Annotated in this window: 58 protein-coding genes (1 of these 58 running past the window's edge); 10 read left to right on the top strand and 48 right to left on the bottom strand. The window is 49.4% G+C overall.

Translation table 11 applies throughout. From position 1 onward, the window contains the following. The 16 genes in view from H9625_RS02795 to H9625_RS02720 are tightly spaced (at most 33 nt apart) and all read right to left on the bottom strand, a layout consistent with a single transcriptional unit that may run on beyond the window. A protein-coding gene (locus H9625_RS02795) for a conjugal transfer protein TraO (protein ID WP_191762945.1) crosses the window boundary here: on the bottom strand, positions 1-393 show its 5' portion. Its footprint begins 195 nt before the window's first position; only the first 393 of its 588 coding nucleotides appear in the window; the start codon lies at positions 391-393; its stop codon lies off the left edge, out of view. 1 nt (position 394) lies between these two features. Then, complete coding sequence (gene traN / locus H9625_RS02790) at positions 395-1,393, bottom strand: conjugative transposon protein TraN (protein ID WP_191762944.1); 999 nt, start codon at positions 1,391-1,393, stop codon at positions 395-397. A 31-nt stretch (positions 1,394-1,424) separates the two neighbouring features. After that, positions 1,425-2,714 carry a conjugative transposon protein TraM gene (gene traM, locus H9625_RS02785; RefSeq protein ID WP_191762943.1) on the bottom strand — a complete coding sequence of 430 codons (1,290 nt, stop codon included), beginning with the start codon at positions 2,712-2,714 and terminating at the stop codon, positions 1,425-1,427. Then, complete coding sequence (locus H9625_RS02780; protein ID WP_191762942.1) at positions 2,665-2,988, bottom strand: TraL conjugative transposon family protein; 324 nt, start codon at positions 2,986-2,988, stop codon at positions 2,665-2,667. Before H9625_RS02780 ends, traM begins: the two co-directional genes overlap by 50 nt. Positions 2,989-2,994: 6 nt before the next feature. Continuing rightward, entirely contained in the window at positions 2,995-3,618 is a 624-nt protein-coding gene (traK, locus tag H9625_RS02775) for a conjugative transposon protein TraK (RefSeq protein ID WP_087210239.1), read from the bottom strand. Positions 3,619-3,648: 30 nt separating this feature from the next. Continuing rightward, positions 3,649-4,656 carry a conjugative transposon protein TraJ gene (traJ, locus tag H9625_RS02770; RefSeq protein ID WP_072545362.1) on the bottom strand — a complete coding sequence of 336 codons (1,008 nt, stop codon included), beginning with the start codon at positions 4,654-4,656 and terminating at the stop codon, positions 3,649-3,651. A gap of 2 nt (positions 4,657-4,658) precedes the next feature. Continuing rightward, entirely contained in the window at positions 4,659-5,291 is a 633-nt protein-coding gene (locus H9625_RS02765) for a DUF4141 domain-containing protein (protein ID WP_071150624.1), read from the bottom strand. A 26-nt stretch (positions 5,292-5,317) separates the two neighbouring features. After that, positions 5,318-5,599, bottom strand: coding sequence for a DUF3876 domain-containing protein (locus tag H9625_RS02760; protein ID WP_087210234.1), 282 nt, complete (start codon positions 5,597-5,599; stop codon positions 5,318-5,320). 4 nt (positions 5,600-5,603) lie between these two features. Next, the gene (locus H9625_RS02755; RefSeq protein WP_191762941.1) at positions 5,604-8,108 is read right to left on the bottom strand and encodes a TraG family conjugative transposon ATPase; all 2,505 of its coding nucleotides are present in this window, start codon (positions 8,106-8,108) and stop codon (positions 5,604-5,606) included. Then, entirely contained in the window at positions 8,105-8,425 is a 321-nt protein-coding gene (locus H9625_RS02750; RefSeq protein ID WP_071150627.1) for a DUF4133 domain-containing protein, read from the bottom strand. The genes H9625_RS02755 and H9625_RS02750 overlap by 4 nt, the downstream gene beginning before the upstream one ends. A gap of 33 nt (positions 8,426-8,458) precedes the next feature. Then, entirely contained in the window at positions 8,459-8,761 is a 303-nt protein-coding gene (locus H9625_RS02745) for a DUF4134 domain-containing protein (RefSeq protein ID WP_071150628.1), read from the bottom strand. A 31-nt stretch (positions 8,762-8,792) separates the two neighbouring features. Then, the gene (locus tag H9625_RS02740; RefSeq protein ID WP_191762940.1) at positions 8,793-9,485 is read right to left on the bottom strand and encodes a conjugal transfer protein; all 693 of its coding nucleotides are present in this window, start codon (positions 9,483-9,485) and stop codon (positions 8,793-8,795) included. A gap of 14 nt (positions 9,486-9,499) precedes the next feature. Further along, complete coding sequence (locus H9625_RS02735) at positions 9,500-9,892, bottom strand: DUF3408 domain-containing protein (RefSeq protein ID WP_191762939.1); 393 nt, start codon at positions 9,890-9,892, stop codon at positions 9,500-9,502. 2 nt (positions 9,893-9,894) lie between these two features. Beyond that, positions 9,895-10,659, bottom strand: a complete 765-nt coding sequence (locus tag H9625_RS02730; protein WP_191762938.1) for a ParA family protein — start codon at positions 10,657-10,659, stop codon at positions 9,895-9,897. Between the two features lie 11 nt (positions 10,660-10,670). Then, the gene (locus tag H9625_RS02725; RefSeq protein WP_191762937.1) at positions 10,671-11,030 is read right to left on the bottom strand and encodes a hypothetical protein; all 360 of its coding nucleotides are present in this window, start codon (positions 11,028-11,030) and stop codon (positions 10,671-10,673) included. After that, positions 10,997-11,332 (bottom strand): hypothetical protein, encoded by a 336-nt coding sequence (locus H9625_RS02720; protein WP_191762977.1) that lies wholly within the window; start codon positions 11,330-11,332, stop codon positions 10,997-10,999. Before H9625_RS02720 ends, H9625_RS02725 begins: the two co-directional genes overlap by 34 nt. Positions 11,333-11,350: 18 nt before the next feature. Between H9625_RS02720 and mobA the strand changes: the two genes are divergently transcribed. Genes mobA through mobC form a run of 3 tightly spaced genes read left to right on the top strand, consistent with a single transcriptional unit; the run spans position 11,351 to position 15,070 of the window. Then, positions 11,351-11,794 (top strand): conjugal transfer protein MobA, encoded by a 444-nt coding sequence (gene mobA / locus H9625_RS02715; protein ID WP_191762936.1) that lies wholly within the window; start codon positions 11,351-11,353, stop codon positions 11,792-11,794. Continuing rightward, the gene (mobB, locus tag H9625_RS02710; RefSeq protein WP_191762935.1) at positions 11,769-12,998 is read left to right on the top strand and encodes a conjugal transfer protein MobB; all 1,230 of its coding nucleotides are present in this window, start codon (positions 11,769-11,771) and stop codon (positions 12,996-12,998) included. Before mobA ends, mobB begins: the two co-directional genes overlap by 26 nt. Before the next feature lie 56 nt (positions 12,999-13,054). Further along, a complete protein-coding gene (gene mobC, locus H9625_RS02705; protein ID WP_191762934.1) occupies positions 13,055-15,070 on the top strand; it encodes a conjugal transfer protein MobC in 2,016 nt (671 codons plus the stop codon). A 2-nt stretch (positions 15,071-15,072) separates the two neighbouring features. Here the strand turns inward: mobC and H9625_RS02700 are convergent, their stop codons facing one another. From H9625_RS02700 to H9625_RS02575, 26 genes are all read right to left on the bottom strand, one after another. Beyond that, a complete protein-coding gene (locus tag H9625_RS02700) occupies positions 15,073-15,684 on the bottom strand; it encodes an RteC domain-containing protein (RefSeq protein WP_191762933.1) in 612 nt (203 codons plus the stop codon). A gap of 82 nt (positions 15,685-15,766) precedes the next feature. Further along, positions 15,767-16,753 (bottom strand): helix-turn-helix transcriptional regulator, encoded by a 987-nt coding sequence (locus tag H9625_RS02695; RefSeq protein ID WP_317173067.1) that lies wholly within the window; start codon positions 16,751-16,753, stop codon positions 15,767-15,769. Continuing rightward, positions 16,750-17,277: a hypothetical protein gene (locus H9625_RS02690; RefSeq protein WP_191762932.1), complete on the bottom strand. Its 528-nt coding sequence runs from the start codon at positions 17,275-17,277 to the stop codon at positions 16,750-16,752. Before H9625_RS02690 ends, H9625_RS02695 begins: the two co-directional genes overlap by 4 nt. A gap of 119 nt (positions 17,278-17,396) precedes the next feature. Continuing rightward, on the bottom strand, positions 17,397-18,467 hold the full coding sequence (locus H9625_RS02685) for a hypothetical protein (RefSeq protein WP_225226216.1): 1,071 nt from the start codon (positions 18,465-18,467) through the stop codon (positions 17,397-17,399). 195 nt (positions 18,468-18,662) lie between these two features. Further along, entirely contained in the window at positions 18,663-19,739 is a 1,077-nt protein-coding gene (locus H9625_RS02680; RefSeq protein WP_191762931.1) for a hypothetical protein, read from the bottom strand. A gap of 70 nt (positions 19,740-19,809) precedes the next feature. Continuing rightward, positions 19,810-21,240, bottom strand: coding sequence for a tetratricopeptide repeat protein (locus H9625_RS02675; protein WP_087397893.1), 1,431 nt, complete (start codon positions 21,238-21,240; stop codon positions 19,810-19,812). 83 nt (positions 21,241-21,323) lie between these two features. Beyond that, positions 21,324-21,869, bottom strand: coding sequence for a hypothetical protein (locus H9625_RS02670; RefSeq protein ID WP_191762930.1), 546 nt, complete (start codon positions 21,867-21,869; stop codon positions 21,324-21,326). An 84-nt stretch (positions 21,870-21,953) separates the two neighbouring features. Then, entirely contained in the window at positions 21,954-22,694 is a 741-nt protein-coding gene (locus H9625_RS02665; protein WP_191762929.1) for a hypothetical protein, read from the bottom strand. A 75-nt stretch (positions 22,695-22,769) separates the two neighbouring features. Then, complete coding sequence (locus H9625_RS02660) at positions 22,770-23,318, bottom strand: hypothetical protein (protein WP_191762928.1); 549 nt, start codon at positions 23,316-23,318, stop codon at positions 22,770-22,772. Between the two features lie 486 nt (positions 23,319-23,804). Further along, the gene (locus tag H9625_RS02655; protein ID WP_191762927.1) at positions 23,805-24,443 is read right to left on the bottom strand and encodes an ankyrin repeat domain-containing protein; all 639 of its coding nucleotides are present in this window, start codon (positions 24,441-24,443) and stop codon (positions 23,805-23,807) included. A gap of 58 nt (positions 24,444-24,501) precedes the next feature. Then, complete coding sequence (locus H9625_RS02650; RefSeq protein WP_041584086.1) at positions 24,502-24,966, bottom strand: hypothetical protein; 465 nt, start codon at positions 24,964-24,966, stop codon at positions 24,502-24,504. Positions 24,967-25,036: 70 nt separating this feature from the next. After that, positions 25,037-25,621: a GAD-like domain-containing protein gene (locus tag H9625_RS02645; RefSeq protein WP_191762926.1), complete on the bottom strand. Its 585-nt coding sequence runs from the start codon at positions 25,619-25,621 to the stop codon at positions 25,037-25,039. A 154-nt stretch (positions 25,622-25,775) separates the two neighbouring features. Further along, positions 25,776-26,270 (bottom strand): hypothetical protein, encoded by a 495-nt coding sequence (locus tag H9625_RS02640; protein WP_191762925.1) that lies wholly within the window; start codon positions 26,268-26,270, stop codon positions 25,776-25,778. Between the two features lie 297 nt (positions 26,271-26,567). Beyond that, positions 26,568-27,788 (bottom strand): IS91 family transposase, encoded by a 1,221-nt coding sequence (locus H9625_RS02635; protein ID WP_191762924.1) that lies wholly within the window; start codon positions 27,786-27,788, stop codon positions 26,568-26,570. Positions 27,789-28,129: 341 nt separating this feature from the next. Further along, on the bottom strand, positions 28,130-29,350 hold the full coding sequence (locus H9625_RS02630) for an IS91 family transposase (RefSeq protein ID WP_191762923.1): 1,221 nt from the start codon (positions 29,348-29,350) through the stop codon (positions 28,130-28,132). Between the two features lie 164 nt (positions 29,351-29,514). Continuing rightward, positions 29,515-30,621: a tyrosine-type recombinase/integrase gene (locus H9625_RS02625; RefSeq protein ID WP_191762922.1), complete on the bottom strand. Its 1,107-nt coding sequence runs from the start codon at positions 30,619-30,621 to the stop codon at positions 29,515-29,517. A 137-nt stretch (positions 30,622-30,758) separates the two neighbouring features. Then, entirely contained in the window at positions 30,759-31,370 is a 612-nt protein-coding gene (locus H9625_RS02620) for a TetR/AcrR family transcriptional regulator (protein WP_191762921.1), read from the bottom strand. A 63-nt stretch (positions 31,371-31,433) separates the two neighbouring features. Beyond that, entirely contained in the window at positions 31,434-31,958 is a 525-nt protein-coding gene (locus H9625_RS02615) for a hypothetical protein (protein WP_191762920.1), read from the bottom strand. A gap of 59 nt (positions 31,959-32,017) precedes the next feature. Next, entirely contained in the window at positions 32,018-32,602 is a 585-nt protein-coding gene (locus H9625_RS02610; protein WP_191762919.1) for a T6SS immunity protein Tdi1 domain-containing protein, read from the bottom strand. A 369-nt stretch (positions 32,603-32,971) separates the two neighbouring features. Further along, complete coding sequence (locus tag H9625_RS02605; protein WP_191762918.1) at positions 32,972-33,541, bottom strand: DUF4274 domain-containing protein; 570 nt, start codon at positions 33,539-33,541, stop codon at positions 32,972-32,974. Between the two features lie 208 nt (positions 33,542-33,749). Continuing rightward, a complete protein-coding gene (locus tag H9625_RS02600; protein ID WP_191762917.1) occupies positions 33,750-34,226 on the bottom strand; it encodes an HU family DNA-binding protein in 477 nt (158 codons plus the stop codon). A 78-nt stretch (positions 34,227-34,304) separates the two neighbouring features. Next, the gene (locus H9625_RS02595; RefSeq protein WP_191762916.1) at positions 34,305-34,973 is read right to left on the bottom strand and encodes an SMI1/KNR4 family protein; all 669 of its coding nucleotides are present in this window, start codon (positions 34,971-34,973) and stop codon (positions 34,305-34,307) included. Between the two features lie 94 nt (positions 34,974-35,067). Beyond that, complete coding sequence (locus H9625_RS02590; protein ID WP_191762915.1) at positions 35,068-35,484, bottom strand: hypothetical protein; 417 nt, start codon at positions 35,482-35,484, stop codon at positions 35,068-35,070. Between the two features lie 233 nt (positions 35,485-35,717). Beyond that, a complete protein-coding gene (locus H9625_RS02585) occupies positions 35,718-36,329 on the bottom strand; it encodes a TetR/AcrR family transcriptional regulator (protein WP_191762914.1) in 612 nt (203 codons plus the stop codon). Positions 36,330-36,914: 585 nt separating this feature from the next. After that, on the bottom strand, positions 36,915-37,388 hold the full coding sequence (locus tag H9625_RS02580) for a hypothetical protein (RefSeq protein ID WP_191762913.1): 474 nt from the start codon (positions 37,386-37,388) through the stop codon (positions 36,915-36,917). Between the two features lie 207 nt (positions 37,389-37,595). After that, on the bottom strand, positions 37,596-38,246 hold the full coding sequence (locus tag H9625_RS02575) for a hypothetical protein (protein WP_191762912.1): 651 nt from the start codon (positions 38,244-38,246) through the stop codon (positions 37,596-37,598). Positions 38,247-38,513: 267 nt separating this feature from the next. Between H9625_RS02575 and H9625_RS02570 the strand changes: the two genes are divergently transcribed. From H9625_RS02570 to H9625_RS02555, 4 genes are all read left to right on the top strand, one after another. Beyond that, the gene (locus H9625_RS02570; protein ID WP_191762911.1) at positions 38,514-39,854 is read left to right on the top strand and encodes a DUF3945 domain-containing protein; all 1,341 of its coding nucleotides are present in this window, start codon (positions 38,514-38,516) and stop codon (positions 39,852-39,854) included. A gap of 27 nt (positions 39,855-39,881) precedes the next feature. Then, complete coding sequence (gene topB, locus H9625_RS02565; protein ID WP_191762972.1) at positions 39,882-41,987, top strand: type IA DNA topoisomerase; 2,106 nt, start codon at positions 39,882-39,884, stop codon at positions 41,985-41,987. A 121-nt stretch (positions 41,988-42,108) separates the two neighbouring features. Then, positions 42,109-42,573 (top strand): DUF1896 domain-containing protein, encoded by a 465-nt coding sequence (locus H9625_RS02560; protein ID WP_191762910.1) that lies wholly within the window; start codon positions 42,109-42,111, stop codon positions 42,571-42,573. Beyond that, the gene (locus H9625_RS02555) at positions 42,563-48,265 is read left to right on the top strand and encodes an N-6 DNA methylase (protein WP_191762909.1); all 5,703 of its coding nucleotides are present in this window, start codon (positions 42,563-42,565) and stop codon (positions 48,263-48,265) included. Before H9625_RS02560 ends, H9625_RS02555 begins: the two co-directional genes overlap by 11 nt. A gap of 98 nt (positions 48,266-48,363) precedes the next feature. On the opposite strand, the gene H9625_RS02550 is transcribed toward H9625_RS02555, so the two are convergent. From H9625_RS02550 to H9625_RS02525, 6 genes are all read right to left on the bottom strand, one after another. Continuing rightward, entirely contained in the window at positions 48,364-48,519 is a 156-nt protein-coding gene (locus tag H9625_RS02550; protein ID WP_191762908.1) for a hypothetical protein, read from the bottom strand. A gap of 20 nt (positions 48,520-48,539) precedes the next feature. Further along, positions 48,540-49,499: a nucleotidyl transferase AbiEii/AbiGii toxin family protein gene (locus tag H9625_RS02545; protein ID WP_191762907.1), complete on the bottom strand. Its 960-nt coding sequence runs from the start codon at positions 49,497-49,499 to the stop codon at positions 48,540-48,542. After that, on the bottom strand, positions 49,496-50,221 hold the full coding sequence (locus H9625_RS02540; RefSeq protein WP_191762906.1) for a DUF6088 family protein: 726 nt from the start codon (positions 50,219-50,221) through the stop codon (positions 49,496-49,498). The genes H9625_RS02545 and H9625_RS02540 overlap by 4 nt, the downstream gene beginning before the upstream one ends. Positions 50,222-50,427: 206 nt before the next feature. Beyond that, positions 50,428-50,841 carry a helix-turn-helix domain-containing protein gene (locus H9625_RS02535; RefSeq protein WP_191762905.1) on the bottom strand — a complete coding sequence of 138 codons (414 nt, stop codon included), beginning with the start codon at positions 50,839-50,841 and terminating at the stop codon, positions 50,428-50,430. Between the two features lie 19 nt (positions 50,842-50,860). Continuing rightward, a complete protein-coding gene (locus H9625_RS02530; RefSeq protein WP_191762904.1) occupies positions 50,861-52,903 on the bottom strand; it encodes a bifunctional DNA primase/helicase in 2,043 nt (680 codons plus the stop codon). Further along, positions 52,896-53,255 carry a helix-turn-helix domain-containing protein gene (locus tag H9625_RS02525; RefSeq protein ID WP_072545384.1) on the bottom strand — a complete coding sequence of 120 codons (360 nt, stop codon included), beginning with the start codon at positions 53,253-53,255 and terminating at the stop codon, positions 52,896-52,898. Before H9625_RS02525 ends, H9625_RS02530 begins: the two co-directional genes overlap by 8 nt. Before the next feature lie 608 nt (positions 53,256-53,863). On the opposite strand from H9625_RS02525, the gene H9625_RS02520 reads away from it, so the two are divergent. The 3 genes from H9625_RS02520 to H9625_RS02510 are packed head-to-tail and all read left to right on the top strand — an operon-like array spanning position 53,864 to position 55,765. Next, on the top strand, positions 53,864-54,718 hold the full coding sequence (locus tag H9625_RS02520; protein WP_191762903.1) for an alpha/beta fold hydrolase: 855 nt from the start codon (positions 53,864-53,866) through the stop codon (positions 54,716-54,718). Between the two features lie 50 nt (positions 54,719-54,768). Then, a complete protein-coding gene (locus H9625_RS02515; protein ID WP_225226214.1) occupies positions 54,769-55,185 on the top strand; it encodes an RNA polymerase sigma factor in 417 nt (138 codons plus the stop codon). Further along, entirely contained in the window at positions 55,175-55,765 is a 591-nt protein-coding gene (locus H9625_RS02510) for a hypothetical protein (protein ID WP_087248845.1), read from the top strand. The genes H9625_RS02515 and H9625_RS02510 overlap by 11 nt, the downstream gene beginning before the upstream one ends. Positions 55,766-55,892 lie beyond the last annotated feature (127 nt).

The following is a 55,892-nucleotide window of genomic DNA, read 5'->3' as shown; positions in this document are numbered from 1 at the left end:
GCTCTCGCCCCAATTCACCGTTTCATAACCCGCCATCGCCGAGCCGCCCACGTAGCAGAGGAACACCTTGTTCGCATCCGAGAGGAAGTTGTAATAGTAGCCGCCCTCCGCCGTGAACTGCGACAGCGGCAGGCGCGTGTCCTTGTACGGGTGGTACTTTTGCAGATACTCCGCGCCGAACACCCACTTGCTGCACCCTTTCGTGTACGAGTCCATCGACAGCCCGAAGTGGTAGCCCAGCTCATTGCGCCGGCTTGCCGAATGGAAGCCGTCCGCCATGCCCGCCGTCAGGCGCAGCCCTTTCATACCCGGCAGACAGCGTTGCGCCTGCACCTTGTCTGCAAGGACAAGGCACAGCGCCATGCCGATTAGAATAAACACCGTCCGTTTCATCTTACTTCACCTTCAGTTCGTTGATGACACGGGCACGCACCAGTTCGGCATTGGTGACCGTGAACTGCTGATGCCTCCCGCCGTTCTGCTCGTTTATTTCCACCACCAGTTGCTTGTCGTCCGGCAGGGTGAATTTGGGCAGGGTGAACACCGTGCGCTCCCGGCTCTTGCCGCCGACCTCTGTCACGTAGTTGTAGGCACGCAGCGGTACAATCACTTGCTCTTGGATGGCGGTGCGCTTCGCCACTTTCCGGTCCACCACCTTGAACGACACGAAATCCACCGTGAACGGCACGTTGGAGGAGTTCTTCAGTTCCGTATGGAAATAAAGCAGCCCGTTGTGCGTGTAGATGCCCTTCAGGATGTACTGGATGCCGAAGCGTTTGCAGCCGATATGCTTCACCAGCCGCTTGTCGTCCTTGTGGATGGACTTCATGATGAGCCGCACCAATAACGGAGACTCGCTGCCCAACTCCTTCAGGTACACTTCCTGCGAATTATTCGGGCGGTTCACCGCCTCCCCGTCGTGCAGGAAGTCCTTCATCTCGATGTTCAGCTTGACCGGCTCGTCGGCATATTTCACGTTATAAGTATAGTAGCTCCCATCCTCGGTTATCACCGCCAGATTGGTCTCTCGGGAGAAGTCGCGCAGGGCGGCCTTCACCCGGAGCACGTTTTCCGAGCCGTCCGCCTTGCCCGCAATGATGTCGGCGGAACCCAAGTCCACATACTTGATGGCGGAGGGAAAGATGATATGCACGGTCTTGTAAAACGTAACCTCCAGCGCATACGGTGGTATCATCCGGTCGAAGGTTATCGGGCGTGTCAGCCCGTCGAACAGGTCGCCGGTGGACGGGCTTTGTTTTACCCCATCATCGCCCGTTTCAGTTTGCTCTACTGTTTCTTCCGTTTCTTTCAAGTCGGTTTCTTCCACGACCCTCTGCGCTTGGGCATGGGTCATTGCGGTCATGAGAGCCGCCATAAGCATAATTTTCTTCATTTTTCCTTGTGAATAATAGTGATACATAAGATTATTTCTTGGGCACAAGCAGCACCGCGTGGTTCGCCTTGAGCGTTACCTTGACGGTGCGGAACTTCGTGGCGAGGTATTGCGACAGCCCCTGTATCGCACCGCGTCCCAAGTCCGAGGCCAGTTGCGCCCCGGCATCGGTGGAGATGTTGATGCTGCTGCCCATCGTGGAACCCATGTTGGCCGCCATCTCCTTGAGTGCGGTCAGTTCCTGCGACCCCGGCACCGAGATGCCTTTCATGCCGCCCATGTCATATACCTCCAGTTCCACCGGCACGACCCTCCCTTTATAGGCAATGGAGCTGACGGTCAGTTCCATGCGCTCCCCGTTGATGCGTGCCGTGGCGGTCAGCACGGTGTTGGCCGGTATATACATGCCCCCGACATCGACCGGTTCCAGCAGGCGGATTTCCGCCTCCTTGCCGTCGCTTACCGTGACCGTGCGCCGGATGCAGGCACGGATGCTGTTCCGGGCCGATACGCCCGCATGGTCCGACACGGTATGGAACCCCAGATTGTGTGGACGGCTGTACCGTTCCATGAACTCGGCATCGGACATCGGTTGTGCCAGCATCGACACGACCTGTTCCGCCACCTGCGTGACCGGGCTGACCGTCCTTCCCTCCGTTTCCGTTACGGGTACGGACTTCGCTCCGCCACCCTCTTGCGGCAGGTAGCGCGAGGCCATCTCGTAGGATTTCTCCATCAGGCGGAGCTGCTCGTCGGCGGTTTCCTTTGCCTTGCGTTCCTCTTCCGCCCGGCGTTCCAGTTCCTGTATGCGCCACTCCAGTTCCAGCGTTTTCTGGTCGTCCTCCGGCTCCGGCTGCTCGTAGAAGCTGCCAATCTGCCGGTTGATGTCCCGGTAGGCATCTGCCGAGGTGCGGATGGACGACCTGCCCGATGATGCAGTTTCTTCGGTCTGGAACACATCTTCCACGGCCTCCCTGTCCGTATCATCCTCCGCCACCGCCAAGTCCTGCAGGGTGCTCATCTTCTCCCGCTGCTTGCGCTCGAAATCCTGCTGTTCGTAGGCGGCACGCTTGTCCGAAGGCAGGTTCTTTTCCTCCGGCATGGGCACTTCCACGTTGAAGCCGTCGGGCAGGCTCTCCCCCTCGTCCGACGGTGCGAATATCAGCCACATCGCCACGCCGAAGACAAGGAACAACAGCGGATAGACCAGCATCTTCCTCCGTTTCCGGATTTCTTCGGGAGTCAGCGGTTGGGACTCCTTCCGCCCGAGTTCATTCTTTTTTGCCGTTTCCGGCTGTTTTTCCGTTTTGTTCTCTTTCATGTTTCCTGTCATGATTAAAATGGATACTGTCTTTACTTATGCCCGGATGCAGTTCCAACTGCCGCATCCGTTCTATTCTCATCTGCTCTCCCCGGCGTTTGCCGATGTTGTATATCGACGACACGGTGATGTAGATGGAGAGGGCGCTGAATCCCATGAGCATCGCCACCACCACGATGAGCCGCACATCGGGCGACATCCGCCCGCACACGCAGCGCATCCCGTCGCTTATCCGGTCAGGGATGTAATGGAGCCACTTTCTTGTCTTTCCCATACGCCTTTACCTTTCCATGGTCCGTAAATCGCGGTTCTCCAGAATGGTGAACTGCTCCATCGTGAAACCGTGAGGATTGTTGTCCGACCGCACCGAGTTCAGCAGGCGGCAGCGGGTTACAAGACTGCGCTCGGTGATGTTGCTGCTCCTGACGAGCGACTGGCGGGCATAGGTCGTCACGATATAGGGGTAACGCTCGAAGTCGCACGCCACGCTGTCCACCCGCACGGTCTGGTTGATGTTCGCCGAGATGATTCGGTTGTAATACCCCTTCTCTTCCCAGTCCTTGTAGTAGCGGAAGGCACTTTCGTCACACAGGTACAATGCCCGGCGGATGTTGCCCTCAATGGCCGCCTTGTCGGGCGAGAGTGTGAAGAACAGTTCGTGGAACCGCCTGACATGTTCCCGCGCCTCGACCGGACGGTTCTGGGAAAGGTCTTGCGAGAGCGCGAGGATGAGCGACTTGCCGTTGTCCAGCACGTAGATTTTCTCCCGCTGCTTCTCGGCGAAGCTGTATGAACTCCACAGCGCGTAACCCGTGACCAACGCGCACAGCACGACGAAGGCTATTGCCATCGTGCGTATCTGCCGGAAGCTCGTTTCGATGTTCTTTAATGACTTGAATTCCATTTTCTTTAATTCTTGTTGTTGATTGTTGAATCATTTGCCCCGCAGCTTGCCCGCGACATGCCCGGCACCAGCCCCGGTAGCCGCTGCCGCCACTTTGCCGGTCTTGACGGCGGAGTTGTTCACCTGCTTGCCGTAGTTGCCAGCGCCCGCCGCCTGTATCACCCATGTCGATACCGTCGGGATGGTGAAATACCCCACGATGGCGATGAGCATGAAGATGATGTAGGCCGAGTTGTTCGTGTCCGGCACGAAGTTCGGGTCGGTCAATGCCGCGATGTCCTTCTCAATCATCAGCGTCTGGATGCGTGCCAGCACCGAACTGAACAAATCGGAGATGGGCAGCCACAGGTAGATGCTGATATACTGGCATATCCAATGCACCATCGTGCTGTGGAAACCGTCATACACCGAAATGGCGAATGCCAGCGGCCCCAAGATGGAGAGCACGATAAGGAAGAATGTCCTCAGCGTGTCCAGTATCAGCCCCACCGCCTGAAAGAGCAGTTCCAGAAAACTGCGGAAGGCGTTGCTGATGGTCTGCTTGATTTCATACTTGCCGCGCTCGATGGCCATCCCCGCCATCGTCTTCAGTTCCGACGGTGTCCAGCCCAAGTCTTCAATCTGCCGCTCGTATTCTTCGTCGCTGACCAGATAGGCCGTTTCCGGGTTACGCACCAAAGCCTCGTATTCCAGTTTCTCCCGCTTCTCGGCGTACTCCTCCATGTCGAGCGTCTGCCCTTGCAGGATGCCGTGGCAACCGGTGACGATGGGACTCATGATGCCGTTGATGGTTCCCAGCACGAAGGTGGGGAAGAACATGATGCACGCCCCGATGCAAAACGGACGGAACAGCGGATACACATCTATTGGCTCGGCACGTGAGAGCGCCTGCCACACCCGTGAGGCCACGTAGAACAACGCGCCCAATGCCGCCACCCCGGTGGCCACGCCCGTGATGTCCGAGCAGAGCGGCATCATCTCGTCATAAAGGCTGCGCAGCACTTCATGCAGGTTGCCGAATGTACTTTCTCCCGTCATGGCTACCAGTATCTTTGGTTATCGGTTCCGTACAGGTCGAGCACGCGCCGCGTGTCGTTCTTCTCCTTTGCCCGGAGGTACGACACGCCGATGTTGCGGTTCGTGTAGTAGCGCACTAAGTTGCGGTGGTTCTTCACATCGCGGTAGATGCGGTCTATCAGGTCCATGCGCTCCTTGTCCGTCATTGACAGGCCGGTCTGCGTGACGACCGTCTTCAGCTCGTCGAGCATCCCGCTGCTTTCCTCCAGCATCTTCGTGTAGCCCGAGGCGATGGCGGCCAGTTCGTCCGTCGTGTAGTTCTCGTCGGCAAGCATCTTCTGGAACGAGTTCACGTAGATGTCCGATATTTCCCCCACGAGCAGCACGGTCTGTTGCACCTTGCGGGCGTCCTTCACCAAGTTATGCACCGACTTGAGCGCGTCGTAGTACTTCTTTCCCTGCTCGTAAATCTTGACCGTTTCCTGAAAGTTCTTCACCATGTTCTCGGCGGTCGTGGTGGTCTGTATCACGTTCCGCGTGGTGTTCACGATGCTCTGCGCGAGGTTCGACGGGTCAAAGGTCACCCATTGCGCCCGGACCGTCGTGGCGGTGCAGAGCAAGGCCGTAAGGCAAATTGCTATTGGTATTCTTTTCATGTCCGTTGATGATTAAAATGTCCTTGTCAATATTCGTATTCCTTGCAGTCCCGTACATACACCCCTTCCGAGGCGAGCACGAGCCGCTCGTTATCTTCGTCATAGGCGACCTGCACCCTTTCGGGCAGTTCCGCCCACGTTCCCTGTCCGTTCCGGTAGAGCGTGGCGGTCAGCACGGCTCCCCAGCGGTAGGCGAGGGCGATGCGGTACGTGCGCCCTTCGCGGTACACCCTGACCGGGGGCGACTTGCCCCGGCTTTTCCACCGTCCGCAGATGCGGTCGAGCGGGAACAACGTGGCATATTCCATAGGCTCATCCCTCCCTTGCGTTCCGTTTCTCCTCCGCCAGCCGCTTGATGGCCAGCTCGATGTTGCCGCCGAGCTTCTCCGCCATGCGCTGCACCTCCACTTTCTCGCTCTCTTCGGTGGTGTAACAGAGGTATTCCTCCAATGAGGTTTCCGTCGCATACACCGCCGACTGCACGCCGCCCAGCCCGAACCACACCTCCTTATACTTTCGCGTCGGGTCGTTGGACATGTTCACCGAAAGAATCTGCCCCTTCTCCTTGTCCGTCAGCCCGAGCAGCGTCTGTATCTGGTCGAACTTGTTCAGGTATTTCCGCTGGTCAAGGAGAATCTTGCAGTCCGAGTTGTTGATGATGCTCTCCTTCACAATCGGCGAGGAGATGATGTCCTCCACTTCCTGCGTGACCACCACCGCCTCCCCGTAGAACTTGCGGACGGTCTTGTAGAGGTAGCGGATGTAGTCCGCCATGTTCGCCGAGGCGATGGCCTTCCACGCTTCCTCGATGACCACCATCTTACGGATGCCTTTCAGACGGCGCATCTTGTTGATGAACAGTTCCATGATGATGATGGTCGTGACGGGGAACAGGATGGGATGGTCCTTTATCTGGTCGATTTCGAAGACGATGAAGCGTTTCGTCAGCAGGTCAAGCTGCTTGTCCGAGTTGAGCAGGAAGTCGTACTCGCCGCCCCGATAATAGGGTTCCAGCACGTTTAGGAAGCCCGCCAAATCAAAGTCCTTCTCCCGTACCTGCTTCTCCTCCAGTATCCGCCGGTAGTCCGACTTCACAAACTCGTAGAAGGTGTTGAACGAGGGTTCTTCCACTTCCCCCGAGCGGATGCGCTCGATGTAGAGCGACACGGCGTTGGACAGCGCCACCTCCTCCGAGCGCGTGGCCGGTTCGTTGTCCTTCTTCCACAGGGTGAGCAGCAGCGTCTTGATGCTCTCCCGCTTCTCGATGTCGAACACCCGGTCGTCGGTGTAGAACGGGTTGAAGGCTATCGGGTGCTCGTCCGTGTAGGTGAAGTAGATGCCGTCCTCGCCCCCGGTTTTCTGGTGTATCAGCGAGCAAAGCCCCTCATACGAGTTTCCGGTGTCCACCAATACGATGTGCGTTCCTTGTTCGTAGTATTGCCGTACCAAGTGGTTCATGAAGAATGACTTGCCGCTGCCCGAACCGCCCAGCACGAACTTGTTGCGGTTGGTGGTGATGCCACGTTTCATCGGCAGGTCGGAGATGTCCACGTGCAGCGGTTTGCCGCTGATGCGGTCTGACATCTTCAGCCCGAAAGGGGAAAGCGAGCTGCGGTAGTTCGTTTCCTCCGTCCAGAAGCAGACGGCCTGCTCGATGAAGGTATAGAACGATTCCTCCGCCGGGAAGTCGGCGGCGTTGCCCGGCATCCCCGCCCAATAGAGCGTGGCGGCATCCACCGTGTCGTGGCGCGGTTTGCACTCCATTGCGGCAATCTGGCTGCCCGTGTCGTTGCGGATGACCTTCACTTCGTCCGGGTTGTCCGTCCACGCAATGACATTGCAATGGCAGCGCACCGAGGTCAGCCCGTAGGAATGCGCGTCGTTCAGGTACAGGTCTATCCATTCCTTGTTGATTTGGTTGCTCCGCGAGTAACGGGAGAGCGACTGCATGTTGCGTGCCGTCTTCTCGAAGCGTTGCAGGTTCTCCGCGCTGTCGTCGATGAAAAGGTACTGGTTGTAGATGTGGTTGCATGGGAGCAGCAGCCCCACCGGGCTGGCGAAGGAGAGGCGGCAGTCCGACCGGTCTGTGGAGAGCCGTTCATAGCGGCTGTCCGTACCGACCCGGCCCGGCAGTGCATCCAGTTCCGAGAGCGTATAGACCGACAGCCGTTTGTCGCCGATGCGCACCCCCTCGTCGCCCAGTTCGATGTCCTCCAGCGTGCCGGTGTCCTCCAGCGACAGGCAGAGGTATTTCTCCAGCAGGCCGGTTTTTTCCTCCGTGCCGGTTACCTCGTCGCCCGACAGACGGCGCAGTCTGACCAGTCCCGTGTCGTTTACAATGCGGGCGAACTGCCCGGCGGCATCTAAAAAACGTGCCGCCGTGTCCCGGTTCACTTCCTTGGGGATGATAAAGCCCCGGCACAGCGACGAGAAGCTGCTCTGCATCCGCATCCGCTCCTTGGTCGTCTTGGTCAGATACAAGTAGCAGCAGTGGTTCAGGAAAGGCCGTTCGTTGAAGTGCAGTTCATAGCTCCGCGAGAGGAAGCCGAGCCTTTCACCCTCCGTCCGGCTGTGGTAGCGTTCCTTCACGAACCAGTCCTGCTTGTGTACCACCGTGTAGTCGGGCAGCACCTTGATGGCCTTGCACCATGCCGCATGGATGGCGGCGTACTCGGCGGAGGTTACCGTGAACAGTTCGGGAAGCTCCACCTCGAAGGCCACGGTGATGTCCGCGTCTTTCGAGACGATGCAATCCGACTCGACGGCCAGCAGCGGGAACTTGCTTTCCAACGTGGCGGCTTTCAATATATTTCTCATAGGCTTCTCTTTGGGGTGAATAACTTCCGGACGCTAATCCGGTTAATCAGGTATCGCGGGTGCTGCCGTTTGGCGAGCCGTTTCATCAGCCCGTGCTCGCCGTACTTGGCGTTCAGGCGGAATGTGAGCCATACCAATATCGATGCGGATACCGCGCCAAAGGCGATGCACACCCATTGGCCTGTTCCTGCCATGTACATCACGATGAACACCACGAACACGGCAAGCAGTCCTCCGGCGAAGATGAACAGGTATTGTGCCTTCAGCCCCTTGAACTCCGCGCTCTGCCCGATGCCCTTGTTCAGTTCATATTCCATAATCCTATTCTATATATTATTTATGTATAGGGATTAGAGGAAGAACGAGCGCAGGATGGTGGCGGCGACTATCAGGAAGATGCACGCCCCGAACCACGAGGCGGCGGTCTTGCTCGTATCCGGGTCACCCGAACTGAACTTGTTATATACCTTGATGCCTCCTATCAGGCCGACCACCGCGCCGATGGCATAGACGAGTTTCGTTCCCGGGTCGAAGTACGAGGTGACCATCTGCGTGGCTTCCGTGATGCCCGCTTGTCCGTTACCTTGCGCATAGAGCGCACCGGCTGCCATCAGGCAGGCCGCCATGAAAAAGATTCTCTTTGTTGTGTTCATAAAAAGTTGGTTTTATGCGGATAGACCGCTGTTAAACAATGTCGTCAATGGAAAAATCACCGGGTACGATACTCTCGGCGGGAGGCTCTGGTTGCCGTATCCGGCGGTAGTCCGCCAGATGCAGCTCGATGAGCGAGGCGATGCGCCGTTCCCGTTCCGCATCCCCGGCGGTGAGCTGGTCGAACATCGGCGTGCCCTTGAGTTCGGCAAGTGCACGTCCGGCCTGCTGCCGTTCTGCTTCGGTGGCGGTGCTGTCATCCATCGCCATGCGCACTGCCAACCCCATGTCCTCGAAACGGAGGCCTGTCGCTTTGGGCGCATGACCTTCCAGCATTTCATCTTCGTCTATCGGAGGCTCACCGGCATCCGTTTCCCGGTATTCCATCGGTTCGTCCTGCCCCTCCACAGGTTCCAGCCCGCCTTCGGCAAAGAGCGCGTCCAGCTCGTCGGCGGACACCACCTTGGGGTATCGTTCCGATTCCGCTGCAAAAGTATCCGCTTCGACTTCCGGTTTCACGGTTTCCGTTTTCTCGGGTACTTGTGGCGTGGAGTGGCACAGGGAAAATGTGCTTTTGCCTAAAATGTCTTCCGCGTCGGCTACTTTTCGGGGCAGTGTTTCCTCGCTTTCGCGCTGCCTTTTCCGGCGTTCATGCCGCTCATACAGGAGATAGGCGGCTGTCCAGAGCAGGTAGCCCGCGACGCATAACGTGATAAAGGTTGTCATAGATGGATTGTTTTCTAAAAGATTCCCGTATTCCGTTGCTTGTATTCGCGTTCGATGTCCCCCTGCCAGTCGGCAAAATGCTTCTCTAACACATTGTCCACGTAGCTGAACAACGATACCCGGTTGCCTCCGATGGTCTGCACGATGCGCTGTATCCGCTCGTGGAACTCCTTGCGCAGGTAGATGGTCTTGCCCAGCCGGGCGCATACGGGCGACTCGTGGATGAACAGGCGGAGGTATTCGCTCTCATGGGCTGGCTTGATATCCGGATGTTCTGTCCGGTGGGGTACGGGCGTTTCCGGCTCCACCGCCAGAGGGACGGCCTGGGCGGGCTGTTCTTCCTTGAACGAGGCGACGATGGAGCTTTCGTCCAGTTCCGTCAGGCTGATTTTCTTCCGTTCCCCCATAGCTACCTCCCGATAATGGTGAGTATCTCTTCCGTTATCTCCCGGATATGGCTTCCCTTGGCGAGCGTGCCGTCCGCCGGGAACAGCGTCGAGCGGAACACCGCCTTGTGTTCCCCCGTCAGTTCGCGCCGGAACCGCTTGCTGTCGGGCAGGAAGGTCTGTAGCACCTGTAGCCCCAGCTCCCGGATGATTTCCTCATATACCCTGTAGAGTTCCGACTTCTCGCGCCCGTCCACCATGTTCCACAGCAGGTACAGCCCCTTGATGTTCGTCTTGCCCGTGTCCATTAGCGTGTCCTTCAGCTTGGTGGCGAAACGCAGTGTGCTTTCCATCACCACCCGGTCTGCCGCGATGGGCGAGAAAATGTAGTCCATGTTCGCCAGCGTCCGCAGCACGCCGCCGCTGTTTACCGTGCCGGGCAGGTCGAAGAACACGATGTCCGTGCCGGGCAGCTTCTCCAATAGTCCTTCCGCCTTTTCCACGGCATCCTCCGCCGTGCCCTCGACGACCGGGTAGGCCTTCTTGCCGATGCGTTGCAGTTGGCGGTAGGCCATCGCCTTGTAGTGTTCGTCCTCCATGACCGTTTTCAAGTCGCGCTTGCGCATCTCGGCGATGCTGTGCTGCGGGTAGTCGCAGTCCACCACCGCCACGTTCAGCCCTTTCACGTAGTGCAGGTAGCTGGCCGCCAGCACCGTCAGGGTCGTCTTGCCCGCCCCTCCCTTCTGGGTGGAGAAGGCGATGTAAAGTGTTTCTTTTTCCGTAGGCATAATCTTCCGTTTCAAATGATGCGGCAAAGGAAAAGAGAAACGGGAACGGTGGAAAGGGATTTTACGTTTCGGGGTACGAGTGGCACGTCTTTGGCGTGGAGTGGCTGGTTGGTCATACATATAATTATTCGGATAGCCCGTTGGACATCTGTATGATTGCCGGGTGGAATGGCTGATGTTTCGGTGGCTTGTATGGCTGAATGGTTGTTTGTTCCATTAGCCGCTTGACGGGTTGTCCGGTTCTGCAACCGCCCGGTTGTCGGTATGTTTGGTTGTCGGTCTGATTGTCCGGTTGGCTGTCCCAACGTTGCAACGAAGGTGCTGGCTACCGTCGGAATCATCCTCCGGGCAAAGTGGCTGTCCGATGGCATAATGTGGCCGGTCGGGTTGTTGTGCGGCAACCGGCTCCGCTTCCTACCTTTGCGGCATGAATCCGTTGGCGTGGCCGGAGGCTTTCCGTCAGGTTATCGTCCGCTTTCCCCGAAAGCGCTTTTCCCCACCGGTGGGGAAAACGTATGTTCGCCAGAACATAGCAAGCTGTGTTTTTTGCAGCACGCATCCGCTTCTGCCGCAAAAAACGCTTGCCCTTGCAGGGGGCGCAATTTGGCTCCGAAGTCGCAAATTGTAAGGATGGGGCATAACGGCGGCACGGCCACGGACGGGCAGGTTTCACCTTTTAATGACAGCAAGCATGAATGAACAACAGCAACACCCGAAAAGAAGGAAAGGCGGACGGACACCCAAGTCCGCGCCCGCCTTCCACCGCGAGACCGTCAATCTCGACGCCGCGCAGCACGCCCGGTTCCTCACCCTTTACGAGCAGTCCGGCCTTTCGTCCAAGTCGAAGTTCATCGCCGCGCGTATCTTCGGCGACAGCTTCCGGGTCATACGCACCGACCGGGGCACGATGGAGTATGTGGCCAGGCTCACCGCCCTGTACCAGCAGTACCGCGCCGTCGGGGTGAACTACAACCAGGCGGTCAAGGAACTGCATGTGCATTTTACCGAGAAAAAGGCGTTGGCATTGCTCTATAAATTGGAGAAGCTGACCCTCGAACTGGTGGCGCTCAGCCGCCGCATTGTCGGACTTTCCGAAGAACTCAAAAGGCATGGTGGCGAAAATCAGCACAGGTAAGGACTTGTACGGCGCGTTGGCCTACAACCAGACGAAGGTGGAGAACGGGCACGCGAAGATATTGGATGCCAACCTGCTCCCGTACCCAGAGGACGGGCGTTTCCGCATGGGCGAAACGATGAAGGCTTTCACGGCATGGCTTCCCTCGCACTACCGCACCGAGAAGCCGGTCATCCACATCTCGCTTAATCCGCATCCCGATGATGAATTGACCGACGGGCAGCTTGCCGCCATCGGCAGGGAGTACATGGAGAAGTTGGGCTACGGCAACCAGCCTTTCCTGATTTTTAAGCATACAGACATCGACCGCCACCACATCCACATCGTGTCCCTGCGCGTGGACAGCGGGGGCAGGAAGATTTCCGACCGCTTCGAGCACCGCCGGAGCAAGGAAATAACCGAGCAGTTGGAACAGAAGTACAGGCTGCATCCGGCAGAGGGGCAGAAGAAGGCGGAGGAGTGGAAGCTCCGCCCGGTGGATGCGGCGCGGGGCGACATACGCCGGCAGATAGCCGATACCCTCAAGCCGTTGCTCAAGCTCTACCGCTTCCAGTCGATGGGCGAGTTCCGGGCGTTGCTCTCCTTGTATAACATAGGCATGGAGGAAGTCAGGGGCGAAGCGGGCGGACGTGCCTATCATGGCATTGTCTATACGGCATTGGATGCGGACGGGAACAAGGTGGCGACCCCCATCAAGTCGGCAAGGCTGGGCAAGATGGCGGGTGCGGAGGGCTTGCAGCGGCGCATGGAGTGGTCAGCCTCGCGCATCAGGGCGGACGGTTGCCGCGAGCGGCTGCGCCCTCCGTTGGCCGGGGCGTTGCAGGAGGCGGGGGACGAGGCGGATTTCCGCCGCCGTCTGGCTGCCATGAACGTGGATTTGGTGCTACGCCGCAATGAATCCGGCAGGATTTACGGGGTAACCTTCATCGACCACACGAGCCGTACCGTGCTCAACGGCTCCCGTTTGGGCAAGGAGTTCTCCGCCAATGCCTTGGAAGCGCGTTTCAACGTGGCGCAGCCCGGACTGTCGGAAAAGGTACAGCCACATATAGCAACATCTGCGCCGGAACCCGATACGGACGGCAAGGTATTGGGCGGCCTGTTCTCTGCCATCGAGCCGGAGACAAGTTTTGTCCCCCGGCATCCGCGCCTGCACAAGCCTGACAAGAAGAAACGCCGCCGCAGGTACGGGCGGCAGGACTGAATGCAGCCCGGATAACATTCAACCGAATTTCAATCACCGTTAAAACAAGATGACTTATGTCACAGGAAGATGATTTGAGAGGGCTGGCCAAGGTCATGGACTTCATGCGTGCCCTCAGCGTATTGTTCGTCATAGTCAATGTATATTGGTTCTGCTACCCCTCGATGAAGGAATGGAACATCGACATCGGGGTGGTGGACAGGATACTGCTCAATTTCCAGCGGACGACCGGGCTGTTCTCGTCCATTCTTTGGACAAAGCTGTTCGCCCTTGTGTTCCTCGCGCTCTCCTGCTTGGGGACAAAAGGCGTGAAAGAGGAAAAGATTAAGTGGCCGCATATCTGGGCGGCGCTTGCCGCCGGTATCGTGCTGTTCTTCTTCAATTGGTGGCTGCTTGCCCTGCCGCTGCCCCTTTCGGCGCGTACCGGTTTCTATCTGCTCACCTTATCCGCAGGCTACGGCTGCCTCTTGGCCGCCGGGGTATGGATGTCCCGCCTGCTCCGGCAGAACTTGATGGAGGATGTGTTCAACAACGAGAACGAATCTTTCATGCAGGAGACACGGCTTATCGAGAACGAGTATTCCGTCAATTTGCCCACCCGTTTCTGGTACAAGAAGAAGATGTGGCACGGCTGGATAAACGTGGTGAACCCTTTCCGCGCCTCCATTGTCTTGGGTACGCCGGGCAGCGGCAAGTCCTTTGCCGTGGTCAATTCCTATATCAAGCAGCAGATTGAAAAGGGTTATGCCACCTATATTTACGACTTCAAGTTCCCGGACTTGAGCACCATCGCCTACAACCACCTGCTCCGCCATCTGGACGGCTACAAGGTCAGGCCGAAGTTCTATGTCATCAACTTCGACGACCCCTCGCGCAGCCACCGCTGCAACCCGCTCAACCCGAAGTTCATGACCGACATCTCCGATGCCTACGAGAGTTCCTACAACATCATGCTCAACCTCAACCGCACTTGGGCGGCCAAGCAGGGCGACTTCTTCGTCGAGTCGCCCACCATCTTATTTGCTGCAATTATTTGGTTTTTACGCATTTACAAAAACGGCAAGTATTGCACCTTCCCCCATGCGGTCGAGTTCCTGAACAAGCCCTACGAGCAGATTTTCCCCATCATGTCTTCCTATCCCGAACTGGAGAACTACCTCAGCCCTTTCCTCGACGCATGGCTCGCCGGGGCTGCCGACCAGCTCATGGGGCAGATTGCTTCGGCCAAGATACCGCTCTCGCGCATGATTTCCCCGGCACTCTATTGGGTGATGTCCGCCGACGAGTTCTCCCTCGACATCAACAATCCCGACGAGCCGAAGGTGCTCTGCATCGGCAACAACCCTGACCGGCAGGCCATCTATGGGGCGGCGCTCGGACTGTACAACTCGCGCATCGTCAAACTGGTGAACAAGAAGGGCAGGCTGAAAAGCTCCATCATCATCGACGAGCTGCCCACCGTGTTCATCAAGGGGCTGGATAACCTTATCGCCACCGCGCGTAGCAACAAGGTGGCCGTGCTGCTGGGCTTTCAGGACTTCTCGCAGCTCATCCGCGACTATACCGACAAGGAGGCGAAGGTCATCATCAACACCGTCGGCAACATCTTCTCCGGGCAGGTGGTGGGCGAGACGGCCAAGACGCTCTCCGAGCGCTTCGGCAAGATTCTCCAGAAACGGCAGTCCATCTCCATCAACCGCAACGATGTGTCCACCTCCATCTCCACCCAGATGGACAGCCTTATCCCGCCGAGCAAGATTTCCTCGCTGACGCAGGGCATGTTTGTCGGTTCGGTGGCGGACAACTTCGGAGAGAAAATCGAGCAGAAGATTTTCCATTGTGAGATTGTGGTCGATGCCAAGAAAATCGCCGAAGAGGAAAAGACCTACCGGAAGATACCGGTCATCACCGACTTCAGGGATGCCGACGGCATCGACCGCATGAAGGAAATGGTGCAGGAGAACTACAACCGCATTAAGGAGGAAGCCCGGCAGATTGTCGCCGATGAGCTGGAGCGCATCGGGAGCGACCCGAACCTGAAGCATCTGCTGGAGTTGAACAAACAGGCATAGGCTTATTTGTTCCGTCGGTATTGCTTCTCGTCGTCCGTATCCATTTTCCGCAGCAGGGCTTCGCGCAGCCGGTCGATGAAATAGGTGCGGTCGTCGCCTTTCCTCCGCCGCATCCGGGCATAGTAGCTCGATGCGTTCTTCACATCCACACCCAGTGCGCTGCACACATATTCCACCACTTGCTTGAGCGTGATTTCACCGTCATTGAACAGCTTCAGTTCATGGCAGGCATAAAGCAGTTCAATAAGATGGATGGCATCGTCAGTCCACAGCACGGGAGGCCCGTCGCCGGGCGGACGGGCTTCTCCGTTTCCGGAACCCGTCCGTCTTTTTTCCATTCGTTCCATCGTGTTTTCCACATACATGATAGCTCCCACCACATGGCAGTAGCACACCAGATGGCTCTGCCCGTTGTTGTGGTAGCGTTCCCGCAGGACGGTCAGCCGGAACTTCGTGTATTGGAGATGGAGGAACACGCAGGTGTGGTTGCCGTGTTCCTCATGCAGATGGCTGAGGTGGCGTATGAAATCGTCGCTTGCCTCATTCAGCCTTTCGGTATCGCAATCCCCCTGTTCCAGTAAAAGCAGGTAGGGGCACAGGTAAAATACATCCATTTGAAACTATTTTATCGGTTATGAACGGCAAAAATAGCGGTGTACATGGATGTGGCAGTTCCGTTTTTCGCCGGAAATGCCGTCATTCCCCCAAATAGAACTTCCGCCGTTCCTCGCACAGCTCGTCGTACAGCTCCTTGTGCAGCTCGCTGGGGCTTTGCTTCATCTGTCCCGTGCAGAATTCCCAGAAACGGTTGGCGGACTCGAAACCGTTCTTCTCGGCTATCTCCCTGAGCGGGCGGTCGTAGTGGTATTTCAAGTCCCGCCGTATCTGTCCGATGCGTTGCTCCCGCAACCATTTGTTGGCGGACTGGCGGTATATCTTGCTGAATTTCTCGCGGAAGGTCGATGCGCTCATGCAGAGCATCCCCGCCAGTTCCTCCACGCTGTTCGTGCGGTAGCTGTAGCGGTTCACCTTCAGCCGGAACACGGCGGCATACAGGGGCTTCAGCCGTTTCTCGGCATGTTGCAGTTCCGCTTCGGTGAGCGGTGTGGGCTGGCGGCTTATCTGCTTGCGTCGCTCCACAAAGAAGTAGTCGCACACCTCGTTGCACAGATTGTACAGGGGGCGGGGGATGCCGGTCTGGTACAGCACGTCGCACAGGTAGAGCATCTCCGGCGTGCGGCAGGCTTTCCGCCAAGGCTCTGCCAGTCCGTGCAGCAGCCGGTTCTGCACCTCCGTGTCTTCCGACAGGGCGAGCAGCATCAGCAGCGGGCGGCATCCGGGAGCCGACACCTCCGGCAGCGTGGGCAGTCCCGTCAGCAGGTCAAGGAGGTGGTGGCATAAGTTTGTGTCCCGCGCGTAGGGTTCCAGCGCGAGGTAATGCTTCGGGGTGCGGGCTTTCAGCAGCCCTTTCACTTCTCCGCACAGGGCGGCGATGGTCTGTTCCAAACCTGCCGGGGCGGTGGCGGACAACAGTTCGATGAAATTTGTTTGCATAAGAAATCTGTTTTTATTGTTTGATGAATCCACAAAGATAACCGGCTGCACGTGCCGGTTGTTCCGATTTCCGCCGGAAATGCCGCATGGAATGGAGTCGCCATCATTTGTTTCCGACTCTCCCTTCACACCCCACTAAGCAACAGATAGAAAGTCGCCAACTGGACAACAAGGGAAACGACATAGATGCCGTAGTAGAGCAGATACCTTTTCTTTTTATCGAACTCGGCGAAATACTTCCTGTACTTGTCGTGCTTGAACAGGAATATATGATTGGCATAATACAAGGACAGCACGATGACTGCGAAAAGCAAGACACAGAGGAAGATGTTTCCAAAAACCATATCCAAGATGCTCAATAATCCTACCTTGAAAATCTTGATGCAGGCAAGGCAGACAAGGCAGAGCATCCAAAAGCTGATGATGCATGGGGTGTGGGTCGCCCAAATGCAGATGGTGCCATTGATACCTTTATCCATTCCGGCTGCTTCTTGTCGCTTATCAATTGAAATGCATCGGTTTATATAGCGGTTGTTCCATTTCGAGAGGCTTAGCCAATAGAAAGGATTTAGCATCCTGTTGAAAATGAAGAACAGTAGCCTATAAGTGCAGTAATAATTGATATTGTAATATTTCTCCAATAATTTCCTCATGCTTAATAAATAATGATGCATCCTTTTTCCACCTTGTTTTACGATTCCAAGCCAAATATCCAGTAACACGCCAGCAAGTACAGAATGAGAAACACGATAAATCCTACTCGAAAAAAGTGTCATTGATGACAGTTTTCCCGAGTAGGGCATTCGCCATTATCTCTATATACCAAATTGTCATGAAAACAATTCAGCGAATCGTTATCAGCATTTCTTTCCTTTTCTCTTATTCCTTCTATCTCCTTATAAGTATCGTCCACGACTTGACGGGACACCCCGTTCAGTTTCTTCGCATGTTCCTGAACAATAGAACCTATTTCATGACAAATCCAAGCGGCGGCAATCAGTACCGCGAATACCATCAATATATTCTTTATCGGTTTGTAGCGCAGCAGATACCCCAAGAAAGCGAACAGGATATACGCGACGTATATACATATAGTGTTGAGAGTTCTGCCGAAATATTCTTTTTGATGGCGTTGCAGTTCGGTGGAGGTTTCCCATGCGGTGATGGCGTGTCGGTACAATTCCGTATGAGCTATGAACATCAGACTGTCTTCGCTGGCAGCGGGATGAGCGGCATATTGATAGGCAACGCCCATTGTTTCCAACTGATAGCTGTCATAGGCTTTCGATGCCAAAGTGTCCGGTAGCATTGAAAGCAGTAGTCCGCACGTGTCAATATCAGCTAAAAAAGATGTTTCAAGAGAATCTGTTTGGGCTATAAGTTTCGTTTTGGGCATTACCATAGGTATATTGTGCAATATTTCTTCCGGGTCGATGCTGAACTTGTCTGCCAACGATTGGGGATAAGTCTGTTTTATTTCTATTATTTTATCAACAGATGCAGCCATTGTTTGGGGACGTATAAACCAGTCATAGTAATAGGTCATCGCCGATAGAGGCAAAACAAGAACCAGACCGATTACCCAATTTCGGAGAAAGCCTGTCCATTTTTCATCGTTCATTGCCCAAAAACTCAAGAAAGTTGCGATGCTCAAACTGTATGGAATGAGGGCAGTAAATGCTGCCATCCCCAATTGCAAACAAAAGGCCAATGCCTCTGAGGTGGCTAAGTCATAAAATGTGCCCTTATCTACTTCCTTAATTACAAGTGCCGTGAAGCCACATACCAAAACGATGGCAAGAATGATAACAAAATATATACTAAGTTTCTTCAAATACTTCATATTCATTTTACTGATTAATGGTTTGGTGGAAAACACCCGTTCTGGGGTTATCTTCCTTTGTTACCAATGAATTTACTTTTATATACAATTCTTACTTTTGTTGTATTATTCATATATGTACGCTATTTAATGGTTTGGTGAGGAACAGCGTTAAGCTGTATTCTCGACCTTGTTATGAACACATTTCATTGTATATTAAGTTACTATTTTTAGACAATTCGGAATTTCTAAAGAAGGTTCAATAATATATATTGCTGCCTGATATAATTGACTCCACTTCTTTGTTATTTCTGAATCAAAAACATTTTCATGATTATTTGTTTTAGAATGATAAGCAGAATAGTCTGAATTAAAAACACTTATGTATCCTTCCTTTGAGACAGATACTAATCTATTTTTTATCAGACTTATATATATGTATGTCTCTTCGCTTGAATAGATTTTTTTGCATGTATTTTGGATAATATCTATTTCTAATATATCTCCACCGCTATATGGATAAAGTATCAAATGCTTATCAACAGGAAGAATATTTGCAAAAAATGAATTACCTAAAGGACTTCCAAATTCATCTTTTGGATAATCTTGATTCAGACACAATTCGTTTTCATACCGGAGAGTAATATAGTCATGTATTTGGATGTTTAGCGGAGGATAACCTCCGGCTATTATCAATTTATCATATAGAACCGTTGCTGTACTTGCTTCAAAAAGTACCACTAAATCTATTATTTTGTTATCAGCCAGACTAAAGATGAGCATTTCTCCAGAATCTTCACTATCAACCCATAAAACACAAATACGTTGGTTTATTGGATCGTAGATTATTTGTTTGATATTTACGGCATCCATAAGAGGATAATCACATATTTTTTTATTTGATGTAATATCCCACACATCTATTTTAGAATGATACTTTTCGATGCAAGAAAAATAATTTGTGTCACCAAGTATCAGCTTATCTTTATTAACCGCTATTGCCGTATAATGCGTATCTTCCTCAAAAAAAACAGATTGAAAAGTTTTAGTGATAATATTAAACTGAATAATATAATTATTTCCACCAACAAAATAGATAGTTGAACCACATACACAGGCATCAGATATAAACGGAAATGATTCAATCTCAAACAGCTCATATTGTTTGTTATTTAACCCAAACAATGTAAAAGTGTTGCTTTCCTCAAAAAGAAGCAATATATATTCATCATTAACAGTATATGATTTATATATAGTTCCGTCAATTTGTTTTTTATATAGTAAATGTATCATTTTATCTATTCTATAGCACTGTTCATAATGGTTTGGTGAGGAACAGCGTTAAGCAGTTATCTCGAACTTGTTAGCAATCTTTTCTTTCTGAATCAGACAATCTTGTTAGCCTACAATTCTGGTGGAAATCAGAAAGGTAGAACGAATATTGCGGATATTCGCGTAATACAGGCACGACCTTTTCTAAAAAGGCATTAACGTCATACAACAGAAAGTCCATATAGCAACAACAAGTTCCCATTGCGCCTCCCAGCAGAAGCCCCAGCCCTTCTGGATTCAGAATTTCTTTCGTAATCCTATCCTCCAATGCATACCGGAAGTCTAAAACTAATTTTCTTTGTTCAGCACTTATATTGTCATAAGGAAATGCAAGAAATACAGCTTGCGCTCCAAACCGATTGATTTTATCAAAGATAGTCGTGTCGTTTTCGTAATATTGGGAAATCAAATGGGAAAAACAGGTGCTGCCGATAGCCACATCATACCGTAACTCTTCATTTTCTTCCGGCTCCAATTGATAAGTAACAAAAACATCCTTGGGATTTTCAAACACTTCCTTGCCATGCTCTTTTAATGTTTGCGTGATATGCTTACGGAGTGTTGTAAGAGGAAACATGTCGCCTCTCAATTCATCAGCACGTTCAACATCTGAAATATATCTAAAAGCAAGACCTTCGCCTAACATTATTTCCATCATAATACAAAAAGTGCCATATCCTTGTTCTTCAGGCAAAGAGCATAAACCTTTTTCATAAAACGAAACAGCAAAATCATTTTGCTTGTCATCATAATTGGCATATACATAGACTTCCTCCATATTCACTTTAATCCCATGCATTCGGAACTCGAAAGAAGCATCCATTCCTGGATTATAAGGGAAGAAATGCCATTTGCCTTCCAGCGATTCCGGCATTCGGGATATTAAATAAGGATAGAGATAAAATAGGTGTTCATTATCTTCTATGGAAAAAGTAAATTCGTAATCGCCACCTATATTGAAATGAACGTCTTTTGCTATTAGGTCAGTACCTTGTTCTATAAATCCAACAACCACATCACTATCATATTCGTTACGTTTTTCGACCATTCTCGAAAGCTCTGCTTCATTCTGCAAAAACCATGACCAAAAAGCGTCAACTCTACTCTTAAATGGTATTTCTATATTGCATTGACGAATAAAATCAATCGTATCTTCATCTCCTGGTGTCAATTCATCGGCTTTTGTAAAATAAGACAATGCTTCCCTACTCCTGCCAAGATAATAGTGAGCATAACCCATTCGATAATTCCAGTTGGTATCCAACTCACCTGCTTCTCGAATTGATTCAAGCAATACTAATGCCTTTTCATACTCACCATTATAGTTGTAAGCTCGTGCCAATAATCCGATTTCTTCAAAATTCCTGTTTGCTGGAGAAATTCCTTCTAAGAAATCAATTACATTCTGGTGTTTATTGGCTTCTGTCCAACTATCAATTTGTTGTTTTAGTTCTATATCCATGATTATATCCTTTATTTGATTACTAATGGTTTGGTGAGAAACAGCGTTTAGCTGTTATCTCGACCTTGTTATAGACGATTTTATTAACTTAATTCCATTTCCAATATCGTATATACCTGACCTTTGGCATTGCGAATAAGTATGGAAATGAAATCAAAAGCATTACATTTTAGATACTCTTTGTTTACCCAGTCGCCATTGATTAGTTGTACTTGTTCGGTGGCTGGGTATTCATCATCAAAATCGGTATTACTGCATCCAAGAATGATAATTTCAAATTCAGTTTCAGCATCTTTATCTACGAACTGAATTTCATGAGATAATGGTAGTTCTCTCTTATCCTCTATTAGTAATGCTTCATATCCATTATACCTTTCATCGAAAAGAGTAATCTTTTCTCCTGAATTTACTGAATACGCATATATTGCCAAAGGGAAATTTTGCTTGTTTGCCATGTAATTATCAATTAATTCACCACAAAAATAAAGTCTGAATTTTGTTTCATGTTGTGGTGATATTAACCGACCTTTCCAATACACAGGATTATTAAACCATGAATCTTCTATCAACTCAGGAAAATAATCTTTGTGTATGATGAATGGTTTTAGATAATCCGGTATATATTCCATATATTTCTGTATTAAGTTGTCTGTAATGGCTAAGCGGGGAACGCTGTTAAGCGTTATCTCGCTTTGTTAGTCGTATATTTCAAATCACCATTTTTCTATCCATAATAGCTTTTTAGGTGAAGCTCCCAATTCCTTCAATAACTTCCGATACTGTTTGTTTTCTTTTCCTATGCGTAACAGAATATCTGGATCTTCTTGATAGCCATAGAATTTGTATGCACATAAAATATAATACAGTAGTTCTGCATCGGAAAGGTACTTTTGAAGACAGGAAATTTGATTTGGTGAAGCTATTTGTATAAAGGAAAATAGAAGATTGACTCTATTATCATCTTTCGCGCTAATAGCCTCTTTCCAAAGATTTTCTGCTATAAGTATATCCTGGTTTAGTTCTTCGGAAGATCTATGTATAGAGGGATAATCAAAAGGATTATTTTCAGGAGATAAAAACTCCAGCTGGGGAGGGAACAAATCAGATATTCTTTGGCTATCGACTGCTTTAAGGAATGTTTCAATATTTCTGAAAACAGGTATTGGGTATAATAGAAACTCGTGACAGACAAACATTATTTTTCCTCTCATTATGCCATCTGTGCAGATTCCGGCATAATTACTTTCTTCATCCTCCCATAAGATACAAATATTCCTCAATAGAGATTTATTCTCTGCATAAAAGGCATTAAATTCTTCTTGGGTTTCTACAGAACGCAAAGAGATACTTCTTTCTCCATGTTTATGTTTTTGGTCCCAATCATTGATTATTTGTATTTCTTCTGCCGTGAGAGCAGAGGAATCAATTTGAAGTGATTTGAAATAATCGTTCATATAATGTGTATTTTAAGTTACGACTAATGAGATGCAGCTTGCCGCCGTTAGGCAGCATAGGTGCTTGTTATCCAACTACGCAATTTGTTCTATTCGGCATTTCTGACATAAGGGATAAGAAGCAATGAATGGTTCTATTTTTTGTTTCATTTCAGCAAATGAAATCCCATAAAAATACAAAGCTGTCCATTCATTCCCTTCCCAATAACTATAAAAGCTACCTATGCTCTCCATAGCTGATTCCATCTGCTCCATGACATGATTAATGTCACAACTCTCATAAACTTCATCCGGCAATTCCGTTCCATTGCTGTAATAAGCCAATCCCTCCAAAGTTCCTACTTCTATCTTAAATTCAGGTGTCATACATAATAATGCTGAACCTTTGGGAATACCTATTTTATTAACAAGTTCTACCAAACGGTTTATGCTATCTTGCTTATCATCATTTAGGTGAATCTCTATATCACAGGAGATAATCTCTCCGGTTTGTGGATTTTGTAGCGTTCCTCCACCCATTACTTCTCCCAATTTTTCCTTTTCAAGAATTTCTTGAAGAGCGTCTTCCAAATCATGTCTGTGCATGGGTTGCAAACGTGAGTTCAAATTCAATGTTAGTTCCATATTTCTTATTATTTTATTTGTTGGATAATGGTTCAGCAGGGAACGGCTTGCCGTTATCCTGCGTTGTTAATGGTATATTTATATTTTCCCTTTACTATAAAAAGCCTCTAAAACAAAGAGAAACAACGAAAGGAAAATGTATAATATAAGTATCAATAGATTATTCTTATTAGGCTTTTCATTAAACTTCTCTATGACAGCTTTATACCTTCTTTTCCAGCAGAAACGAATACATAAAAGAATGAATATCAGCCCTAAAGACACATTATACATTGTTCGCGTTGGATAAGGCAATATTTTATATTGTTCCAATACTCCCCATATTGTGTGAATATTACAATTTAGAAATACAGCGAGAATTAACAAAGCTGCATAAACCGCTATTTCGGAATAAGAACTGTATTTCCATAGCCTATAAAATTTGAAAAATAAATAATCTATCATACTTAATTACCATTAATGGTTCAGCAGGGAACGGCTTGTCCGTTATCCTGCGTTGTTAGCATTATTTTTTTGTTGTTCCTTCCATTGCAAAAACAAATCTTCTACTTCTTTTGCACCTATTTCCTTTGCTAAAGCAAGAGGGGTGTTGCCGTTACTATCTTTTATATTAAGATCTGCATGATATTCTAAAAGCAATTTAACCAGTTCAATGTTATTATTGGCAATGGCTTCCATAATCGGATATACTTTATATGTATCGTATGGACTTTGGTAACCGTTTACGTCAATGCCATGCTCCAGCAATATACGGGCTAACTTCACATTAGACAATTTACAGGCGTATGTCAGGAGCGTCAGCCCGTATTCGTCACTATATAATCTGTTATTAATGTCCTTATACCTGGTAAGGGCATATTTCAGTACATCCTCTTTATCAAAGTAAATCGCCGTATAGAATATGTCAAACTCATAAAAATCGTTACCCATTGCCATAGGTTCATCTTTTCCAGCCAGCAACCGTTTTATGGTTGCCATATCATTGTCACGGCAGGCAACCCCCAACGGATAAAGTTGATAGGGTACATCCCGTATAGTATCTTGCCGCAATGGATTTGCTTTCACGCTATCAGAGCAACAAAAAAACGCTGCAAGAAAAAGTAATGTCCAATTTATTATCTTCATATTTACTTTTTTAAGTCGAACATTAATGCTAATGGTTAGAAAGGAGCATCGTCAGATGCTATCTTTCGTTGTTAGATACTAAATTTATGGTTTCAAGGACATTGCCCGATATAATATTTTGAACACCACTGAATATATCACTGCCATAATAATAAACAAGATTATCATAATCAGCCCACACTTGTTCTCGTTCATCTAACCATACAGTCAAATAACCGGGATGAATGTCTGCTAAATAGATAACCTTATTGACCTTTAACTTCACAGCCACTTTCTGCATAGCTTCCGGGCTGTATTTCTTTATTTTCTTGACATCAAAATAAAGAATATTAGATTGGTTCAGTTCTAATTTCATGTTATAGAATAGAGCAATCTTGCTTATAATACCGTCATTCAAAGGATAATCAAACTTTGAATAGGATTGTTTTAACTTATCAGCGTAACAATCCGACATCATTTGAAAGTTAAATTCATCCCAATGGTTATGAACAAGTATTTCCTTTATTGCAGTAGGTATATTCATATATAATTGTATCTAATGGCTAAGCGGGGAACGACGTTAGTCCGTTATCCCGGTTTGTTAGTAATATATTTTATCGCACTCGCTTCAAATCCCCGATAAATTGGAGTGCCGTTTCTATATACGGAATAGCTTTTAGAATTTTGATATTATCTATTGATTCTATACCACCCGATACCAATGCTGGGACATATCCGTAACATTCATCCAATGTAGGAACACCCTTTTCTGATTTTATCATAGGATATTTATTTAAGGAGAACCATGATTCCAAACAACTCTTGTTGAAAATTATCACATTCAATAGTATATCAACATTCTCGGATAAAATCTTGAATGTTCCGTATCTCACATTGATGAATACGACATAATCTCCTATCACGGGATTCTTAACATAAGCAAAAATATCTCCAAAAACAGTTGTCATAAATGGAGTTACAGTTTCATACTCATACAGGGGATAACTATCATCTACTATTGTCTGATATTTATCGGGGTCAATAATTCTGAACAATCCATCGCAAAACGTTCCAAGTCCAACTTCTTTCCAAAGTTCGATTATTTTTTCTGATACCGCATTAGCGTATTTTGCAATAAAAGTATCATCTACCGTTTGGCGAGTACTGTTTAGGCTCTTATCTAAAAACTTTTCGTACATATTGATTGTGCTATTTATTACTAATGGTTTAGCGGGGAACGCTGTCAAGCGTTATCACGCTTTGTTACCGATATTTTTTACTTATTTTGATTTATAAAATTTCGATGAAGAAATGAGATAAAGCTATTTACTCGCCTTCTCTGATAAACTATAATTACCATTGTTCATATTTTCTTCTACTTACTATTTTACCGTTTTTTATTTCCTCAAACCTTTCTTCAAGCAATGGGATAAAAACAACAGCATCAAAATCAAGAAAGCGTTCTTTATATTTCAAGATAACATCTTTGAAATATAGGAATATATCATCACAAAGTGCCTTTCTTGTTTCAATTTCGGACAAGTTATCATATTTGTCAATTGTGAGCATTTGGTCTATTATAAGTTTATCATCTTTTTTAAGGTATCTGTAAAATGATTTTAAGTTGCCACCTTCTATATTTTCAGAAAGGAAAAATCTAAGAATTGCGTCAATTGCAATATGACTATATTGGGGATCAAGAGTCGTTAGTTTAATTGAAATTGAATCTTGCCAATTTTCATCGTTTAAACCGTCTATAATATAGCTTAAAACCTTACGATTTATAAATGCTTTTTCGGGTGTTCTTCCTCCTTGTGATTGATACGTAATTCGTAAAAATAGTCCCATAATGAAATTAATTTATTTTGTTATTATCGGTAATGGTTCGGAAATAAGCACCGTTTAGGTGCTTCATTTCTTTGTTCAAGGCAGTTTTACCCACCATGCACTATTACATATTTATATAGAACTTCAATTTTTGACTGCTGTTTCCGGCAGAAAGGGGTGTGAAGTTCATTCCTGCACCCGGTTCGTTTTATTACAGCTCTTATCCGTATTTCATTCATTTTTTTGTTCTCCTTTCTTCTATTTTATGGGATTTTACTGTTTCTGTTCACGGCAGGGCATAGCTATCCCATATTGCTGTCATGCCGATTTTTCCCGGTGTATGTCGCAATGTTCCAATACAACCGTATATGTGATGCCGCCACTCGTTACCGTAGTGTGGCTGTAAACTCTCATCCGTCCGCAATGCTCGCAGAAATAAGGATTCTCGTATTCACTTTCTGCCTGTTGCACTCCGGCTTCCTCTATCTCGCTTTCATCCCGTCCGAAGTATTCTTCCGGCAGGTTACCTTTGTTGGAGTAGAAGCCGTAATACCTCACGATGCGGAAATAGCGCAGGGGAACGTGTTGCAGCAGCCGGGGAAAGAACTCACGGTAATGCAGCGTCAGTTCCTTTTCCACCGGGTTTCTCCTGTCGGGTGAGTTCTTATAATCACGGTATCGGAATGAAATGTTCTCGCCATCCATTGCCGTAATCTTGTACTCGCTCAAACATGCCCGCTTGGAATACCTGCCTACATACTGTATCACCTGCTCCGGCATCTGTATGGGCGGTTCCAGATGCACAATCCAGTCCTTTCTGTTCGCCACCCTTTTGATGAAGCCCATAAACTCCATGCGGTCGTGAAAGTCATGCTCCAGCCTGCCCGCATCGAACAGTCCTATCAGCGCATTCTCAAACTTGTAGCGGAACACCCTGCGGATAGAGGGGATATGCACGTAATCATGTTCGGGAACGGCTATTTTACCTTCGCTGTCAATGCCGCCCCACGACATAATCATGTGGGTGTGTACATGAAGCTGCTTTGTTTCCCCATAGGTGTGCAGCACGGCAATCACCCCGGTTTTCAAGCCGAACTTGTGCATCATCCAGTCTTTCAGCGTGTCTGCCGAAGTCCGCATCAGAATGTTCAGTATTTCTTTCTTGTTGCGCTTCACCAAGTCCAGCAGGATATGCGGCAAGGTCATCACAACATGGCGGTGCGGCACTCGCAGCAACTTTTCCTTCATGCGTGTCGCCCATTTCAGCGTATCACGCCAGCCACATGACGGGCAAAAACGGTTCTTGCAGCTATGACTGATTTCCCGCACCTCCCCGCAATCGGGGCAGACGTATGTGTCTATTCCCAAAGCGGCTGTACGGCACACACGGATAGCGTTCACCGCCTTGTACTGTTCGGGGGTGATGTACTCCGCAGGGTGCTGTGCGTACTCGTCCCACCAGCGGTTGAAAAAGTCCGCCAAGCGATATATGCTTTTCCGGGAACTACACCTTTCTATGTAATCTATCAAATCAATCATTCACTACCGTTATTATTTTTACATTTGTTTATTTGTTTGTAAGTTGCTGTATATTAGTTGTTTTAATTTGCCTTGAATGGTTCGGAAATAAGCACCGTTTAGGTGCTTCATTTCTTTGTTCAAGGCAGTTTTACCCACCATGCACTATTACATATTTATATAGAACTTCAATTTTTGACTGCTGTTTCCGGCAGAAAGGGGTGTGAAGTTCATTCCTGCACCCGGTTCGTTTTATTACAGCTCTTATCCGTATTTCATTCATTTTTTTGTTCTCCTTTCTTCTATTTTATGGGATTTTACTGTTTCTGTTCACGGCAGGGCATAGCTATCCCATATTGCTGTCATGCCGATTTTTCCCGGTGTATGTCGCAATGTTCCAATACAACCGTATATGTGATGCCGCCACTCGTTACCGTAGTGTGGCTGTAAACTCTCATCCGTCCGCAATGCTCGCAGAAATAAGGATTCTCGTATTCACTTTCTGCCTGTTGCACTCCGGCTTCCTCTATCTCGCTTTCATCCCGTCCGAAGTATTCTTCCGGCAGGTTACCTTTGTTGGAGTAGAAGCCGTAATACCTCACGATGCGGAAATAGCGCAGGGGAACGTGTTGCAGCAGCCGGGGAAAGAACTCACGGTAATGCAGCGTCAGTTCCTTTTCCACCGGGTTTCTCCTGTCGGGTGAGTTCTTATAATCACGGTATCGGAATGAAATGTTCTCGCCATCCATTGCCGTAATCTTGTACTCGCTCAAACATGCCCGCTTGGAATACCTGCCTACATACTGTATCACCTGCTCCGGCATCTGTATGGGCGGTTCCAGATGCACAATCCAGTCCTTTCTGTTCGCCACCCTTTTGATGAAGCCCATAAACTCCATGCGGTCGTGAAAGTCATGCTCCAGCCTGCCCGCATCGAACAGTCCTATCAGCGCATTCTCAAACTTGTAGCGGAACACCCTGCGGATAGAGGGGATATGCACGTAATCATGTTCGGGAACGGCTATTTTACCTTCGCTGTCAATGCCGCCCCACGACATAATCATGTGGGTGTGTACATGAAGCTGCTTTGTTTCCCCATAGGTGTGCAGCACGGCAATCACCCCGGTTTTCAAGCCGAACTTGTGCATCATCCAGTCTTTCAGCGTGTCTGCCGAAGTCCGCATCAGAATGTTCAGTATTTCTTTCTTGTTGCGCTTCACCAAGTCCAGCAGGATATGCGGCAAGGTCATCACAACATGGCGGTGCGGCACTCGCAGCAACTTTTCCTTCATGCGTGTCGCCCATTTCAGCGTATCACGCCAGCCACATGACGGGCAAAAACGGTTCTTGCAGCTATGACTGATTTCCCGCACCTCCCCGCAATCGGGGCAGACGTATGTGTCTATTCCCAAAGCGGCTGTACGGCACACACGGATAGCGTTCACCGCCTTGTACTGTTCGGGGGTGATGTACTCCGCAGGGTGCTGTGCGTACTCGTCCCACCAGCGGTTGAAAAAGTCCGCCAAGCGATATGTGCTTTTCCGGGAACTACACCTTCCTATGTAATCTATCAAATCAATCATTCACTACCGTTATTTTTTTTTACATTTGTTTATTTGTTTGTAAGTTGCTGTATATTAGTTGTTTTAATTTGCCTTGAATGTATTAATAAATGCACCCTTAGGTGTAGAATATTTCGATAACCGACACCCGGCAGGTGTGTTTCCTAATCTCTAATAGCCGCACCCTACGAATCATCCAGCGAATCAAGCGGATTTGGGATTTTAGCTTTGTGTGCATTCGATGTATGAAGATATATGGCTGTAGTCTTTATGTCGTTGTGTCCCAACAGTTCCTGTATCGTGTGCAAGTCTGTCCCTTGTTCCAAAAGGTGGGTGGCAAAGGAGTGGCGGAGCATGTGTACATGCACCCGGTGCTTGATGCCCGCACGTTGCGCGGCTTCTTTCAGCACTTTCACCAATGCGCTTGCCGAGTACGGCTGTCCGGGCGTTTCGCCCTCAAACAGCCATTTCTTCGGTCGGTATTCACGGAAGTACCGCCGCAGCTCTTCCAGCAGTTTGGGCGAAAGCAGCGAGTAGCGGCATTTCTTGCCCTTGCCCATGACGCGCACGGACATCGTTTCACTGTTGATATCTTTGGGTGTGAGGTTCAGCAGTTCGCTCCGCCGCAATCCGGCAGAGTAAACCAGAGAAATCATGCAGCGGTGCTTGATGTTGGACAGTTGGTCGAGGATACGCTTTATCTCGTTCCGGCTCAACACTTCCGGCAGTGTCTTGTACTCCTTGGCCCGTGTAATGCCGCCGTAGTATTGCCGTTTCCCGCCTTTCACCTGCTCGTAGTAGAACTTGATGGCGTTGATGCGCATATTCTGCTGTGAAACGGAAATTTTCTTTTCGTTTACAAGATAAAGAATGTACCTGTTGATGTCCGCCACTTTCAGGCGGTCGATGTTGCGCCCTTTGTGGTACTCCACGAAGTCGCTGAAATAAGCCCGGTAGGTCTTTATGGTGGATGGGCTGTAGCGTTTCTGTTCCAGCAGTTCCAGATAGCCTTCCGGCAGCGTGTATTCCCTCTTGGGTCTGGGATGCCGCACATATACCCGGCTGTAATCAATGTAGGCATGGGGAGAATAGCGGTCGTAGAAATCCGACAGCTTGAAAACAGCAGCCGCCATGCAAGCGGAATCCTTGCCGGTCATTTCCACGCCTGTATCCTGGGCGAGCAGCAGGGGGATTGCCCCGTTTCCTGCATACTCTATCCGGACATAATCCACACCATCCTTTTCTTCCTTGTGAAGAACGATGCTTCCTCTTTGCCTCTGAGCCTTGTCCATGTCGTCGAATTTTGCTTCATGTCCCCAAAGGTACGAAAAGAATCGAAGAAACAAACCAAACGGTTTGGAAAAGTAGCGAAAGAATTTTCGGGAGGGAGGAAAAGGATGCCGGAGGACATAAAAAAAGCCTGAACGGGTCAGGCTTTAATCAGCGAATAGATGAAACGGAGCTTGCGGGAGAGTTCCCCCGTGTCCAGCCCGGAGAGGAAAGCCTGCTCGAAGGACAAGCCGTAGAACACCTCGCGGAACATGGCGACGGTTTCCTCCGTGTCCACCTCCGCGCGGATTTCGCCCGCCGACTTCGCCCGCTCGATGATGTCGCGCCACAGCTTCCGGTCTTTCTCGAACAGGGCGGCGAACTTCGCCCCGGCATCGGGGTAATACTGCCGCACTTGCATCAGCAGGTGGAAGTAGTAGAAGTTGTAGCTGCATCCCTGCGGATTGTTCCCGTCATCCAGCAAGCCCACGATGCGGCGCATGGTCTTTTCCACGCTTTCCACATGGTGGTCGATGAACTCCAGCAGCGTGCCGCCTCGGAAGCTGAACTTGTTGTCGGGGTCTTGCGTGGCGAAGATGTATTTGTCCACCACCGCCACGAACAGGTCTTGCTTGAAGGAGTAGTAATAAATCAGCCCCCACTTGGACAGCCCGCAGGCTTTGGCGATAGTCACCAGACTTGCCTTCTCGTAGTTCATCTTGGCGAACACCCGCAAGGCGTTCTCCAGCACTTCTTCCCGGTTTGTTATCATAAGCGTAAGGGGTTTATGTTTTTAGCCCACGAAGGTAGGAAAATATTGTGTTTATGGCAAGCATTATACCACTATTTCCATAAGCAACAGATAGAAAGTCGCGAACTGGACAATCAGGGAAACGACATAGATGCCGTAGTAGAGCAGATACTTTTTCTCCTTCTCGAACTTGGCGAAATACTTCTCGTATTTGTCGTTCTTGAATAAGAATATTTCATTGATATAATATCCGCATATTCCGAAGACTATGAGCAATGGATAAAAAATGATGCCGTTTTCCAAAATAATACGCACTAATTGTACCCTTAGTATTTTGGTGCAGGCAAGGCAGACAAGACTGAATATCCAACAGATGATGATGAATGGGGTGATAAGTGCCCTACTGCTGTAAGGAAGATAGATGCCTTTATCCATTCTGGCTTCTTCTGTTTTCTTACCAATCGAAACTAACCATTTTATGTAGCGGTTGTCCCATTTCAAGAGGCTTAGCCAATACAAAGGGTTTAGCATCCTCCAACAAAGGATGAACAGCAGCTTATAAGTGCAGTAATAATTGATATTGTAATATTTCTCCAATAACTTTAGCATGATTTTGATGGCTAAGTGGGGAACGGCTTGCCGTTGTCCCGGTTTGTTAGAAATATATTTTATCGTACCCGCTTCAAATCCCCGATAAATTGGAGTACAGTTTCTACATACGGAATAGCTTTTAGAATTTTGATATTATCTATTGCTTCTATGCCACCAGATGCTAATGCTGGAACATATCCGTAACATTCATCTAATGAAGGAACACCTTTTTCGGATTTTATCATAGAATATTTATTTAAGGAGAACCATGATTCCAAACAACTCTTGTTAAAGATTACCACATTTAATAGTATATCAACATTCTCGGATAGAATCTTAAATGTTCCATATCTCACATTGATAAATACGACATAATCTCCTATCACGGGATTCTTAACATAAGCAAAAAAATCTCCAAAAACGGTTGTCATAAATGGAGTGGCAATTTCATATTCATACAGAGGATAGCTATCATCTACTATTGTTTGATATTTATCAGGCTCAATAATTCTGAACAATCCATCGCAAAATATTCCAAGTCCAACTTCTTTCCAAAGTTCGATTATTTTAGTCGATACGACATTGGCATATTTAGCAATAAAGGCATCATCTACTGCTTGCTTCGTGCTATTAAGGCTCTTTTCTAAAAACTTTTCGTACATATTTGTGCGCTTTATGGTTGATAATGTATTGACAACAATCCCTGTCAGGCATCGGACATTCCACTAACCCGCGCCATACGGGGCATATATCCTAACCTTCATGCCCCCAAAGGTACGAAAAGAATCGGAGAAACAAACCGAACGGTTTGGAAAAGTCGCGAAAGAGTTGGCAGAAGGGGAAGAAAGGCTGTAGGCATCCTGCCATTTCCCCCGCCAACCACCATAGCCACCAGCCTTGAAACTGGCGAAAAAGGAAATGCCGCTTTCTCTTTTTCGCCGGGCACATACTTTGCTGCCGATGGAAACAGGTTTAAGCCAGTTTGGATGTATATACAAAAGGACGGACTAAACTTACGGGAATATGTGCTATCAGTTCCCATCCGCGAATAAAGAATCAGGAATCTTCCCTATATACTCATTAGTTTTGGGTACTTCCGCATCTTCATATTCAGAGGATAGCTCATGTGCGAAGCCTTGTGATAGAGCTTTTCCCTCAATGAATTTCAATACTTTGGAGTTCTTGATATTTATATCAGATTCGGGAACATGCTCAAGGTCTCCATATTGGGCATAATAGTAGTCCGGGCTCATGAGCCAATAAACCATTCTTGCGGTACGTATATCACAACATGGGTTGCTTAAACATTGCATAACAGTCCAGTTTCCATTATCATAGTTGTAACCATCCAATAGATAATGCAATTCTTCCGAATGTTGGATTGATGCTATTTGGCTTGATATTTCGTTGGCAAATTCTTCCAATCCTATTTTTCGTTGGCGGGAATATGCTTTGAAAAATTCTTCCTCCTCACAACCTTCCATATTCTTATCAAATCTGGATTGAGGCATTGAATAGTAATAAGTATCTCCGGCACATTCCGCCCATACTTTCAAAATATTCAACTCCTGCTTACGCTGCTCGCTTACATTTTCATACATAGCTCTATTATTTTTATTATTGATAATGTTTATTACCTGTAATCCCCCGCCAACTCACTTTTCCGAGTTGCCCAACTCGTTTCCGTGAGTTGCCCGACTCACCGAGCTGAGTTGCCCAACTCAGAACTTTGAGTTGCCCAACTCACGATTTCAAGTTGCCCGACTCACGGAAACGGGTCGGGCAACCTGTCGGAACGGGATGCGCGGCTCAGCCCAAGGGGTTTTCGGTTTCGTCCTCATTGTCCTGCACGATGGGACCTTCTTCCTCCCCGCCGCCGGAAGCCGTGCCGCCTTCCACGATTTTGTCCAGCCACACGAAGTCCGCCTTCTGCATGGCGGCTTTCATCTCGTCGGCGGGCTGGAAGTTGATGTTCACCCGCTTCACGTTGTGGGCGGTGAGGTCTTCCTTGCGCTCCGCGCCCTCGGTGTTGAGGGTGATGTTGAACGTACCCCAGTCGCCCAGCTTCACGCTCTTACCGTCCAGCAGCAGGCGTTGCACCACCTTGCGCAACTGGCGTATCGCCATCGCCGCCTCCATCGGGTTGAGGGTCGTCTCGTCGGCTATCAGCATAGCCACTTCGTTTTCGTCCACCATTTTGGTGGTGTACTGAACGGGATACCATTTCTTAGGTTCATCCGGTTCTGATGGGTTGATGCGTTGTACCGCTTTCAAAAAAATGCTCATTGTCGTTTGTTTTTTAAGGGTTTATAATGATTTGGTGAGGAACAGTGTTAAGCTGTCGGCTCGACCTTGTTAGTAGCGTCATTCCATTTTATACATTTTTTTCTCCCAACCTTTTAATTCTTGAAGAACAGGTTTGGGATTTTGCAATATCTGATTAAGAAATTCTATAAAGTTAGGTGCTAATACTTCCGTTTCAGGTGTTTCATAATCAAAGAGCACGATTTCCCCTTCTTTATTCTCATTGTCTGTCAATTTAAGAGCTACCACACCATAATCAGAATATCGACCTATCGCAAAATACCCTTTGTCAAGAATTTCTTTTTGCAGTTCCTTATTATTTTCAATTAAGATTTTATTCCATGAATGAATGGGTTTTGGATATAGACAAACATCTAAATCCCAAAATATTTCATAAAAGTGTTTGTATTTCAGGTAAGTCTTATATGAAAGCGGAAGAATGATATTCAAAGAACTCTCTAATTTAGAAATATCCTCGTCTGATATTTGATTATCTATCGCTTTCCATACATGGTCTTTTTCTGTAATAATGTCCACCATATAATTTGTATGTTCCGGTTGAGTAACATATATCTTAACTGATTTTCCTTGAAGTATGGCATTATCCAGCGAATCCTGCATCTCTGGTTCTATTGGTTCTTCATAAGAAGAAACATACATAAGGTATTCTCTATGTTCTTGCACAAAGCCCAAACACTCATCTACATATTTCTTTACTACCTTTTCCATACTATTTTTTTTGTTTTTAATTCGCTACTAATGGCTGGACGGGGAAGGGCGTAAGTCCGTTATCCCGGCTTGTTATCAATAGTTGTGAAGTATTCTATCCTAAGAAATCTTCAAGAAAACTATTAAAGCTATCCCATTTTTTATAAAATGTATTATTGTTCAGACACTCAATATTTCCGTCCGGCAAAAGTACGACTGAATCATCTGCAAGGTTATATAGTAGATAATCCTCGTACTCAAAATCAAACAAAGAGATATATTCATCAGGTACTCCTTCATTTTGTCGCAAAGAATATGTTACACTATTATCTGTATCGGACAAATCTTCCGGTACATTTATCATGTAGCCGAGACTGCCGTCAATATCTCCACCATATTCAGACATAAATACATAAAAGTCGGAGTCTTTTCTAATACCGTGTCTATCTAAAATCTCTTTGTATTTTGCTTGATTTTCCGGGAGCAACTTTGGTTCGTTCTTCAACGAATCTATAACTTTCTGTGATAACATAATTTTATTCTTTAATTAGTTTTCTACTTTATTGATAATGTATTGATAACAACACCTGTCAGGCATCGGACATTCCACTAACCCACGCCATGCAGGGCGTATATCCTGACCTCCATGCCCCCAAAGGTACGAAAAGAATCGAAGAAACAAACCGAATGGTTTGGAAAAGTCGCAAAAGAATTTTCAAGAGGGAGGAAAAGGATGCCGGAGGGCATAAAAAAAGCCTGAACTGGTCAGGCTTTAATGAGTGAATAGATGAAACGGAGCTTGCGGGAGAGTTCCCCCGTGTCCAGACCGGAGAGGAAAGCCTGCTCGAAAGACAAGCCGTAGAATACCTCGCGGAACATGGCGACGGTTTCCTCCGTGTCCACCTCCGCGCGGATTTCGCCCGACGACTTCGCCCGCTCGATGAGGTCGCGCCACAGCTTCCGGTCTTTCTCGAACAGGGCGGCGAACTTCGCCCCGGCATCGGGGTAATACTGCCGCACTTGCATCAGCAGGTGGAAGTAGTAGAAGTTGTAGCTGCATCCCTGCGGATTGTTCCCGTCATCCAGCAAGCCCACGATGCGGCGCATGGTCTTTTCCACGCTTTCCACATGGTGGTCGATGAACTCCAGCAGCGTGCCGCCTCGGAAGCTGAACTTGTTGTCGGGGTCTTGCGTGGCGAAGATGTATTTGTCCACCACCGCCACGAACAGGTCTTGCTTGAAGGAGTAGTAATAAATCAGCCCCCACTTGGACAGCCCGCAGGCTTTGGCGATAGTCACCAGACTTGCCTTCTCGTAGTTCATCTTGGCGAACACCCGCAAGGCGTTCTCCAGCACTTCTTCCCGGTTTGTTATCATAAGCGTAAGGGGTTTATGTTTTTAGCCTACGAAGGTAGGGAAAACTTGCGTTCGCGGCAAGCAAAAAAATGATTATATGAAATTCAGCCAATACTTGTACTTAATCATATAATAAAGCAATATGCCCCAAAGAGGATAAATCACCCAAGACATGATACAGGAGAACCTTTGACTGCCAAACAGCAATGGCTTTTCCCGCATTATTTCAATTCCCTTTTTCTTTTTGATGTAATACCTGCTCATAAAACGGTACATGATGTAATAGATTAAAATGAAAAAAATAAACGGCAAATCATAATCGAAGTTCTCTTTGACCAATGGATAAATAAACACTATTGCAGGTAAAAATAATAGTCCGCAAAATAGCATCACAGTTCTTTCATGCGGGTTTTCCAACCGAAATTTGTCCCGGTTGAATATGAAGAATTGATAATACATCGCATCGAAGAAGAATTTTATCAGTCTGATTGCTTTCATGCTTGCTTTACATTATGGAAAAAAACGATATATTATCGTCTAACGCCCATATCGTCCTTACTATCTTTTGCCAATGAATCATTTGTTCCAATTTATAATATCCGGCAACTAATCGCTATTGGGGTGATTAAGCCGTTTGCTATCGGCATATAGTTTCATAGCATAAGAAATAATCATTACCACCGCAAGATAAGTCATGATGATTGCACCAACAATCCAACAAAAGTAGAAGTTGTTTTCATCAGACGGTATCATATTTCCTGTTAGCGCCCCTGTGCGTTCATATTCCGCTTCGTAGGTGCCAAGTGTCGGCAGTGCGCTAAACCATAATAGGCTCCAAAGGTTAAAAACAGCTTGCAGCAGAAGAGCGGACAACCGACACAACGTATTGCGTATCGCTATATCATACAATATATAAATGGGACAAATGCCAATTAGTGCCATCATGCTTACCAAAGGTCTGCGGTCGTCATGGGCAATCCATTCTCCCCCTTGCATTTCTATCGCATAATATTCAAAGTATAGAATGACAGCGAAAAGCAAGAAGTATATCGTGAACTTTATAGCATTGGCTTTTCTCATTGAATTGGTATTTCAAGTTGGCAATCTTAATCCACCGCCTAAAGATACGGAAAAATAACGGAGGGGCAGACCGCAGGGCAGGAAAATTTTGCGAATTATCTATTCCGGTTGGTCAAATACCCGCAAATGGATAGGTACATTCCATAAATTACAATAGACAATCCCATATAGACAAATGCCACCTTTTTTACAAAGCTACACGGTAAATCATTCTTGTTTCAGGAAATCAAGGTCGAAAAAGTAGTCCTTTTTATTTCGGGGATTGACATAAATGATTCCGCTTTTATGCAAGGCAAGAAAAACGCCTAAACTGCACTTGTCCATCAGGATGGGTTCGCTGAAAAACTGCGTCCGTTTCCCCTTGTAATCCAAAGTTGCTTTTACGATGCAATAGCAGCGTTCATAAGAAAGCGGTTCATGCATCCGGTCTGGATTCATAAGTGCTTCGCTGGCATTCATTTCCTGACTGCGCCATGATTGGTAGGGCAAATCCGGTTCATCCAGTGAAGCAGGCGCATGTAAACGTGTTTTTAATGAATAAGCGGGAATGTCCATCCGGGTATAATGGACGGTTCGTTTGTTTTCGGAAATTTTGCAACTGTTCAAATCCACTTCCAGCGCAACGCCTTTGGAACGAAGCCATTCCTTGTGTTTCTTTTTGTTGTCCTCTTCCCGCCTTTGGCTTCTCCGCATATTCCAGTATATAATGGCAAACGGAATCACCGCAAGGCTTCCGGTCACCAACATATAGCCGTATTTCCCCATGTCCAAGAATATATAGGTTTGAATTATCAACAGAAACTCTATGGCTATTCCGATGTAGGAAAGGCATCCAAAAATATTGCTTTTAATGTTCATGGTCGTCTCTTGCTGTTAATGGTAAATTACCCTCCGGTATTCAGCAAACCGTCAGGCACATATCTAATCTCACTGCCCAAAGGTACGAAAAGAATCGGAGAAACAAACCGAACGGTTGGATATTTTTTCAAAAGAAGCGGGCGGACACTTCGCGCCACAGCATAGCCACTTGCCTCCCGTCCGCTTATTTCCCATTGCCCGGCAAGGCTGCCCGTTTACTTTCGTGCCGCAATTAACTTATTGTTTCACGATTTAATTCATTTGTATATGGACAACCTCAAGGACATGAAAGACGAAGTGCTGGTAGTAACCAACGCTTCCGACGGCAACAAGCCCCATGTGGTGGAGCGCGTCGAACAGGACGGCTCATTGAAGACCCAGCCGCTGGCAAAGGCCAAACCCGACGGCGATTTCCTGAAAATCGACCGCAGCGAATCCATCCTCGAAGCCTTTTTCTCCAATTTCAAACGGCAGTTTGACAACCCGTCCGACTTCCGTTTCTACCACATCCCGGCGGAACTGCTCGCTGCCGCCAAGGATATGGCGGACTTGTTCCGCAAGCCGGAAGAGAACGCGGCCATAATTGACGGGTACAGGTTAGACCCGGAACAGCACGTACAGAAACAGGACTTGCGGCAGGCTCCCGCCACCGAAGAACCCGCCTCGCAGCAATCCACGAAGTGGAGCATGGAGCAGGTGGACTGGCAGCAGCTCGCACGCATGGGCATCACGCCCGAATCGTTGGGCGAAATCGGTACGGCACGCCTGCTCAACGGGCATGAATCTGCCGTACTGGACATCAAGACCAGTTTCGAGGGCATCAGCCTCGAAACGCCTGCCTGCATCCGGCTGGTGGAATCGCCCGACGGGAAACCCGTGCTCAATATCGAGTGCTGCAGGCAACGCCCGGAACTGGGCGAATACATGGGCACTGAACTTCCTCAGGAGGTGCAGGACAGCTTGCTCAAAACACACAATGCCGGACGTCCTATCGACATCCGCCAGCCCGATGGCACGGTAGAAACCTGCCTTCTTTCCTTCAACCCCAAGACCAACCGCCTGCACCACCTTCCCATTCAGGATATGAAGCAGGTGCGCGAAATCAACGGGGTCGCGCTGACCGAAGACCAGGGACTACGGCTGATGAACGGCGAGTCCGTACTGGTCGAGGGCATGTGGTCTGAGCGAAGGCAGAAACATTACGACGCACGCCTCCAGTACAACGTCTGCAAGGGCGGCTTCGACTATGACTTCCGGGGGCTGAACCGCAAGGTGGAGCAGGGGCAGAGCCAGAGCGGACAGCGCGAAATCATCATCCCGCAGAAGCTGAAAGGGGTGGAACTGAGCCAGGAACAGAAAGATGCGTTGAAAGCAGGCAAGGCGGCGTATGTCAAGGGCATGTCCGACGGTGGCGGGGGCACGTTCAATGCCTACGTGCGCCCCAACTACGAGAAGATGAAGTTCGACTTCTTCCGCTGGAATCCCGACAAGAGCAAGAAGCAGTCGCAGGGACAGACTGGCGGGCAGCCGAAACAATCCGCGCAGACGGCGTCCCAGAACCGCCGTATCCGGAAGTCGGAGAAAAAGGGAGTCGGTGCATCACTCTAATTACTTACCTATAATATATAAGTGTATATGAAGAATGTTATCATCGCAGAAAAGCCGTCGGTGGCGCAAAGCATCGCGGCAATCGTAGGAGCAGGACAAAGGAAGGACGGCTATCTGGAAGGCAACGGCTGTGCCGTAACATGGGCTTTCGGGCATCTGGTCGGGCTGGCCATGCCCGAAGCCTACGGGTTTGCCGGTTTCCGGCAGGAGAACCTGCCCATACTGCCAGCCCAATTCACGCTCATCCCCCGCCAGAAGCGTGAGGGGAAGGAATACAAGGACGACCCCGGCGTAGTGCGCCAGTTGAACATCATCAAAGGACTGTTTGAGGGTGGCGACCGCATCATCGTGGCGACTGATGCCGGACGCGAAGGGGAGCTGATATTCAGATATATCTACCATTATTTAGGCTGCACCAAACCGTTTGTCCGCCTGTGGATAAGCAGCCTGACCGACAAGGCCATCCGCGAAGGGATGGAACGGTTGCTGCCGGGCAGCAATTATGATAATCTCTACCTTTCCGCCAAGGCACGCAGCGAAGCGGACTGGCTCATCGGCATCAACGGCTCGCAGGCGCTCAGCCTTGCCGCCGAGCGGGGCGTGTTCTCGCTCGGACGGGTACAGACACCCACATTGGCCATGATTTGCTCCCGTTATCTGGAGAACAAGTCGTTTGCCCCGAAGAAGTACATGCAGATACGCATCACGGTGGAGAAGGATGGCATTGCGTTCCATGCCACAGCGGAACAGCGTTACGAGAACAAAGCCGCCGCAGACAGTGCGTTGGGCGAAATGAAAGCGTGCGGCACGCTCCGCATAACGGCACTTGCCCGGCGGGAGGTCAAAGAAGAACCTCCGCTGCTCTATGACCTGACCGCCCTTCAGCGGGATGCCAACACCCGGCTGGACTTCTCCGCCGACCGCACGCTCTCCCTTGCGCAAAGCCTGTACGAGAAAAAGGTGCTGAGCTATCCGCGCACCGGCAGCCGGTACATTTCCGAAGACGTGTTCGACGAAATCTCCTCGCGCGTCGCCCTCTTGCGGCAACATCCGCGTTTCGGGCAGTATGCCGCGTCGCTTTCCGGAGCACCGCTCAACCGCCGCAGCGTGGACGGAGGGAAAGTGACCGACCACCATGCGCTGATTGTAACCGAAAACCTGCCCTCCGGCCTTTCCAAAGACGAACAGGCCATCTACGACATGGTCGCCGCCCGTCTGCTCGAAGCCTTTTCCGCCCCCTGCATCAAGGAGGTAACGGAAATCCATGCGGTGGTGGGCAGCAGCGAAGCGCAGGCCAAAGGCACGGTGGTCAAGTCCGCCGGATGGCGTGCCGTGCGCGGCGAAAAGGAAGAGGACGACGGCGGGGGTATGGCACTCCCAAATCTGGAACAGGACGAGACGCTCCCGATAAAGGCACTCGAAGCGGTAGAGCGGCAGACCAAACCCAAGCCGCTGCACACCGAAAGCTCGCTGCTCTCGGCGATGGAGCATTGCGGCCGGGAGATTGACGACGAGCAGCTACGGGCGAGCATCCGCGAGACGGGCATCGGAACCCCTGCCACCCGTGCTGCCGTCATCGAAACGCTGTTCGCACGCGGTTATATCCGGAGGGAGAAGAAAAGCCTCGTGCCCACCGACAAAGGCATGGCGGTCTATGAAACGGTGAAGGACAAGAAGATTGCCAACGTGGAAATGACCGCCGCATGGGAGGACACGCTGGCACGCATCGAATCGGGCGAGGCCGATGCTGCCGCCTTCCGGCGCGACATCGAGGCATATACCGCACAGATTGTAACCGAACTGTTGGAAACCAAATTGTCCGTAGCGCCTTCGGAAAGCGAATACCCGTGTCCCAAATGCCGGAACAGCCGGGTGCTGTTCTTCCCCAAGGTCGTCAAATGCGCCGATGTGGACTGTGGCTTTACCCTCTTCCGTAACAAGGGCGGCAAGGAACTGTCGGACAAACAGCTTGCCGAACTCCTGACCAAAGGCAGAACCGGTGTTATCAAAGGTTTCAAAAGCAGGGAGGGCAAGGCTTTCGACGCTTCATTGGTATTGCGCCCTGACTTCTCCGTGGGCTACGAGTTTGCCGACAAGAAACCATCCAAAGGCAAATCTGCCAAGCGGAAATAACCATCCGGATATCAACCCGGACTTGATGCAGGATAAGTCCGTACCTCATGTACCATCAGTCCGGAACTTATCCTGTATGCCAATTACTATTGTTTCGTTTAACTTGTAAAGAAGAAAAATCATGAATCCGAACAAACCGAACATCCCGGCTCCGGCAGTTGAGCCGGACGAACTGTCCTATTACCGCCTTACCCTGTTGTCCTACCTCCGCGAATCGCATCCCGAACGGGCTGCCGACGATGCTTTTATCCGTGCGCGTGCCGACCTTGCCGCCGAAGCGTTCAGCAATGCCGTCCAGTCGGGCATGGATTATGACGAAGCTGTCAGGCAGGCGGACGAGGTGCTGTTTAACGGGTTGCACTTTTCCCGGCTCGACACGCTCATCACCGTGTTGTGGAACGAGTTTGCCGATGAGGTACCCGCAGGCCGCGCCCGCGAGGTAGCTCTCCAGCTCCTGCCCGAATGCGGCAGGGTGTTCAGCGGTTACGACCTGAGCGACGGTTTCGAGTTTACCCCCGACTTCGACCGGCTGTGCGGGGAACTGGCCGGTGTAATCTCAATCTGGCTCGAAGAAAATGGCATATAACAAGAAGGCACATCTTAGGGACAACATCGAGGCCATCCGCCTGATGTTCCGTCTGGAACGGGAGAGGCGTGCCGCCACACCGGAGGAGCAGACGGTATTGGCCGCCTACACCGGCTTCGGGGGCATCAAGGCGGTACTGTCCCCTTTCGGCAAGCTCACCGACATCCTCCGCTGGACGCAGAGCGACCGCGAACTCTTTCCCCTTGTGTCGGAACTGCATGGCGTGCTCCGCGAGGGGGCGACGGATGAACGGGAATACAAACGGCTGGTGGACAGTGTGAAGGCATCCACCTTTACCGCGTTCTATACACCGCCGGAAATCATTGGTGCACTGGCATCCTCATTAAGTGAGCATGGCGTGTCGCCGCACCGCTTCCTTGACCCGTCATCGGGCACGGGCAATTTCTTGTCTGCCTTCCAGCCGCATTTCTACAACGCCACCGCTGTGCCCGAAGCCACCGCGTATGAAAAGGACTTGCTGACCGGGCGTATCCTCCGGCAGCTTCAGCCCGGTACGGATGTCCGTGTGCAAGGCTTCGAGGAGCTTCCCCCACAGGACAACGGGCGGTTCGACGTGGCGGCGAGCAACATCCCCTTCGGCGACATCCGCGTATTTGACCCGTTGATGGACGATGGCACGGCACGGCGCTTCGCGCTCGGTTCCCTGCACAACTATTTCTTCGTCAAGGGGCTGGATGCCGTGCGCGAGGGCGGCATCGTGGCTTTCATCACCTCGCAAGGGGTGATGAACTCCGCGATGGGCACTCCCGTGCGCCAATATCTGATGGAAAGGGCGCGGCTCCTGTCCGCCATCCGCCTGCCCAACAATCTCTTTACCGACTATGCCGGTACGGAGGTGGGCAGCGACCTCATTGTGTTGCAGAAGGACACGGCATCCGGAAGGGAATACACCGGCCTTGAAAAAGCCTTCGTGGAAGTCAGCACGCAGGCCGACGGCACGACCCAGAATGAATACTTTGAGCGTACCGCCGCCATTGTTCATACGCGCGGCCATGTGGGAACCGACCCTTACGGCAAACCGGCACGCGTCTTCCTGCATGACGGGGGCATGGATGCCATCGCCGCAGACCTGAAATGGATGCTAGACAAGAACCTGTCGGAAAACCTCGACCTTGACCTTTATCTCCGCTTCTCGCCGGTGCGCGAGTTGCGCGAACTGGCGGAAGTACGGGCGGAAAGTCTTCAGGAACGCATTGCACAGGTGCGGGCGTTATCCAAGCCGGAACAGCAGCGTGTCGCGACGGAAACGCCGGAGGCGGTTGTGGAAGAACCGCCCATTGTCCGCTCTGAACCGGAGAAACCCGTCACGCAGGAGCCACTGATGTCCCTGTACGACCTTTTCGGCTTCACACAGGAGGAACGGCAGGCGTTCAGCACCGGACGGAAGCCCAAGCGGAAGAAGAAGCAGGACACCCCGCAGCTCTCCCTGTTCGACATTGTGGAACCGCTCGGCGGCCAGTCCGTACCCGACAAAGGGGATGCCATTGCCGCATCGCCCGCAGAAAAGCCTGTCCGGACTGCACAGCCCGAACCGACAACCAAACCCAAAGCCCCATCGGAAGAAGAACTTCGGGAACAGGAGCGCCGCCGGGCGGAGGAAGAGGCCGCACGGCAGGAGCGCATGAAGCCACGCCCCTTCACCGGCGAAAGGCTGGAGCACTACCGGAACGGCTCACTGGTGAATATGGACGGGCAGATTGGCTACCTCTCCGACATGGATAGAATCCCCGTGTTCCATCCGCTGGAACTGCCTGCCCGCCAGCAGCAGCGTGCCGCATCCTACATTGAACTTCGCGACACTTACCACCGCCTGTACAACGACGAAGCGGAACACCGGCAGGAGAACGGGGAACTGCGTGCGGGCCTGAACGGGCTGTACGACGGCTTTGTCCGTCAGTTCGGCAACCTGAACGACAAGAAGAACATCGACCTGTTCCGCATGGATGCCGATAACCGGGAAATCCTCGCCTTGGAGCGTTACACCGACGGCAAGGCGGTCAAGGCCGACATCTTTGACCATCCCGTGTCGTACAACGTGAACGAGATTACCCACACCGACGATGTGCATGAAGCATTGGCGGCCTCGCTCAACAAATATGGCGAGGCAAACATGGAATATATGGAATCGCTCACCGACAAGCCGCAGGCCGAGCTTCTGGAGGAACTGCGCGGCAGGGTGTTCTACAACCCGTTGGCAAAGCGTTTCGAGATTGCCGACCGCTTCATCGCGGGCAATGTCGTGGCAAAGGCGGAATACATCGAGGAATACTTGCAGACACATCCCGACGATGCCGAATCGCGCGTTTCGCTTGAAGCATTGCGTAAGGCGGCACCGGTACCCATTCCTTTTGAGGAACTGGACTTCAACTTCGGCGAACGCTGGATACCGGCTGCCGTGTACAGCCGCTATGCCTCATGGCTGTTCGACACCGACGTGTCCGTCCGCTACAACGCCAGCGCGGACGAGTACAATATCCGTGCCTCCGAACTCAGCCCGCGTATCTATAACCAGTATGCAGTCCGTTCCGAAACGCGCCTGTTCAACGGCGTGGCCCTCATGCGCCACGCCATCCACAACACCACGCCCAACATCACCAAGACCGTCACGGACAAGGACGGCAAGGACATCAAGGTGCGCGACCCCGAAGCCACGCAACTGGCCAACAGCAAGATTGACGAGATACGTGAAGGCTTTTCCGACTGGCTTATGGAGCAGTCGCCGGAGTTCAAGAAGAAGCTGGAGGACATGTACAACCGCAAGTTCAACTGCTTCGTGCGCCCCAAGTTCGACGGCAGCCACCAGACCTTTCCAGACCTTGACTTGAAAGGGCTGGGCATCAAGGATTTGTATCCATCTCAGAAAGACTGTATCTGGATGCTGAAGATGAACGACGGCGGGATAGCCGACCACGAGGTGGGTGGCGGCAAGACGCTGATAATGTGCATCGCCGCCTACGAGATGAAGCGGCTCGGACTGGCGCACAAGCCGCTCATCACCGGCCTGAAGGCGAACATCCACGAGATTGCGCAGACCTTCCGCACTGCCTATCCCCATGCCAAGATACTCTATCCGGGCAAGGAGGACTTCACGCCCGACCGCCGCGTGGAAATCTTCAACCAGATGAAGAACAACGACTGGGATGCCATCATCCTCTCGCACGAGCAGTTCGGCATGATACCGCAGTCGCCCGAAATCCAGCGCGACATCTTGCAGCAGGAACTGGACAGCGTGGAGGAAAACTTGGAAGTCTTGCACCAGTTAGGCAGCGAGGTAACCAATGCCCAACTCAAGGGCGCGGAAAAGCGCAAGATGAACTTGGAAGTCAAGCTCAAGGAGCTGACGCACGAGATAGAAACCCGCAAGGATGATGTGGCGGACTTCAAGCGCATGGGCATCGACCACATCTTTGTCGATGAATCGCACCGCTTTAAGAACCTCATGTTCACCACGCGCCACGACCGTGTGGCGGGGCTGGGCAACTCGGAGGGCAGCCAGCGTGCGCTCAACATGCTCTTTGCCATCCGCACCATCCAGCAGCGCACCGGCAAGGACTTGGGAGCCACCTTCCTGTCCGGCACGACCATCAGCAACTCCTTGACCGAGCTGTACCTCCTGTTCAAGTACCTGCGCCCCAACGAACTGGAGCGGCAGGGCATCCGCTCCTTCGACGCATGGGCGGCGGTGTTCGCACGCAAGTCCATCGACTACGAGTTCTCCGTGACCAACGAGATTGTGCAGAAGGAACGCTTCCGCTATTTCATCAAGGTTCCCGAACTTGCCTCGTTCTATTCCGAGATTACCGACTTCCGCACGGCGGAGGACATCGGCATCGACCGCCCGAAGAAGAACGAGATACTGCACAACATCGCGCCCACGCCCGACCAGCAGGAGTTCATCGCCAGGCTCATGGAGTTCGCCAAGACCGGCAATGCCACCGTATTGGGCCGTCCGCCGCTGACCGAGAAGGAAGAAAAGGCCAAGATGCTCATCGCCACCGACTATGCCCGCAAGATGTCGCTCGACATGAGGCTTATCGACCCGCTGAAATATGACGACGACCGCGACAACAAGGCGACCCACTGCGCCGACATGATTGCGCAGTATTACAACCGATATGCCGAACATAAGGGCACGCAGTTCGTGTTCAGCGACTTGGGCACGTACAAGCCCGACCAGTGGAACCCGTACAGCGAAATCAAGCGCAAGCTGGTCGAAGACCACGGCATCCCCGAAGACCAGATACGCTTCATTCAGGAAGCCAAGACCGAGAAGAAGCGCAAGGCGATGATTGAGGCGATGAACGAGGGGCGCATCCGTGTGCTGTTCGGCTCCACCGAAATGTTGGGCACGGGTGTCAATGCGCAAAAAAGATGCGTGGCCATCCATCACTTGGACGCACCGTGGCGCCCAAGCGACCTCCAGCAGCGCGACGGGCGCGGCATCCGCAAGGGCAACGAGGTGGCGAAGCTCTATGCCGATAACAAGGTCGATGTCATCATCTATGCGGTGGAGAAATCATTGGACAGCTACAAGTTCAACCTGCTCCACAACAAGCAGCTTTTCATCACCCAGCTCAAGCAGAACCGCATGGGCAGCCGCACCATCGACGAGGGCAGCATGGACGAGAAGGGGGGCATGAACTACTCCGAGTATGTGGCCATCCTCTCCGGCAACACAGACCTTTTGGACAAGGCGCGTCTGGAGAAGAAAATTGCCGGACTGGAGGGCGAGCGCAAGGCGTTCCAGCGCAGCAAGGGCGATTCGCGCATCCGGTTGGAGACCCTGTTGGCCAACCAAGCCTCCAACAGCGACATCATCGCGAGGGCGCGGCAGGACATGGCCGACTTCGAGAGCCGCGTGCAGTACGACAAGGAGGGCAAGAAGCTCAACCCGTTGAAGATAGACGGGGTAACGAGTGGTGACCCCAAAGTCATTGCCGCCCGGCTGCACGAGATAGAGGACAAGGAACGCACGCACGGTCAGCCGGTTCCCATCGGCTCCCTCTACGGCTTCGAAATCGTGGTCAAGACCGACACCACCGTCAAGGAGGGATTGGACTTCTGCGAGAACCGCTTCTTCGTGCGCGGCACGGGCAAGCTCCTGTACAACTACAACAACGGACGCTTGGCAGCCGACCCGCAGACCGCCTGCCGGAATTTCATCAACGCCTTTGACAGCATCCCCCGCCTGATAGAGAAATACACGCGGGACAATGCTGACATTGAAAAGGAAATTCCCGTCCTGAAGCAGGTCGTGGATGAAACATGGAAAAAAGAGGATGAGTTGAAGCAACTCAAGGCCGAGCTTGCCGCCCTCGACCGCCGGATATTGCTCTCCTTGAAATCCGTCGATGCGCAGGAGGCCAACACTGAAGGGGTAACGGAAATCCGGCCGGAGCCACAAGCTCCATCGGTGGCGCAACCCGCCCCCTCAATGCCCGACGACCCTATCGCCCCGGCATCGCCCGAACCATACATCCACCATATGCCCGACTATATGGCACATGCGGCGGAGCACAGACCGCCGGTGCTGCACGCCATGCCCAAGACCATCAGCATCAAGGAGCTGATGAGCGCGGGCAAGGAAAAGGTCGTAATCGGCGGCATCCCCCAACCGGAAGACGGCACGGAGAAGCCGCAGGAAAAACCGAAATGGAGGATGAAGCTGTGAGCGGGGTACACTTAATGAAAAACTTGGCAACTACATATAGTAAGGTGGTTGCCAAGTTTTCTATTTCAAATCTCGCCAATACATTCTTTATATGTTTTTCACCAAAATGTATATTGAGCCTTGAACTTCGCATAAATCTTCTTTGCCGCCTCCCTTTCTTCCTTGCTTTCAGGTTTCAAGTGAGCTATCTTCTCCACAAAGCGTTTAGCGTCCTTACCGGCAACTACCGGCGTTTCTTTAATCGGTCGAGCCATAAATCCCTGTATGTTGTCAATTATATCTTGTTTTCAATTATCGAAATGAAATCGTGCAATTTCTTTCCAACTTGATTCGCATCAGGTATCCGGCTATATGCCAGATAATTTAATTCCCGTTCATAATATCCGCCCAATTGCTTCCATAGCTCATTGAATGAACCAAGAAGGGGAGATTCTTTAATGGGTGTATGTTTCCATTTTTCCGGTGAGTCAAACATTTGTCGGTCATGCGCCGCCAGTTCTTGCAGGTCTTTAATGAAATCCTGTTCCACATATTCCATACATTCCCTATCGTCAAGCAGAAAATAGATATCATAGAAATGGCGGATTTTCCCGGTTAATCCTTGCACCGGATTATCCATAAAGGAGAAACGGAGAAGCGAAACGACTTTCTCGCACAAGGTGCGCCGTTTGTCCAGAATGTTCAGTTCAAACGGATGCAAGTCATATTCTTCAATGAAAGAGCCCATGCCTGTATCTTCAAGGTAGGAAGTGATAAAGCTCTTTATTTGCCGTCTGACGTATGGATAAGGATTGGCAAACGAATTTATTTCCACGACTACACGGTTGGCGACAAAATCAAACATCGGGTCATGGACGCTTGCCGGATATTGGTACAAGGCTTTCCGATAACGGGAACCCTTACTTGTCAATTCCGGTACAACCTGTTCCTGCAAGCCTTGGGTCATTTCTTTGCAGACCTTTGAAATCAATGTCTTTATCTGGTTGCCGCTCAAATCCTGTGTAAGTACGGCCACATCCACATCTTCTGAGAAGCGGTTAATCAATCCGTACCCTTTTGACAAGGATGTGCCGCCTTTGAACACCGTGTCCTCCATATAAACGCTTCGGGACAGTTGTTGCAAAATCTTGCTTATCCAATAGTCTTTTTCAATATAGACCGGTGCTATGTGGTAATATGCTGAAGCCGCACGTACCGCATCCGCTAACAGTTCAGGTTGTTTTTCCAGTATCATTCAATCCTCCATTTCTTTTTATTAGGCAATGCATCTTCACTTATTCCCAATTTATAGACCGTTACCGGATTCAATGAATCCCATAAAGGTTGCGCCTTCGCCATGCCGCAATCGTTCTCGATGATGGTTCCCAGCAAGGCGCGTACCATTGGCGGATAGGCTTCAGCCAACGCGACCATCTTTTCCTTCTCCCTCCTGCCAAGTTCTCCTACCAAAAAAGCTATGCGCCTGTATGATGCCTCTATTGTGGTGTCGGGTATTTCCTTGATGAAGCGGATGGCATCCAATAATTGCAGGAGCGGGATATTGTCTTTGGTTATCGGGTTGGGTTGCAGGACGAAGCAGACGGTGAATATATCCCGTTGTTTCTTGTTCCTGCGTTGGTTTGTGCCGATTTGGATGATGTTGGGAACTTGGGTGGTAAGCCCCAACCGGTTGAAGACGGAGTAACCGGTCAAATATCCGATAAATTTCCCGTTCTTTTCCAACAAATCCTTCACCAACTCTTCTTGTCTGGGTTTCAACGTGCCGAACACGCTCTTTTTAGGCTTGTAGAACCGTCCTTTGGATATTTTAGCCAAGTAGCCTTCACCCGCCAGCCGGTTCAGCATTTTAATGATGCTTTCGCTCGTTTCGGCAGGCAAGTTTAAGTCCCGGTAGGTAAACACATAATCGGGCTGAAAATCTTCCAATCGTTTCTGTACTTCCCTTGTGATAATCATAATCCCATGTCCTTGATTGTCGGTGCAAAGATAAGAAATATTCTTGTTTTTACGACACAAAACTGGAATTTTATTAGAAATGGATTCAGAAATGGCTCCACCCTGTCCTCCCGACAGAATGAAGCCGGTTGTTTAACCTAATTAGCGGGAACTTCCTGCTTCACAGCGGTAGAGAGCATCCCTGAACGATGCAAATCCAAGATGCATTATCCACAATCATCTGAGAGTTCTTTATCTTCTGCTTCTTTCTCCCCGCCATTTTCATCCGATTCTTCGGGCATCGGATAGGTTTCCGACAGCTTGTCCTTCCGTGCCTGACGCTTGATTTCGTTCTCGTCGAAATTGTTGCGAATGAACTCGTGCAGGTCTGATTCCTTGTAATAGGTCTTGTGGTATATCGAATGGAATTTCAATGCCCCGTTGTTCCGGTATCGCTGGAGCGTGCGCTTGCTGATGCGCAGCAGTTGGCACACCTCCTGGTTGTCATACAGCCGTTCCCCGTTCAGGTAGTTCAGGTGCTTCTGCCGGTTCTCCGCCTTGTCCAGCTTGCGCGATATGCGGTACAATTCACCCATGATGCGCTCCATCCATGCCTCAAATTCAGTCTTGTCCACTAACATGGCCGTTCCTCCTGTGCTTTTATACCTCGCCCAGCATGTAGCTGTTCGGGCTGTCGGGTGATTTCACAATGATTTCCTTTTCCCGCATGAAGCGGATGTAGCTCTTGGCCGTGCGTTCCTTCACCTCGAACGCCGCCTGAAGTTCTTCCGAAAGCTCCATGTAGCCGATGAAGCGTTTCCGGCTGAACAGTTCGCGTGCTACCGCCACGAGTTCCTCTTCCTTGCGCCTGTCCTTTTCCTCTTTCGGTTTCTCGCCCAGATAGGCGTGCATCGCCTTCTCCTTGTCCCATGCGAATTGCATGAGCGGCACATCCAGCGGGCTTCCGTCCCGCACTTTCAGGGCTTTCACCACCGAAACGGCGGGGTTCGTGTCCTTTTCGATGGAGAGGATGGCGGCAGCCTTGCGTTGCAGCTCGCTGCCCAAGTGCCCGCGCAGCTTCAGCCCGTTGGGGATGAAGTGCAGCACCGTGACGATGCACGTGTTGTAGATGCCCGCCAGCCGGTAGAGTTCCTCCACGACGGCGATGCTCTCCGCCTCGTCGTTGGCGCAACGTATCAGGTCGGCGATGCCGTCAATCACCACCAGATGGATGCCCCCGTACTGGTAATGGAACTTGTCCATGCTGAGCACGATGGACTTCAGCCGCTCCTTGCGGCTCATTCCCGTCAGGCAGTATGCCTTGAACCACTCCGGCATCGTGTCGCGCCCGCAACGGCGCAGCAGGGTACTTACGTTCTTGTATAGTTGCACCTCGCTCTGTTCGGTGTCATAGAACAGCACCGCCTTGCCTTTCGGGTTCCCTTCAATGGAAACGCCCAGCGTGTCGATGCCCTCCGCGTTTTCCGGTTTCACAGCACCGGCAATCAGGGCGGCCACATAGTTGCTTTTCCCCGTACCTTCCCCGCCGGTGATGCAGAGCAGGTTCCCTTGTGTTCCCAGCGGCACATCGTTCACCGATACTATCATTTGTGCCACAGGTGGCGGGTTGTTGAAATCCAACTCGCATGATTTTAATGCTGACATATCTTCCTTGTATAATGAATCCAAATGGTTTAAGAACAATTTCAACAAATCGTCGTGCGTGTGTCCCAACGCAAAATAATCCGTTACATCCTTTTCTTCTTTTGTTCCTGACAGTGGCAGCAAAAGGCGTTTCAATGCAAACGGCTTCAATTCTTCCTGCCGTTTGGCGGAAACTTCCAGACCGGTCTTGTCCATATCATACAGCAGGACAATGTGTTTGAACCGGTAGGAGAGCAGCATCAGCACAGAGGTAGGGATGACCGTCGTTTCCGAATTGAAACAGATGGCATGGAATCCGTTTGCCGCAAGGCTCATCACGTCTTTCTCACCGCCTGTGATAAACAACAAATCCCCTTTGGCGGATAATTGGTCAAGTCCGAAGCAGTAATTGTCGCCCAAATCTCCGGCATAGAGGAAACGCATCTCCGAGCGCGGGCGGTAGATTTTAATGTATTTGTCGCCTACATAGCCATACATCGGTTCCTGTGCCGTTTCAGTCAAGGTATAGCTTTTCCCTTCCTGATTGACGGAACTGAACGAATGCAGAGGCCGTACATTATATTTATTTAATGTATGCTCCGTGATTCTGGATTTGCTCCAAAATATCCGGTCTGTTTCATTGAACGCCCTTGGTACGATATTATACGGGCGTATTTTCTTTATCACCTGTTCCGGCGTGGGCGGGCAAACTACCTGAACGGAAGATGTGTCCACACAATTTTCGTAACCGTCCGCCAACCCCAAATGCAGGTCATGGTCAATGATGCGCATGATTTCAACGAAATCCTTCGCGTTCCTGCAACTCAGCCCCGTCATTGTCCCTACCAACTCGAAGCAGTCCCCGGAATATTCCTCATTGCCGAAATCCTTCATCTTATACACCGAATGCCGCCGGTCATAATATACGTTGCACGATGCCTTCGTATCCTTATATAAAGGATTCAGGAACTTCTTACCGATGCGGAACGGCACGGGCAGGTAGTGTCTGAACACCGAAAGCCCCCTGTCCGTCGCCTGCAAAATATCCTCCTTATTCATTGTCTTCGTCCTTTGTTATATCCAACAACCGGTTCTTCTTGTAAACGTCTATCAGGTGCGGTTCACACGTGATAACCTTTTCCCGTACCTTTTTCTCTATTTCTGAGAGCTTGTACAGGCACTTGCGGCGGAACACCGAATACTCTACCAGTCCGTCGCTCCTTAACCGTTGCAGGGTGCGTGTGCTGATATGGAGCATATCGGCCACTTCTTGACTGTCCAGCCATACATCGTTGTCAAAGTCGCAATCCTGCAACTTGTGTTCATTCTTGGTAATGAACTCAGCGATTTTCGCTATTTGCCCCATCATCTTTTGATAGGCGGCACTTTCCATTACGATAACTTCTGTCATAATCCTAATTATTGAAATGTTTGCCGCAAAGTTCCCGATAAGTCAAAATCCGCATGGTATACTATACGTGTACTACACCATAATTTTTTTGTTCCTGCATTTTTTTTGCGGGAAAATGCGAGGTCAATCCGTTTCGGTCAGGAGTAAGGTTAATAGATTCAAAATTAGTTCAGTGCAAGGTGCAAGCCTATTTATATATATAGGCTCGCACCTTGCACTTGAAAAAAAGGCTGAAAAAAATATTGTCAAGAACTTGCATGTTTCAAAAATGTGTAGTACTTTTGCACTCGCAATCGAAAGGTGACACGGTGGTGTCATAAGCTACGAAAATTGACAAGATGAAATCGTAACCAAGTCGTAACCATTAAATTTTAGGTTACGCATAAGTTACTGATTAAAAAGATATTATAAGCGGCAGGTACGATTCCCGTACGCACCGCAATAAACATTGAAAATCAATGTTTTGCAAAACAAACACCCGATTTTACACCCAAGAATGTAAAGTCGGGTGTTTTTTGTATTATTTAGGAAAAACACCGAGCGAAAAATCACTTGATTTTTGTAACATTCTACATGGTTTCGTATCTAAATGGAAAAAGAATAAAATCATGAAGAATTTAATTTGTAAAGTCGGGCTGCTGTGTGTCGTGTTATTGGGAATCATAGATACGGGCTTTGCTCAATCTTTTTCTGTGCAACGTGTAGGTGATGGAAAACAAGCCATAATTCTGATTCCAGGTTTCGCGTGTTCTGGCGAAGTATGGGAACAGACGGTTGATAGCTTACAAAACAATTACAGTTGTTACATTCTAACGATGCCTGGATTTGCAGGTATTCCTCCCGAAAAGAATCCGTCCTTTGATAGTTGGGCAAAACAGATTATTGGGTTCATTCAAAAAGAAAATATAAAAAATCCTATACTCATAGGTCATAGTATGGGTGGTGGCTTGGCTCTTTATATAGCATCAAGCCAGCCAAATTTAGTCAAAGGCATTGTCGTTGTAGATGCACTTCCTTGTTTGGCGGCTCTTTATAATCCCGATTTTCAGAGTAAAAAGATTGCTCCCGAAGAGTTTGACGAGTTTGAATCTCAAATGCGCAAGATAGGTGAGGAGCAATTTTACAGGCAAGCCTATATCAGCGCAACATCGCTTACGAGTGATTCGCTTCGGTATGACAATCTCGTCAAATGGAGCTTATCATCTGACAGAACGACTTACGCCCATATGTATTATGAGTATTCCAACATAGATTTAAGACCCATTATACCAAGCATTTCCGTTTCAACATTAGTTTTGTTGGAGTATCCTTTTAAGAAAATAGCCCCTATGATTGAGCAACAGTTTGGAAATCTGCCGAACATCCGGTTGGAATACGCGAATAAAGGATTGCATTTCATTATGTTTGATGACTGGGAATGGTATATACAACAGATTATGGACTTTTTAAATGACAGACCGTGAATTTCGAGTATTTATATAAGGTCTATTGGGATAAGGTCTTCCGATTATGTATGGGCTATTTCAATGATTATTCTTTGGCGCAAGACTTGGCACAAGATGTCTTTGTCCGTGTGTGGCAATATCTTCCCACTTTCAAAGGTGAATCATCCGTAGGAACGTGGATTTTTCGTATTGCCACAAACATTTGTTTGCGCCAAAGAGAGCGTCAGAATAGTATTTCTCAAGCAGAAGTCCCATTGAACCTGTTTGCTAAAGAACCGAGCGATAATTCATTACAGGTGAAAATTCTGTATGAAGCCATAGCCGAGCTTCCGGAAATGGACCGCTTGGTTATTTCACTTTATCTCGAAGAATTGAAACAAGCGGAAATAGCTCAAATCACAGGCCTGTCGGAAGCAAATGTACGTGTAAAGATACACCGGATAAAATCCACATTAGCAAAAAAAATACGTAATAATGATGAATGATATAGATATAAAATCCTTATGGAAAGGACAGCAGGCACCTGTTGCAGATTTGTCTGCCATACGCAAAAAGATAAAACGTTTCAGATTACGCAGAATCGGAGAGGCTTATGCCGTCATTATGCTTATGATATTAGCCATTGTCTTTGGAGCGGTTATCTGGATATGTTGGACACCCTTGCTGACGGTCACCAAAGTGGGCATTACTTTGTTGTCCATAGGCTTTATGCTGCCGGCTTTATCCTACGGCAGACTCCTTCGGCTTTATTATGGACTAAAAATTGATAGTACCAATATTGACTATATAGATAATCTTTTAAGAATAAAAAAGCGAGAATACAGACAGCAGCATCTCATCTTGAACTTATATTTTTTCTTTTTGTCAATTGGTTTTGCACTCTATGGATATGAATATACATTTTTCCATTCGTTTTATTGGGGGATAATTGCCTATTCTATTCTGTTGCTGTGGATTGCTCTAAACTGGTTTGTGTTCCGACCGCGTATAATAAGAAAACGCAATCACAAGTTCTACGACTTTATGAGGTACATTGAAAGTCATAGGGAACAGCTATTAGAATAGGTATTGTCTTTGGGACAAACACATAAAAAGACAGATACATTCTCATTTACTGTAAGCATTCGATAAACTACAAGTTTTAAACCTTTATATACAACAATAGCGACTGTCACTATGAACCTAATAGTTT

The organism is Phocaeicola intestinalis (assembly GCF_014837065.1).
Lineage (GTDB): Bacteria > Bacteroidota > Bacteroidia > Bacteroidales > Bacteroidaceae > Phocaeicola > Phocaeicola intestinalis.
This window is presented reverse-complemented; position numbering and strand designations above follow the sequence as displayed.

What these genes read in the sequence shown, in the direction of transcription:
- traM (WP_191762943.1), bottom strand. Translation starts at nt 2,714, where the DNA reads ATGAAAGAGAACAAAACGGAAAAACAGCCGGAAACGGCAAAAAAGAAT.
- H9625_RS02655 (WP_191762927.1), bottom strand. Translation starts at nt 24,443, where the DNA reads ATGAAGATAATAAATTGGACATTACTTTTTCTTGCAGCGTTTTTTTGT.
- H9625_RS02515 (WP_225226214.1), top strand. Translation starts at nt 54,769, where the DNA reads ATGGGCTATTTCAATGATTATTCTTTGGCGCAAGACTTGGCACAAGAT.
- mobA (WP_191762936.1), top strand. Translation starts at nt 11,351, where the DNA reads ATGAATGAACAACAGCAACACCCGAAAAGAAGGAAAGGCGGACGGACA.
- H9625_RS02650 (WP_041584086.1), bottom strand. Translation starts at nt 24,966, where the DNA reads ATGAATATACCTACTGCAATAAAGGAAATACTTGTTCATAACCATTGG.
- H9625_RS02570 (WP_191762911.1), top strand. Translation starts at nt 38,514, where the DNA reads ATGGACAACCTCAAGGACATGAAAGACGAAGTGCTGGTAGTAACCAAC.
- H9625_RS02545 (WP_191762907.1), bottom strand. Translation starts at nt 49,499, where the DNA reads ATGATACTGGAAAAACAACCTGAACTGTTAGCGGATGCGGTACGTGCG.
- H9625_RS02550 (WP_191762908.1), bottom strand. Translation starts at nt 48,519, where the DNA reads ATGGCTCGACCGATTAAAGAAACGCCGGTAGTTGCCGGTAAGGACGCT.
- H9625_RS02600 (WP_191762917.1), bottom strand. Translation starts at nt 34,226, where the DNA reads ATGAGCATTTTTTTGAAAGCGGTACAACGCATCAACCCATCAGAACCG.
- H9625_RS02760 (WP_087210234.1), bottom strand. Translation starts at nt 5,599, where the DNA reads ATGGAATATGCCACGTTGTTCCCGCTCGACCGCATCTGCGGACGGTGG.
- H9625_RS02560 (WP_191762910.1), top strand. Translation starts at nt 42,109, where the DNA reads ATGAATCCGAACAAACCGAACATCCCGGCTCCGGCAGTTGAGCCGGAC.
- H9625_RS02590 (WP_191762915.1), bottom strand. Translation starts at nt 35,484, where the DNA reads ATGTTATCACAGAAAGTTATAGATTCGTTGAAGAACGAACCAAAGTTG.
- H9625_RS02535 (WP_191762905.1), bottom strand. Translation starts at nt 50,841, where the DNA reads ATGTTAGTGGACAAGACTGAATTTGAGGCATGGATGGAGCGCATCATG.
- topB (WP_191762972.1), top strand. Translation starts at nt 39,882, where the DNA reads ATGAAGAATGTTATCATCGCAGAAAAGCCGTCGGTGGCGCAAAGCATC.
- H9625_RS02750 (WP_071150627.1), bottom strand. Translation starts at nt 8,425, where the DNA reads ATGGAATATGAACTGAACAAGGGCATCGGGCAGAGCGCGGAGTTCAAG.
- mobB (WP_191762935.1), top strand. Translation starts at nt 11,769, where the DNA reads ATGGTGGCGAAAATCAGCACAGGTAAGGACTTGTACGGCGCGTTGGCC.
- H9625_RS02635 (WP_191762924.1), bottom strand. Translation starts at nt 27,788, where the DNA reads ATGATTGATTTGATAGATTACATAGAAAGGTGTAGTTCCCGGAAAAGC.
- H9625_RS02660 (WP_191762928.1), bottom strand. Translation starts at nt 23,318, where the DNA reads ATGGAACTAACATTGAATTTGAACTCACGTTTGCAACCCATGCACAGA.
- H9625_RS02765 (WP_071150624.1), bottom strand. Translation starts at nt 5,291, where the DNA reads ATGAAAAGAATACCAATAGCAATTTGCCTTACGGCCTTGCTCTGCACC.
- H9625_RS02525 (WP_072545384.1), bottom strand. Translation starts at nt 53,255, where the DNA reads ATGACAGAAGTTATCGTAATGGAAAGTGCCGCCTATCAAAAGATGATG.
- H9625_RS02530 (WP_191762904.1), bottom strand. Translation starts at nt 52,903, where the DNA reads ATGAATAAGGAGGATATTTTGCAGGCGACGGACAGGGGGCTTTCGGTG.
- traK (WP_087210239.1), bottom strand. Translation starts at nt 3,618, where the DNA reads ATGGAATTCAAGTCATTAAAGAACATCGAAACGAGCTTCCGGCAGATA.
- H9625_RS02730 (WP_191762938.1), bottom strand. Translation starts at nt 10,659, where the DNA reads ATGCCTACGGAAAAAGAAACACTTTACATCGCCTTCTCCACCCAGAAG.
- H9625_RS02615 (WP_191762920.1), bottom strand. Translation starts at nt 31,958, where the DNA reads ATGCTAAAGTTATTGGAGAAATATTACAATATCAATTATTACTGCACT.
- H9625_RS02645 (WP_191762926.1), bottom strand. Translation starts at nt 25,621, where the DNA reads ATGTACGAAAAGTTTTTAGATAAGAGCCTAAACAGTACTCGCCAAACG.
- traJ (WP_072545362.1), bottom strand. Translation starts at nt 4,656, where the DNA reads ATGACGGGAGAAAGTACATTCGGCAACCTGCATGAAGTGCTGCGCAGC.
- H9625_RS02620 (WP_191762921.1), bottom strand. Translation starts at nt 31,370, where the DNA reads ATGATAACAAACCGGGAAGAAGTGCTGGAGAACGCCTTGCGGGTGTTC.
- H9625_RS02755 (WP_191762941.1), bottom strand. Translation starts at nt 8,108, where the DNA reads ATGAGAAATATATTGAAAGCCGCCACGTTGGAAAGCAAGTTCCCGCTG.
- H9625_RS02555 (WP_191762909.1), top strand. Translation starts at nt 42,563, where the DNA reads ATGGCATATAACAAGAAGGCACATCTTAGGGACAACATCGAGGCCATC.
- H9625_RS02740 (WP_191762940.1), bottom strand. Translation starts at nt 9,485, where the DNA reads ATGACAACCTTTATCACGTTATGCGTCGCGGGCTACCTGCTCTGGACA.
- mobC (WP_191762934.1), top strand. Translation starts at nt 13,055, where the DNA reads ATGTCACAGGAAGATGATTTGAGAGGGCTGGCCAAGGTCATGGACTTC.
- H9625_RS02780 (WP_191762942.1), bottom strand. Translation starts at nt 2,988, where the DNA reads ATGGGAAAGACAAGAAAGTGGCTCCATTACATCCCTGACCGGATAAGC.
- H9625_RS02735 (WP_191762939.1), bottom strand. Translation starts at nt 9,892, where the DNA reads ATGGGGGAACGGAAGAAAATCAGCCTGACGGAACTGGACGAAAGCTCC.
- traN (WP_191762944.1), bottom strand. Translation starts at nt 1,393, where the DNA reads ATGAAGAAAATTATGCTTATGGCGGCTCTCATGACCGCAATGACCCAT.
- H9625_RS02700 (WP_191762933.1), bottom strand. Translation starts at nt 15,684, where the DNA reads ATGGATGTATTTTACCTGTGCCCCTACCTGCTTTTACTGGAACAGGGG.
- H9625_RS02540 (WP_191762906.1), bottom strand. Translation starts at nt 50,221, where the DNA reads ATGATTATCACAAGGGAAGTACAGAAACGATTGGAAGATTTTCAGCCC.
- H9625_RS02665 (WP_191762929.1), bottom strand. Translation starts at nt 22,694, where the DNA reads ATGAACGATTATTTCAAATCACTTCAAATTGATTCCTCTGCTCTCACG.
- H9625_RS02580 (WP_191762913.1), bottom strand. Translation starts at nt 37,388, where the DNA reads ATGAGAAAAGCCAATGCTATAAAGTTCACGATATACTTCTTGCTTTTC.
- H9625_RS02690 (WP_191762932.1), bottom strand. Translation starts at nt 17,277, where the DNA reads ATGAGGAAATTATTGGAGAAATATTACAATATCAATTATTACTGCACT.
- H9625_RS02685 (WP_225226216.1), bottom strand. Translation starts at nt 18,467, where the DNA reads ATGAAGTATTTGAAGAAACTTAGTATATATTTTGTTATCATTCTTGCC.
- H9625_RS02725 (WP_191762937.1), bottom strand. Translation starts at nt 11,030, where the DNA reads ATGCCATCGGACAGCCACTTTGCCCGGAGGATGATTCCGACGGTAGCC.
- H9625_RS02675 (WP_087397893.1), bottom strand. Translation starts at nt 21,240, where the DNA reads ATGGATATAGAACTAAAACAACAAATTGATAGTTGGACAGAAGCCAAT.
- H9625_RS02605 (WP_191762918.1), bottom strand. Translation starts at nt 33,541, where the DNA reads ATGTATGAAAATGTAAGCGAGCAGCGTAAGCAGGAGTTGAATATTTTG.
- H9625_RS02610 (WP_191762919.1), bottom strand. Translation starts at nt 32,602, where the DNA reads ATGTACGAAAAGTTTTTAGAAAAGAGCCTTAATAGCACGAAGCAAGCA.
- H9625_RS02670 (WP_191762930.1), bottom strand. Translation starts at nt 21,869, where the DNA reads ATGGAATATATACCGGATTATCTAAAACCATTCATCATACACAAAGAT.
- H9625_RS02595 (WP_191762916.1), bottom strand. Translation starts at nt 34,973, where the DNA reads ATGGAAAAGGTAGTAAAGAAATATGTAGATGAGTGTTTGGGCTTTGTG.
- H9625_RS02680 (WP_191762931.1), bottom strand. Translation starts at nt 19,739, where the DNA reads ATGATACATTTACTATATAAAAAACAAATTGACGGAACTATATATAAA.
- H9625_RS02575 (WP_191762912.1), bottom strand. Translation starts at nt 38,246, where the DNA reads ATGAACATTAAAAGCAATATTTTTGGATGCCTTTCCTACATCGGAATA.
- H9625_RS02630 (WP_191762923.1), bottom strand. Translation starts at nt 29,350, where the DNA reads ATGATTGATTTGATAGATTACATAGGAAGGTGTAGTTCCCGGAAAAGC.
- H9625_RS02625 (WP_191762922.1), bottom strand. Translation starts at nt 30,621, where the DNA reads ATGGACAAGGCTCAGAGGCAAAGAGGAAGCATCGTTCTTCACAAGGAA.
- H9625_RS02510 (WP_087248845.1), top strand. Translation starts at nt 55,175, where the DNA reads ATGATGAATGATATAGATATAAAATCCTTATGGAAAGGACAGCAGGCA.
- H9625_RS02745 (WP_071150628.1), bottom strand. Translation starts at nt 8,761, where the DNA reads ATGAACACAACAAAGAGAATCTTTTTCATGGCGGCCTGCCTGATGGCA.
- H9625_RS02640 (WP_191762925.1), bottom strand. Translation starts at nt 26,270, where the DNA reads ATGGGACTATTTTTACGAATTACGTATCAATCACAAGGAGGAAGAACA.
- H9625_RS02520 (WP_191762903.1), top strand. Translation starts at nt 53,864, where the DNA reads ATGAAGAATTTAATTTGTAAAGTCGGGCTGCTGTGTGTCGTGTTATTG.
- H9625_RS02585 (WP_191762914.1), bottom strand. Translation starts at nt 36,329, where the DNA reads ATGATAACAAACCGGGAAGAAGTGCTGGAGAACGCCTTGCGGGTGTTC.